44 protein-coding genes and 9 pseudogenes (1 of these 53 only partly in view) are annotated in these 57,671 nt (G+C 68.7%); 28 read left to right on the top strand and 25 right to left on the bottom strand.

Features of this window, described 5'->3' with window-relative positions; translation table 11 throughout:
- Both ACGFU7_RS36345 and ACGFU7_RS36340 read left to right on the top strand, forming a co-directional pair.
- A protein-coding gene (locus ACGFU7_RS36345) for an SDR family NAD(P)-dependent oxidoreductase (protein WP_393701750.1) crosses the window boundary here: on the top strand, window positions 1-109 show its 3' end. 659 nt of this gene lie to the left of the window's left edge; the window shows 109 of its 768 coding nt (coding positions 660-768); its start codon lies beyond the left edge, outside the window; it ends in the stop codon at window positions 107-109.
- Window positions 110-389: 280 nt separating this feature from the next.
- Window positions 390-1,337: an NAD(P)-dependent oxidoreductase gene (locus tag ACGFU7_RS36340; protein ID WP_393701748.1), complete on the top strand. Its 948-nt coding sequence runs from the start codon at window positions 390-392 to the stop codon at window positions 1,335-1,337.
- Window positions 1,338-1,466: 129 nt separating this feature from the next.
- On the opposite strand, the gene ACGFU7_RS36335 is transcribed toward ACGFU7_RS36340, so the two are convergent.
- The 4 genes and pseudogenes from ACGFU7_RS36335 to ACGFU7_RS36320 form a co-directional block, all read right to left on the bottom strand.
- Window positions 1,467-1,775, bottom strand: a complete 309-nt coding sequence (locus tag ACGFU7_RS36335) for a carboxypeptidase-like regulatory domain-containing protein (RefSeq protein ID WP_393701776.1) — start codon at window positions 1,773-1,775, stop codon at window positions 1,467-1,469.
- Between the two features lie 306 nt (window positions 1,776-2,081).
- Window positions 2,082-3,777: pseudogene (locus ACGFU7_RS36330) on the bottom strand (MFS transporter); the annotation flags it as partial.
- A 559-nt stretch (window positions 3,778-4,336) separates the two neighbouring features.
- Complete coding sequence (locus ACGFU7_RS36325) at window positions 4,337-4,897, bottom strand: isochorismatase family protein (RefSeq protein WP_393701746.1); 561 nt, start codon at window positions 4,895-4,897, stop codon at window positions 4,337-4,339.
- Window positions 4,898-5,405: 508 nt separating this feature from the next.
- Window positions 5,406-5,753, bottom strand: coding sequence for a hypothetical protein (locus tag ACGFU7_RS36320; RefSeq protein WP_393701743.1), 348 nt, complete (start codon window positions 5,751-5,753; stop codon window positions 5,406-5,408).
- Between the two features lie 469 nt (window positions 5,754-6,222).
- On the opposite strand from ACGFU7_RS36320, the gene ACGFU7_RS36315 reads away from it, so the two are divergent.
- Window positions 6,223-6,744, top strand: a complete 522-nt coding sequence (locus tag ACGFU7_RS36315; RefSeq protein ID WP_393701742.1) for a hypothetical protein — start codon at window positions 6,223-6,225, stop codon at window positions 6,742-6,744.
- A gap of 96 nt (window positions 6,745-6,840) precedes the next feature.
- On the top strand, window positions 6,841-11,433 hold the full coding sequence (locus ACGFU7_RS36310; RefSeq protein ID WP_393701741.1) for an HAD-IC family P-type ATPase: 4,593 nt from the start codon (window positions 6,841-6,843) through the stop codon (window positions 11,431-11,433).
- Window positions 11,434-11,661: 228 nt separating this feature from the next.
- Here ACGFU7_RS36310 and ACGFU7_RS36305 read toward each other — a convergent pair whose 3' ends face one another.
- Window positions 11,662-11,799, bottom strand: coding sequence for a hypothetical protein (locus ACGFU7_RS36305; protein ID WP_393701775.1), 138 nt, complete (start codon window positions 11,797-11,799; stop codon window positions 11,662-11,664).
- 136 nt (window positions 11,800-11,935) lie between these two features.
- On the opposite strand from ACGFU7_RS36305, the gene ACGFU7_RS36300 reads away from it, so the two are divergent.
- The 3 genes and pseudogenes from ACGFU7_RS36300 to ACGFU7_RS36290 form a co-directional block, all read left to right on the top strand.
- On the top strand, window positions 11,936-13,597 hold the full coding sequence (locus tag ACGFU7_RS36300) for an NAD-dependent malic enzyme (protein WP_393701740.1): 1,662 nt from the start codon (window positions 11,936-11,938) through the stop codon (window positions 13,595-13,597).
- Window positions 13,594-15,060, top strand: coding sequence for a class II fumarate hydratase (fumC, locus tag ACGFU7_RS36295; protein ID WP_393701738.1), 1,467 nt, complete (start codon window positions 13,594-13,596; stop codon window positions 15,058-15,060). The genes ACGFU7_RS36300 and fumC overlap by 4 nt, the downstream gene beginning before the upstream one ends.
- A 180-nt stretch (window positions 15,061-15,240) precedes the next feature.
- Window positions 15,241-15,407, top strand: a pseudogene (locus tag ACGFU7_RS36290) (molybdenum cofactor biosynthesis protein MoaE); the annotation flags it as partial.
- Window positions 15,408-15,463: 56 nt separating this feature from the next.
- Here ACGFU7_RS36290 and ACGFU7_RS36285 read toward each other — a convergent pair.
- Together ACGFU7_RS36285 and fabV are read right to left on the bottom strand one after the other, a co-directional pair.
- Entirely contained in the window at window positions 15,464-15,730 is a 267-nt protein-coding gene (locus ACGFU7_RS36285) for a hypothetical protein (protein ID WP_393701736.1), read from the bottom strand.
- Between the two features lie 19 nt (window positions 15,731-15,749).
- Complete coding sequence (fabV, locus tag ACGFU7_RS36280) at window positions 15,750-16,952, bottom strand: enoyl-[acyl-carrier-protein] reductase FabV (RefSeq protein ID WP_393701734.1); 1,203 nt, start codon at window positions 16,950-16,952, stop codon at window positions 15,750-15,752.
- A 208-nt stretch (window positions 16,953-17,160) separates the two neighbouring features.
- Between fabV and ACGFU7_RS36275 the strand changes: the two genes are divergently transcribed.
- The 3 genes from ACGFU7_RS36275 to ACGFU7_RS36265 all read left to right on the top strand — a co-directional run bounded on the left by ACGFU7_RS36275 (window position 17,161) and on the right by ACGFU7_RS36265 (window position 18,793).
- Window positions 17,161-17,493 carry a hypothetical protein gene (locus ACGFU7_RS36275; protein ID WP_393701732.1) on the top strand — a complete coding sequence of 111 codons (333 nt, stop codon included), beginning with the start codon at window positions 17,161-17,163 and terminating at the stop codon, window positions 17,491-17,493.
- 228 nt (window positions 17,494-17,721) lie between these two features.
- A complete protein-coding gene (locus ACGFU7_RS36270; protein ID WP_393701730.1) occupies window positions 17,722-18,234 on the top strand; it encodes an NUDIX domain-containing protein in 513 nt (170 codons plus the stop codon).
- Between the two features lie 328 nt (window positions 18,235-18,562).
- Window positions 18,563-18,793 carry a hypothetical protein gene (locus ACGFU7_RS36265; protein ID WP_393701729.1) on the top strand — a complete coding sequence of 77 codons (231 nt, stop codon included), beginning with the start codon at window positions 18,563-18,565 and terminating at the stop codon, window positions 18,791-18,793.
- A gap of 442 nt (window positions 18,794-19,235) precedes the next feature.
- On the opposite strand, the gene ACGFU7_RS36260 is transcribed toward ACGFU7_RS36265, so the two are convergent.
- A complete protein-coding gene (locus ACGFU7_RS36260; RefSeq protein ID WP_393701728.1) occupies window positions 19,236-21,230 on the bottom strand; it encodes a hypothetical protein in 1,995 nt (664 codons plus the stop codon).
- Between the two features lie 214 nt (window positions 21,231-21,444).
- Here ACGFU7_RS36260 and ACGFU7_RS36255 point away from each other — a divergent pair, with 214 nt between their 5' ends.
- From ACGFU7_RS36255 to ACGFU7_RS36235, 5 genes are read left to right on the top strand one after another with little or no spacing between them, the layout of a single operon-like run.
- Window positions 21,445-22,788: an ABC transporter substrate-binding protein gene (locus ACGFU7_RS36255; RefSeq protein ID WP_393701726.1), complete on the top strand. Its 1,344-nt coding sequence runs from the start codon at window positions 21,445-21,447 to the stop codon at window positions 22,786-22,788.
- Complete coding sequence (locus tag ACGFU7_RS36250) at window positions 22,785-23,714, top strand: carbohydrate ABC transporter permease (RefSeq protein WP_393701725.1); 930 nt, start codon at window positions 22,785-22,787, stop codon at window positions 23,712-23,714. The genes ACGFU7_RS36255 and ACGFU7_RS36250 overlap by 4 nt, the downstream gene beginning before the upstream one ends.
- On the top strand, window positions 23,711-24,538 hold the full coding sequence (locus ACGFU7_RS36245) for a carbohydrate ABC transporter permease (RefSeq protein WP_393701724.1): 828 nt from the start codon (window positions 23,711-23,713) through the stop codon (window positions 24,536-24,538). Before ACGFU7_RS36250 ends, ACGFU7_RS36245 begins: the two co-directional genes overlap by 4 nt.
- Before the next feature lie 2 nt (window positions 24,539-24,540).
- Window positions 24,541-26,316, top strand: a complete 1,776-nt coding sequence (locus ACGFU7_RS36240) for a glycoside hydrolase family 36 protein (RefSeq protein ID WP_393701722.1) — start codon at window positions 24,541-24,543, stop codon at window positions 26,314-26,316.
- Window positions 26,313-27,314 (top strand): LacI family DNA-binding transcriptional regulator, encoded by a 1,002-nt coding sequence (locus tag ACGFU7_RS36235; protein WP_393701721.1) that lies wholly within the window; start codon window positions 26,313-26,315, stop codon window positions 27,312-27,314. Before ACGFU7_RS36240 ends, ACGFU7_RS36235 begins: the two co-directional genes overlap by 4 nt.
- Window positions 27,315-27,322: 8 nt before the next feature.
- On the opposite strand, the pseudogene ACGFU7_RS36230 reads toward ACGFU7_RS36235, so the two are convergent.
- From ACGFU7_RS36230 to ACGFU7_RS36215, 4 genes and pseudogenes are all read right to left on the bottom strand, one after another.
- Window positions 27,323-27,777: pseudogene (locus ACGFU7_RS36230) on the bottom strand (transposase); the annotation flags it as partial.
- A gap of 496 nt (window positions 27,778-28,273) precedes the next feature.
- The gene (locus tag ACGFU7_RS36225; protein WP_393701719.1) at window positions 28,274-28,465 is read right to left on the bottom strand and encodes a hypothetical protein; all 192 of its coding nucleotides are present in this window, start codon (window positions 28,463-28,465) and stop codon (window positions 28,274-28,276) included.
- Between the two features lie 7 nt (window positions 28,466-28,472).
- A complete protein-coding gene (locus tag ACGFU7_RS36220) occupies window positions 28,473-28,679 on the bottom strand; it encodes a hypothetical protein (RefSeq protein WP_393701718.1) in 207 nt (68 codons plus the stop codon).
- A 311-nt stretch (window positions 28,680-28,990) separates the two neighbouring features.
- Window positions 28,991-29,803, bottom strand: coding sequence for a phytanoyl-CoA dioxygenase family protein (locus ACGFU7_RS36215; RefSeq protein ID WP_393701716.1), 813 nt, complete (start codon window positions 29,801-29,803; stop codon window positions 28,991-28,993).
- A gap of 62 nt (window positions 29,804-29,865) precedes the next feature.
- Between ACGFU7_RS36215 and ACGFU7_RS36210 the strand changes: the two genes are divergently transcribed.
- The gene (locus ACGFU7_RS36210; protein WP_393701714.1) at window positions 29,866-30,084 is read left to right on the top strand and encodes a hypothetical protein; all 219 of its coding nucleotides are present in this window, start codon (window positions 29,866-29,868) and stop codon (window positions 30,082-30,084) included.
- A 484-nt stretch (window positions 30,085-30,568) separates the two neighbouring features.
- On the opposite strand, the gene ACGFU7_RS36205 is transcribed toward ACGFU7_RS36210, so the two are convergent.
- The 7 genes from ACGFU7_RS36205 to ACGFU7_RS36175 all read right to left on the bottom strand — a co-directional run bounded on the left by ACGFU7_RS36205 (window position 30,569) and on the right by ACGFU7_RS36175 (window position 40,386).
- A complete protein-coding gene (locus ACGFU7_RS36205; protein WP_393701713.1) occupies window positions 30,569-31,435 on the bottom strand; it encodes an NAD-dependent epimerase/dehydratase family protein in 867 nt (288 codons plus the stop codon).
- Between the two features lie 25 nt (window positions 31,436-31,460).
- A complete protein-coding gene (locus tag ACGFU7_RS36200; RefSeq protein ID WP_393701712.1) occupies window positions 31,461-33,683 on the bottom strand; it encodes an FAD-dependent oxidoreductase in 2,223 nt (740 codons plus the stop codon).
- A 12-nt stretch (window positions 33,684-33,695) separates the two neighbouring features.
- Window positions 33,696-35,987, bottom strand: a complete 2,292-nt coding sequence (locus ACGFU7_RS36195) for a hypothetical protein (RefSeq protein WP_393701710.1) — start codon at window positions 35,985-35,987, stop codon at window positions 33,696-33,698.
- A gap of 104 nt (window positions 35,988-36,091) precedes the next feature.
- Complete coding sequence (locus ACGFU7_RS36190) at window positions 36,092-36,970, bottom strand: carbohydrate ABC transporter permease (protein WP_393701709.1); 879 nt, start codon at window positions 36,968-36,970, stop codon at window positions 36,092-36,094.
- A complete protein-coding gene (locus ACGFU7_RS36185) occupies window positions 36,967-37,917 on the bottom strand; it encodes a carbohydrate ABC transporter permease (RefSeq protein WP_393701707.1) in 951 nt (316 codons plus the stop codon). Before ACGFU7_RS36185 ends, ACGFU7_RS36190 begins: the two co-directional genes overlap by 4 nt.
- Window positions 37,918-37,924: 7 nt before the next feature.
- Window positions 37,925-39,265 (bottom strand): ABC transporter substrate-binding protein, encoded by a 1,341-nt coding sequence (locus ACGFU7_RS36180; RefSeq protein ID WP_393701705.1) that lies wholly within the window; start codon window positions 39,263-39,265, stop codon window positions 37,925-37,927.
- Window positions 39,266-39,384: 119 nt separating this feature from the next.
- Window positions 39,385-40,386 carry a LacI family DNA-binding transcriptional regulator gene (locus tag ACGFU7_RS36175; RefSeq protein ID WP_393701704.1) on the bottom strand — a complete coding sequence of 334 codons (1,002 nt, stop codon included), beginning with the start codon at window positions 40,384-40,386 and terminating at the stop codon, window positions 39,385-39,387.
- A 235-nt stretch (window positions 40,387-40,621) separates the two neighbouring features.
- Here ACGFU7_RS36175 and ACGFU7_RS36170 point away from each other — a divergent pair, with 235 nt between their 5' ends.
- From ACGFU7_RS36170 to ACGFU7_RS36160, 3 genes and pseudogenes are all read left to right on the top strand, one after another.
- Window positions 40,622-41,764, top strand: coding sequence for a mandelate racemase/muconate lactonizing enzyme family protein (locus tag ACGFU7_RS36170; protein ID WP_393701702.1), 1,143 nt, complete (start codon window positions 40,622-40,624; stop codon window positions 41,762-41,764).
- Between the two features lie 453 nt (window positions 41,765-42,217).
- Complete coding sequence (locus ACGFU7_RS36165) at window positions 42,218-44,311, top strand: DUF6351 family protein (RefSeq protein ID WP_393701700.1); 2,094 nt, start codon at window positions 42,218-42,220, stop codon at window positions 44,309-44,311.
- 312 nt (window positions 44,312-44,623) lie between these two features.
- Window positions 44,624-45,100, top strand: a pseudogene (locus ACGFU7_RS36160) (site-specific integrase); the annotation flags it as partial.
- 81 nt (window positions 45,101-45,181) lie between these two features.
- On the opposite strand, the gene ACGFU7_RS36155 reads toward ACGFU7_RS36160, so the two are convergent.
- A complete protein-coding gene (locus tag ACGFU7_RS36155; protein ID WP_393701698.1) occupies window positions 45,182-46,384 on the bottom strand; it encodes an erythromycin esterase family protein in 1,203 nt (400 codons plus the stop codon).
- 58 nt (window positions 46,385-46,442) lie between these two features.
- On the opposite strand from ACGFU7_RS36155, the gene ACGFU7_RS36150 reads away from it, so the two are divergent.
- Complete coding sequence (locus ACGFU7_RS36150; protein ID WP_393701697.1) at window positions 46,443-47,192, top strand: TioE family transcriptional regulator; 750 nt, start codon at window positions 46,443-46,445, stop codon at window positions 47,190-47,192.
- A gap of 93 nt (window positions 47,193-47,285) precedes the next feature.
- Here ACGFU7_RS36150 and ACGFU7_RS36145 read toward each other — a convergent pair.
- Window positions 47,286-48,560, bottom strand: a pseudogene (locus tag ACGFU7_RS36145) (transposase); the annotation flags it as partial.
- A gap of 69 nt (window positions 48,561-48,629) precedes the next feature.
- Between ACGFU7_RS36145 and ACGFU7_RS36140 the strand changes: the two are divergent.
- The 3 genes and pseudogenes from ACGFU7_RS36140 to ACGFU7_RS36130 all read left to right on the top strand — a co-directional run bounded on the left by ACGFU7_RS36140 (window position 48,630) and on the right by ACGFU7_RS36130 (window position 50,656).
- Window positions 48,630-48,989, top strand: coding sequence for a hypothetical protein (locus tag ACGFU7_RS36140; protein ID WP_393701696.1), 360 nt, complete (start codon window positions 48,630-48,632; stop codon window positions 48,987-48,989).
- Between the two features lie 188 nt (window positions 48,990-49,177).
- Window positions 49,178-50,018 (top strand): annotated as a pseudogene (locus ACGFU7_RS36135) (transposase).
- Window positions 50,019-50,299: 281 nt separating this feature from the next.
- A complete protein-coding gene (locus ACGFU7_RS36130) occupies window positions 50,300-50,656 on the top strand; it encodes a DoxX family protein (protein WP_393701694.1) in 357 nt (118 codons plus the stop codon).
- 769 nt (window positions 50,657-51,425) lie between these two features.
- Here ACGFU7_RS36130 and ACGFU7_RS36125 read toward each other — a convergent pair.
- A complete protein-coding gene (locus ACGFU7_RS36125) occupies window positions 51,426-51,938 on the bottom strand; it encodes a hypothetical protein (protein ID WP_393701692.1) in 513 nt (170 codons plus the stop codon).
- A gap of 220 nt (window positions 51,939-52,158) precedes the next feature.
- Between ACGFU7_RS36125 and ACGFU7_RS36120 the strand changes: the two genes are divergently transcribed.
- Window positions 52,159-52,746 (top strand): ArsR/SmtB family transcription factor, encoded by a 588-nt coding sequence (locus ACGFU7_RS36120; RefSeq protein ID WP_393701690.1) that lies wholly within the window; start codon window positions 52,159-52,161, stop codon window positions 52,744-52,746.
- Entirely contained in the window at window positions 52,730-53,707 is a 978-nt protein-coding gene (locus ACGFU7_RS36115; protein WP_393701688.1) for an MBL fold metallo-hydrolase, read from the top strand. The genes ACGFU7_RS36120 and ACGFU7_RS36115 overlap by 17 nt, the downstream gene beginning before the upstream one ends.
- Before the next feature lie 259 nt (window positions 53,708-53,966).
- Here ACGFU7_RS36115 and ACGFU7_RS36110 read toward each other — a convergent pair.
- Window positions 53,967-54,572, bottom strand: a pseudogene (locus tag ACGFU7_RS36110) (alpha/beta hydrolase).
- A gap of 508 nt (window positions 54,573-55,080) precedes the next feature.
- On the opposite strand from ACGFU7_RS36110, the gene ACGFU7_RS36105 reads away from it, so the two are divergent.
- Window positions 55,081-56,034, top strand: a complete 954-nt coding sequence (locus ACGFU7_RS36105; protein WP_393701686.1) for a DUF5996 family protein — start codon at window positions 55,081-55,083, stop codon at window positions 56,032-56,034.
- 131 nt (window positions 56,035-56,165) lie between these two features.
- Here the strand turns inward: ACGFU7_RS36105 and ACGFU7_RS36100 are convergent.
- Window positions 56,166-56,364, bottom strand: a pseudogene (locus ACGFU7_RS36100) (DUF4158 domain-containing protein); the annotation flags it as partial.
- Here ACGFU7_RS36100 and ACGFU7_RS36095 point away from each other — a divergent pair.
- A complete protein-coding gene (locus ACGFU7_RS36095; RefSeq protein ID WP_393701784.1) occupies window positions 56,287-56,745 on the top strand; it encodes a hypothetical protein in 459 nt (152 codons plus the stop codon). The pseudogene ACGFU7_RS36100 and the gene ACGFU7_RS36095 overlap by 78 nt on opposite strands.
- A gap of 26 nt (window positions 56,746-56,771) precedes the next feature.
- On the opposite strand, the gene ACGFU7_RS36090 is transcribed toward ACGFU7_RS36095, so the two are convergent.
- Entirely contained in the window at window positions 56,772-57,368 is a 597-nt protein-coding gene (locus ACGFU7_RS36090) for a transposase (RefSeq protein ID WP_393701684.1), read from the bottom strand.
- 67 nt (window positions 57,369-57,435) lie between these two features.
- Here ACGFU7_RS36090 and ACGFU7_RS36085 point away from each other — a divergent pair.
- Window positions 57,436-57,671, top strand: a pseudogene (locus tag ACGFU7_RS36085) (2-oxoglutarate dehydrogenase, E2 component, dihydrolipoamide succinyltransferase); the annotation flags it as partial.

Below are 57,671 nucleotides of genomic sequence, written 5' to 3'. Positions count from 1 at the left end.
GCGGATGGCCCAGCCCTCCGAAATCGCCGCGGTCGTCTCGTTCCTGGTGTCGGACGATGCCTCGTTCATCACCGGCCGGACCGTCCAGGCCGACGGCGGCTGGTTCTGACCCGGGAAGGGCAGGTTCGCGTGATGGAGTATCAGGTGGCTGGGGGCCCACAGCGCCCTGCTGTGCCTTTTCGCACCACAGCAGCCTTCACCCGCACATGAACGAGGCGCCGAGCGCTGTAGTTGGCAGGCGACACGCTTTCGGCCGTCGTGTCCGGCAGGGCGGGGGTGCTCATGCAAGCGCATGCTGAGGCCGTCGCCTGACGGCTGTATGCCGCCGTCCGGCCGGTGAGCCGCGGGGCCGCATCGCTCGAGCCGTCTTCCAGGATTGAGGTAGAGGAATGACGTATGTCGCCCAGGACCGCCCGCGTATCGGCTGGATCGGTGTCGGCCGCATGGGCTTCCAACTCGCCGCCCGGCTGCTGGAGGCGGGGCAGGACGTAGCCGTCTACAACAGGACCCGATCCAAGGCCGAACCGTTGGCCGAACGGGGAGCGACGATCGTCGCCCGGCCGGCCGATCTGGCCGACCGGGATGTCGTCTTCACCATGGTCTCCGCCTCGCCTGACCTGGAGGCGGTCACCACGGGCCCCGACGGCGTGCTGACCGCGCCGGATACCGCTCCTGGGGTGCTGATCGACAGCTCGACCGTGTCAGCCCAGATGTCCGCGCTGATCCGGAGCGAATCCGCCAACCGTGGGACCGACTTCCTGGCCGCCCCGGTGAGTGGGAACCCGAAAGTGATCGCCGCAGGGAAGCTGACGGTCGCGGTCTCCGGCTCGCGCGAGGTGTTCCGCCAGGTCGAGCCGTTGCTGGCACTCCTCGGGCGTGGGGTGGCCTACGTCGGCGAGGACGAAGTCGCCCGTCTCGTCAAGATCGCGCACAACGTTTTTCTCGGTGTCGTCACCCAGTCGCTCGCCGAGATCACGGTCCTCGCAGAGAAGGGCGGTGTCAGCCGTGCCGCCTTCCTGGAATTCCTCAACGACTCCGTGATGGGCTCGGTCTACACCCGCTACAAGTCGCCCGCGCTGGTCAACCTGGACTTCACACCGACGTTCACCATGCCGCTGCTGCGCAAGGACCTCGACCTGGGATTGTCCGCGGCCCGCGAGCTGGACGTCCCGATGCCGCTCGCCGCCGCCACCGCTCAGCTCGTCGCGGGTGCCATCGGCGCGGGGCACGTCGAGGAGGACTTCGCCGCCTTGATTCTCGAACAGGCCAGGAACTCCGGCATCACGCTGAAACCCCAGAACGTGCCCGTGGACGACGGGCTGTCACCGCAGGCATGACCTGCCGACCGACACCACCGGTGCGACCCGTCGGCCCCGGCCGACGGTTGCTGTGTGACGGCGATGACCCTGCTGGTGTCCGGCAGTCGGCGGGCCCACTCGTGGCGGCCAACGCCTCGTCTGGCCTGGTCATGACGTCATGCCGTCCAGTGTGAGATGCAAGGTCGCGCCGACCGGGCCAGTGACGTCTGGCGGTGTCGTCGGGCTTGGGGCCCTGGTCACCATGGACAGGCGGCGGGGCAGGCCGGTCAGCCGGAACCGGCCGTCGCGGTCGGTGGTGGTGCGTGCCACAACTGTGTGCGTTGCATCGACGGCGCGTAGGACCGCCCCGGGCAGCGGGCGGTCCGGGCTCGGCCCGCAGACCACGCCGGCGATCTGCCTGTTCGTCCCAGAGGTGGTTTCCGCGGCGGCGGCTTGGTCGTTGCCGTCGGTCGTCATCGTGTACGTGGCCGGGCGGTAGCCATGTGCCGTGACGATCAGCGTGTATACATCGAGGGGGGAGTCCCCGTTGGGGCGGGGTCGGTCTTCGCTCGGTCCGGGTGGTCTGGCCCGAGTGATGTCGGTGCCGACCGTCGGTGGGACGGAGTGCGTGACGCCCGAGGCGGGGCAGTGGGTTCCGACGGGGACGGCCGCTCGGTCCGGTGTCACGGAGCCGCGGTGTGCCGTCTCCGGGCCCGGGAGTGCAGGGCAGGAATAGTCCGTGGTTCCGACGGTGGTCGGCTGGTCGGTGTGCACGTATTTGCCGCCGCGCAGCCAGGATGCGACAGCGGCGACGAGGCAGGCGGCGATGGCGAACACGAACGCGGCGTCCAGGCCTTTCGCGAACGGCCCGGAGATCAGGGCGGGGAAGAAGCCGCGGCCGGTCAGGTAGGCCGCTTGGCTTGTCGGCAGGTGATCCAGCACATTCGGGCCGAGCAACGTCTGGACCGGGTTGTAGCCCAGCAGCGAGGCGAACAGCACCGAGACCGGCGGCAGGCCGGCCAGCCGGTCCGCGTCGGCGGCGGGGACGCCCTGGGCGGCGAGGCCTCTGGACAGGGTGTGCGGCAGCGTGCTGGCCAGGCCGAGGACTATCAGGCTGAAGAACACCCCTATCGACAGCACCAGCGCAGAGTTCTGGAAGGTGGTGCTCATGCCGGCGCCGACCCCGCGCTGGTCCGCGGGCAGGCTGTTCATGATCCCGGCTCGGTTCGGAGAGGCGAACAGTCCCATCCCGATCCCGTTGAGCAGGAGGATCGCGGCGAAGGCCCCGTAGTGGAAGTCGACCGGCAGGAGGGCCAGCAGCACGAAGCTGCCTGCGGCGACGATCATGCCGCCGGTGGCGAACGGCCGCGCCCCGAAGCGGTCGGACAGCCAGCCCGAGACCGGCCCGGCGATGAGGAATCCGACGGTGAGCGGCAGCATGTAGATGCCCGCCCACAGTGGGGTCTGGGTGAAGCTGTAGCCGTGCCGGGGCAGCCAGATGCCCTGCAGCCAGATGATCAGGATGAACATCAGCCCCCCCGCGGCCCATCCCGGACAGCAGGCTCGCGAGGTTCCCGGCGGTGAACGCACGGATGCGGAACAAGCTCATCCGGAACATCGGCTCGGCGACCCTGGACTCCACGATTCCGAAGATCACCAGCACGATCACGCCGCCGATCAGGGCGGACAGCACCCACGGGTTGGTCCAGCCCATGGTGTGCCCGCGGTGGGGCTGGATGCCGTAGGTGATGCCCGCCAGCACAGCGATCAGCCCGACGGCGAAGGTCAGATTGCCCCACCAGTCCAGCCGGGCGGGCCGTCGGATGCCGGTGTCGTGCAGCTTCCGATACGACCAGAACGTGCCGAACACCCCGATCGGCACCGACACCAGGAACACCATGTGCCACTCCACCGGGGCGAGCAGCCCTCCGAGCACCAGCCCTATGAACGAGCCGGCGATGCCCGCTACCTGGTTCAGTCCCAACGCCAGGCCGCGCCTGTCGGCCGGGAACGCGTCGGTGATGATCGCATTGGAGTTGGCCATCAGCATCGCGCCGCCGACACCCTGGCCCACGCGCATGAAGATCAGCCACAGTGCGCCCGCCGTGCCCTGCATCCAGGTCACCGACAACAGCACAGAGAACACGGTGAAAACTGCGAAGCCCGCGTTGTACATGCGGACCCGGCCGTATATGTCGCCCATCCGGCCGAAGCTGACCACGAGCACCGCGGTGACCACCAGATACCCCATGATCAACCACAGCAGCAGGCTCGTGTTCCCCGGCTGCAGGGGGTCGATCCCGATTCCCCGGAATATGTCCGGCAGCGCGATAAGCATGATCGACGCGTTGATCGTGGCTATCAGAACACCCAGCGTGGTGTTGGACAGCACGACCCACGTGTAGTGCGGGCCGGCGGTATCAGCGGGTGCCCTGGCACGACCCCTCGCCGCACGGGATGCGGCGGATCTCGCAGTCATGGGCACGTCCTCGAAGGAGGAGGGCTGGATCAGTTCCTATTCCCGAATCAACTCTCCTCCGATTTCGCGGATCTTGCTGCCGGCCCCGGGGCAGTCGGATGTCGGTGTGGGCCCGAGCGTGCTCAGGCGGGTGCGGTGCACGGTCACGGTTGGCGGATTTGCGAGGGGCTGACGCCGTCGATCTCGACGAGGAGGTGACGGTGGCTGCACGGGACGGGACAGGCATGTCAGGACACAGACGTCCCGATCAGCGGGCCCACCGAGTAGGTCACGCCCGCGGCCGGCGCACCGACCAGCACCTGCCGGACGCCCGAACGCCAGCCGGTTCTGCCCGCCTGGAGCCGGTCGAGGGCGCGGCCTTGCTGGATCCGGAGGCGGCAGCGCTCGAGGCGGTGCTGTCGGGGTGGGCCCGTCAGCAGTCGCCCCGGTTTCTGCAGGAGGCCCGGACGAATGTTCTGCGGATCGCGCTGGTGCGCCGGTTCGCCGAGTTCTCGGGCCAGTACCCGTGGGAGTGGCAGCCGGCCGAGGCCGGGGCGTTACCGCCGTCGTCGCACAGGCTTCAGGACGTGCCGCCGAAGTCGACATCCTTGGTCTCGACCGTCCCGGCAGTCCGCCCCGGTGCCGTCTGGTAGGTCCAGTACAGGTTCGTGTGCGCGATGACCTGGTCCGGCGGCGGTGCTCCCCATGCCGTCTGGTCCTCCGTCGTGTGGGCGTCGCTGACGAGGGTGGTGTCGTACCCCCTGACGAATGCGCCGTGGAGCGTCGAGCGAATGCACGCATCGGTCTGTGCGCCGACGACGACGAGTCGCCCGGCTCCGAGACCAGACAGGACGGTTTCGAGGGTGGTGTCCTCGAAGGAGTCGCCGTGGTTCTTCTCGACGAGCGGCTCGGCGTCGCCCGGAGTCAGCTCGGGGACGATCCGCCAGTCGTCGCTCTCCCTCACAACCTGGTCGTCGGAGTGCTGGACCCAGACAACGGGTGTTCCTTCCCGCCGTGCCTTCTCGACAAGGCTGCCGACGTTCGCGACGACCGCGTCGCGCTCGTGAGCCCCCTCGACGACGCCGTTCTGCACGTCGACGACGAGGAGCGCGGTGTTCGGCCGATTCTCGAGTGTGGTCATGGTCTCCCTCTGCTCACGCTGGGTGCCTGTGTCCACGCACGGTAGACCCACCCACTGACAGTGGGCAGTGGGCCGGAACGAACCCCGCACCGCCCGGGCCCGGCCTTCCCGTCACACCACACAGCGGTCCGACGGGAACAGTCCCCGTCCCAAAGAACTGCACTGCACCAGTTGACGGCATCCAGGAGCACGCCGACCGCCTCATCGAGCGGTCGATGCAGGAGTGGGAACTTGTCAGCCATGGCGAGTCCCCGGAGGTGTGAGCCGGGCTCAGGTCCGTGACTGGTCCGCGACAGCTGGTCAGGAGCGGTTTAGCGGCTGGAGGAAGATGAGCAGCCGGAGCAGATACCGGCCGAGATGGCCGCGGCCATCTCGGCCGACGGCAGGATCCGACGCCGCCGTTTCGCCGCGGTCATCGCCAACAGCTGATCGACCAGGCTCCACGTGGGGCCGGGGTGCGTCGATGATCACGCCTTTTCCCAGGGGATCTGAATTGCTGGTGAGTCGCTCAGGGCGCAGGCGGTCGGGGAGTCAGCGAGTGCGATCCGGATGGGACGGCTCGCGCTGTCCGGCTCGGGATGGCGGCGGGTGTGCCGTTGTGGAGTGCTTGCCGGGCGAACCGGAAGGCGTACGGCAGGGCGGCCCGGGTGAGTGCGTTCGCGCCGGAGGCGCGGGCTGCGGCTCCGATGGCGGGCTCCGCGCATGCGACGGCGCGCCGGAGGGCAGCAGGAGTCCACAGCCGGCTCGTGTACTGCAGGGCTGGGCGGAGAAGGTCGGTGGCGGGAAGGCCGGGGAGGGCCAGGGCCAGGGTCCGGTCTTCGGCGCCAGGGCGCGGCCAGGTCAGTTCGATGCGCATGAATCGGTCTCCACTGGAGGCAGGGGGCCTGACGCCGGCCCGGCCGGTCAGGCAGAGTGCAGTGTTTGGCGGCTCAGTCGACGAGCGCAGGGGTCGCGGTCAGGCGGTGACGGCGTCGGTGGGCGAATGTTCGGGAAGTCGGCTCTGGGCTGGGATGAGCGCTCATGCCCTCATCTCCGCGCGGCCAGGACACATGCGGGAGTCGGTCGGCGACCCGCCGTTGGGACCAGGCGGCTGGTCTTCTCGGACTTGTCGCAGCCAGGAGGCCCTTGGAGTTGAGGCGTCCACCGCCTGTTACCTCACTTGGCGGTACGTAGGTACGTCCAGGCTTGTCGGAATTGTGCGAACTTGTCAAGGTTGCTGAAAGGCGAGAGGCGTCACGGCCACGTGCCGTTCGTCTCACCTGCCCCACGGAGAGAGAGCGACCATGACTGACAGTTCCCATGTGTCTGGCTCAGGGGACACAAAAGTGCAGCACCCCGTCCAGGCGACACTGGCGCACCCCATGCAGACGGTGACGGCAGCAGTGGAGAGGGTCCCCGGCGCGGATCGGGTCAAGGGGATTGTCGACGGTGTCCTGGACTCCGTCGGGATCGTCTCGCCGCATGCGCGGCGCTTCGCGGCGTACACCGGTGTCGGACTGCTCGGCGTAGCCGGTGTGGTCGAGTGGCCAGTGGCCGTGGCGGGCGCCGCGGTGGTGTGGCTCACGCAGCCGCGTCCGACGGATGTCGCGGCGGCCCCTGCCGCCGGCGAGGCCCGCACCGAAGGATTGCAGGCGAAGCAGGCCGGCAGGTCGGCCAAGGCGCAGACCACCGCGAGGTCGGCGAAGACCCGCTCGGCCAAAGCATCGACCACCTCGAAAACGGCAAAGAAACGTCCGGCCAAGTCATCGACCGCCTCCGGGACGGCGAAGACCCGCCCGGCCAAGCGCGCCACCACGAGCGCCACAGGAACCTCGCGCGCCAAGGCAGGTGGGCGGAAGAAGTCCTGAGGCCGCCTCCCATCCGCTGTTACGACCGTTCCGCGCCCGGCGCCTGTTGCGACCGTTCCGCCCCGGCCCCGTGCGGCAAGCCCGCGAAGGTGAGACATGCTGCTCCGCTTGCTGACCGGGCTGCCCGCCGTGGCCCTCCAGAGCGCCTTGGCTGCGCCGGTCGAGGCCATCCGTCGGATCGCCCCGACGACCGTCGATGCGGCGCGGATGACCGCTGAGCTCGTGAATGCAGGTGCGCGCGGCGCGGTGGACGGGGCGTCGGCGGTGTCGGCGACCGCGCTGCGGGTCGGCAGGGTCGCCCGCAACGCGATGACTCCTCAGGTCGGTTACTGGCGCGCCGGATCCCGGATGCACCTCGCACTGCAACACCACCCGGACGCGCCCGTTCGAACCGTGGAACTACTCGAGGCCGACGCCAGAAAATTGGCCGTCGAGCTGGCCGAGCACCCTGACGTGCTGCTCTCCTACTGGGACGGTGGCCTGGGGCGGCTGGTCGTGCAGACCACCGAGGACGCGGTCAGCCGGCGAGTGGCGGACAGGGTGTCCGAACTGGCCGCCGAACACGGGCTTGTGCGCGTCGGCGATCAGACGCTGGAACACGTGCACCCGGGCGCCGTTGGGGGCGTGCGCGCCAACGCTGTCGCCCTGGCGTGCGACGCGGCAGGCATCGGCGTCGCAGTCATGGCACGGGCAACCTTTCTGAAGCGCGCGCCGGAGGCCATGGTGGCCGCGGTCGTCATGCTGCGTGAGGACTCGCGAGTACGCGTGGTGCTGAGCCGTGCGCTGGGCCCGGATGCAGCCGATCTGGTGCTGGCCGCGGCCCATGCGGCCGTCTGCGGGATCGGGCAGTCGCCGAGTCCGCTGCTGCTCGACGCGGCACTGCGGACTGCCCAGTTGGCGGAATCGCTGGCTCAGCTTGCGACGTTCGACGCCGTACACGACACGCTGTGCGCCCCGGATCGGCTGACTGTGGCCGGCACCGACGTCGTACGTCCGCCGCTGCGTCCGTGCCCGGGCGAGGAATATGCCGCCGCCGCGGTCAACGGGATGCTGGGCGGCGCCGCCACCACGCTCCTGTTCACCCGCAGCCTCGACGAAGCGGCAGAAACCGTACTGGCCGGTTCGCCCAAGGCCGCACGCTACGGCCCGGCGGCCTTCACCGCGGCTCTCGGCAGTGCCCTGGCACGCGAGGACGTGCTGGTCCGTGACACCGAGCGGCTGCGCCAACTGGAGCTCGTGGACACCGTGGTCCTGCATCCCGAAGCACTACGCAGCACTCGGCGCACCGTGCTCGAGGTCCACCCCAGCATGACCGGCTGGGATCACCACCGGTTGTGGCAGGAAGCCGCCGCAGCCCTGAGTGCGCCCGAGGACGCGGCAACGCAGTCCGAGGAGCCGTGCATCGGCCTTCGCCCAGTGCCCGATGAGACGGCGCCGGACGCGGGACTGATGATCGCGTCGGTTCGCGGAACGGACGTCGGCACCGTCCTGGTCGGCTGGGAGGTCGACCCCATGGCCGAAGCCGCGCTGGACGCAGCGCGCCGAGCCGGCCTGCACGTCGTGGTGGTGGACGACCACTCGCTCGGCGAGTTCGGGACCCTGGCCGACCAACTCGTCTCTGCCGAGATCCCGTTGGCCGAGGTGGTGGCTGCCCTGCAGAACGAGGGGCGAACGGTGCTCACGGTGGCGCGCGTCCCGCACGACCGGGCGACAGCCGAACGGGAGTTGACTGCTGCCGCCCACGACGTACTCGACGGACTGCTCCGCAGTGACATCGCCGTCGCCGTCACCGACGAGCGCAGCGCCATCGTGTGGGGCGCCGACCTTCTGCCCCTGCGCGGACTGGAGGGCGTGTGGCGGCTGCTGTCCGCCGTCCCCGCAGCGCGGGCGGTCAGCCGGCGTGCCAAGTTCTGCGCCGAGGCGGGCGCCACCCTCTCCGAGCTCCTGGTAATCACCCAGGGGGCTCGGTCGCAGCGGGTTCCCTTCCCCCTCGAAGTGCGGCTCAGCCCAGTCAATATCGCCACCGCCGCGGCCCTGGTCATGGGCTGGTGCGCCGCACTCGGTGTAGCCGCCGGCACGACCCCCCACCCCAGGCCGCGGGTGCCCTGGCACGCCCTGCAGCCCGAGCAGGTCATGGTCCGGCTGGCGAAGGCGTCACGCGCCGCGCCCACCGCCCTGACGGTGGTACGGACCCGGGTCGGCCACATCGCGGGCACCGCTGCCACGCACCCGGCCTTCGCGCCTGCACGGGTGAGCGTACGTCTGGCCGGCGCCGTGTGGGCCGAACTGGACGACCCGTTCACCCCGGTCCTGGTGGTCGGTGCCACCGCGCAGGCACTGCTGGGCTCCGCGGTGGACGCGTTCCTGGTCATCGCCGCCGTGGCGGTGAACGCCGTGGTCGGCGGGGTACAGCGATTGCGCGCGGAGCGGGCGCTGTCCGCACTGGTAACCGGGCAGCGGCGAACCGCCCGGCGACTCGCTCACCCGTCAGCAGGGGAGGCATCCGTCGTCGAGGCCGTGCGGCTGGTGCCCGGCGAGGTGATCGAGCTGCGCACCAACGATGTGGTGCCGGCCGACGCGCGGTTGCTGGAGGTCAGTGGCTTCGAGGTGGACGAGTCCTCGCTGACGGGCGAGTCACTGCCCACCCGTAAACAAGTGGCCGCCGTACCGCAGGCGTCCGTCGCCGACCGCAGCTGCATGGTGTTCGAGGGCACCACGGTGGTGGCCGGTCACGCCCGGGCGGTGGTGGTGGGCACGGGCGACCAGACCGAAGCCGGCCGCGCGGCGTCCCTGGCCGCCCGGGTCCCCACCTCGGCAGGGGTTCAGGCACGACTGCACCGGCTGACCCGCCGGGTGCTGCCCCTCACCCTCGCCGGCGGCGCCGCGGTGGCCGGCCTGTCCCTGCTGCGTGGCCGCCCGGTGCGCACCGCCCTCCAGGGCGGACTGGCAGTCGCAGTGGCCGCCGTGCCCGAGGGCATGCCTCTGGTGGCGACCGTCGCGCAGATGGCCGCGGCACGGCGGCTGAGCAAGCTCGGCGTGCTGGTACGCACACCACGCAGCCTGGAAGCGCTCGGACGCGTGGACACCATCTGCTTCGACAAGACCGGGACCCTCACCGAGAACCGGTTGCGGGTCGTCCGCCTGATCACCGGCGCGGGCGCCGAGCACCCGGCCGACGCCCCCGAGGCGGAACACATCCTCCGCATTGCGGCGCGGGCCTGCCCCCGCGCTGCCGAGCAGCCGGGCGTCCACGCCCATGCCACCGACGAGGCGGTCCTGGCAGCAGCCCCGCCCGAGACAGATTGGACCACCGTACAGGCCGAGCCCTTCGAGGCGAGCCGGGGATACGCCGCCGCCGCCGGAAGAGACGCGGACGGCGCGAGCATGCTGGTCGTCAAGGGGGCGCCGGAAGTCGTGCTGCCCTGCTGCCCGGATACGGATCCGGCAGCCGTCGAAGAGGCACACTCCCTGGCCGGCCGGGGCCTGCGGCTCCTGGCCGTCGCCCAGCGCCGTCTCGCGACGGACGACGAGGCGAGGGAGGCACTGGACAAGCCCCTCGAACTGCTGGAGCTCATCGGGTTCGTGGCACTGGCCGACACCCCCCGCGCCAGCTCCGCGCCGCTCGTGGCCGGTCTCGGAGAGGTCGGCGTACGACCCGTCATGCTCACCGGCGACCACCCGCAGACCGCCCGCTCCGTGGCCATCGCCCTGGGCTGGCCCCCGGATGTCACGGTCGTCACCGGTAACGAGTTGGCTTCACTGGACCGGGCGGGTCGGGCGCACCTGCTCCGGGACTGCGGCGTCGTGGCCCGGGTCGCGCCCGAACAGAAGCTCCAGGTCGTCGAGTCACTCCGGGAGGCGGGTTGCGTCGTGGGCATGGTCGGGGACGGCGCCAACGACGCCGCCGCCATCCGCGCTGCCGATGTCGGGGTCGGTATCGCCGCGCGCGGATCGGCAGCCGCACGCAACGCCGCAGACCTCGTGATCACCAACGATGAACTGTCGGTTCTCATCGACGCCATCGGCGAAGGCCGAGCCCTGTGGCGCAGCGTGGCCGACGCGATCAGCATCCTGCTCGGTGGGAACGCCGGCGAGGTCGGCTTCTCCGTACTGGGCACACTGCTGTCCGGCACGTCGCCGTTGTCGACACGTCAGCTGCTGCTGGTCAACCTGCTCACCGACATGTTCCCGGCGATGGCGGTCGCGGTCACCCCTCACGACCCGGAACCCGCCGGTGAGCCCACCGCAGCCGACACCGTACCCGTGGGCCTCGCCGTCCTCGGGCAACCGCTGACACGCCAGATCCGCCATCGCGGCCTGATCACCGGTATCGGCGCCGCCGCCGCATGGCTCATCGGCACCCTCACCCCCGGCTCAGCACGACGCACCAGCACCATGGCCCTGTGCGGTGTGGTCGGCGCGCAACTCACGCAGACCGTCGTCGGACGCCGCCACAGCCCGCTGGTCCTGGCGACGGTCCTCGGTAGCGCCGCCGTGCTCATCGCCCTCGTCCAGACACCCGTCGTCAGCCACTTCTTCGGGTGCACGCCGCTGGGCCCACTGGCCTGGACCGGAGTCGCCATCGCCGTCGGCACCGCCTCCCTCGGTCCCCACGTACTGCCACAGGCCGAACACCTGCTGGCAGACCTCACATCACGACTGCGTCCCGTGGTCCGGCTCGTCCGCTGACACCCTGTATGAACAGCGGCCCCATGCCTGAGCTCGGCCGGCTTTCGGGGCTCCCTTCGCTTTGTTCCTGATGGCTGTCGTGCGCGTCCGGCTATACGTGGTTTTCAAGAGCCGAGACCGTCTCCGACTCCATGGAGGGGACATCGGCTGCGCGCGCTCCCTCCGAAGCTGGTCAACGCCGCGGTCGTGGCCCGGATCGTGTCCAAGGAGACGCTCGCTTCTCGGTCATCACCGCGAACTGGGTATACGAAGGCGAGCCAGGCAGTACCGGGCTCGACAGCGATGGGCTCGGATATCGACCTTGAACCGGTAGCTGTTGCCGTTGATCGAGACGACTTCGCAGTGGCGCAGGAGTTGGTCGAGGATCGCGGTGTCGCGCCAAAGCGCGAGATTGACGGGGCGGAGGCAGTGCGGCCTTCCGCGGTAGCGACGCTTGGGCAGCGGGTCGAAAATGGGGGAGCGGGCCCGGAACCGGTGGAGTCATGCCCATGGAGGAGTGCTCATGCCTATGTATATGCCGCCCGTCCTGTTGGAGTCGCTGGCCAATCGCGGTAGTGCTTTCACGGCTGAGGAGCGGGAGCGCCTCGGGCTGGTGGGCCGGCTGCCCGACGCCGTGCTCACCCTCGACCGGCAGGCAGTCCGTGCTTACGAGCAGTTGCAGCAGGAGCCGACTGCGCTGGCGAAGTTCATCAACCTCGAGCAGTTGCACGACCGCAATGAGGTGCTGTACTACCGGCTGCTGCAAGATCACCTCGCCGAGTTGCTGCCGATCGTCTACGACCCGACCGTGGGAGAGGCGATCAAGCGGTACAGCCACGAGTACCGGCGCCCGCGTGGGGTGTTCTTGTCCATCGACCGGCCGCAGGATGTGCGCTGCTCGTTCGAGGCACTTCAGCTTCACCGGGACGAGGTCGACCTGGTGGTGGTCACCGACGCCGAGGAGATTCTGGGCATCGGCGACTGGGGGGTGCAAGGCATTCAGATCTCGGTGGGCAAGCTCGCCGTTTACACCGCTGCGGCCGGCCTGCAGCCCGCCCGTTGTCTGCCGGTGGTCATGGACGTCGGCACTGACAATGAGAACCTGTTGAACGATCCCCTCTATCTGGGCGTGCGCCACAGCCGGGTACGCGGGGAGCAGTACGACGCGTTCATCAAGACTTACTTGGAGACGGTCGCGGAGCTGTATCCGAACGCGCTGCTGCATTTCGAGGACTTCGGGCCGGGCAATGCCCGCCGCATCCTCGAAACGTACGGGGAGCGCTATCGGATGTTCAACGACGACATGCAGGGCACCGGGGCGATCACCCTGGCTGCCGCGGTGTCGGCCTTGAAGATCACCGGCGAGTCCTTCCGTGACCAGCGTGTCGTGGTGTTCGGCGCCGGTACGGCCGGGGTGGGCATTGCCGACCAGCTGCGTGATGCGATGGTCCGCGACGGACTGGACCCCGAGGAGGCCACCCGTCGGGTATGGCTGGTCGACAAGCAGGGGCTGTTGGTCGAGGGGATGCCGGACCTGCGCGACTACCAGGCGCCCTACGCCCGGCCCGCCGCAGAGGTGCAGGGGTGGGCGGGCGGGAAGATCGACCTGCTGGCGACCGTCCGGCACGTCCATCCGACCATGCTGATCGGCACCTCGACCTCGCCGGGCGCCTTCGACAAGGAGGTCGTCACCGCGATGGCCGAGCACGTCGACCGGCCGGTCATCTTCCCGCTGTCCAACCCCACGGAGAAGATCGAGGCCATGCCGGCCGACCTGCTGGCCTGGACCGACGGTAAGGTCCTGACGGCGACGGGCATCCCGGTCGACCCCGTCGAATACGGCGGAGTGCGCCATGTCATCGGGCAGGCCAACAACGCGTTGCTCTACCCCGGTCTGGGCCTGGGCACCGTCGTTGCCGGGGCAGCACGGCTCACCGCCGGGATGCTGCTCGCTGCCGCGGAGGCGGTCGCCGGGCAGGTCGACGCCAGGGCCCCCGGCGCGCCGCTGCTGCCGCCGGTGGCGAACCTGCGCGCTTCCTCGGCGACGGTAGCGGTGGCGGTAGTCCGGGCGGCCGTGCAGGACAAGGTCGCCACCCGTCACTCGGCCGATCCGGTCCAGGCCGTACAGGACGTCATGTGGCAGCCGGTCTATGGACCGTTGTCGGAGAAGGAGGCGTCGCAATGACCTCCGGGCACCAGCACGTCGCCGTCGAGCAGCCACCGAAGGTGCGGGACGTCCCGATCGGCATCGACGCCACTGGCACCCGCCGCGAAACGGACTCGATGGGAACCATCGAGGTGCCGGCCGATCGGTACTGGGGTGCCCAGACGCAGCGGTCCCTGATCCACTTCTCCATCGGTGACGACCGCATGCCCAAGGCCGTCTACCACGCCTACGGCTACGTCAAGAAGGCCGCCGCGCTCGTCAACGGGCGCGAGGGCCGACTGCCCGGCTGGAAGGCCGACCTGATCGCCCGCGTCGCCGACGAGGTGATCTCCGGCGCCCTGGACGACCACTTCCCGCTGTACGTGTGGCAGACCGGGTCCGGCACGCAGAGCAACATGAACGTCAACGAGGTCATCAGTAACCGGGCTGTCCAGCTGGTCGGCGGCACGCTGGGATCCAAGACACCGGTCCACCCCAACGACCACGTCAACATGGGCCAGTCTTCCAACGACACCTTCCCCACCGCGATGCACATCGCCGCCGTCCGCCAGGTCCACGAGCACCTGATACCGAAGGTGAGGGACCTTCAACATGCCGTGGAGGCCAAGTCCCAAGCGTGGTGGGACATCATCAAGATCGGGCGTACTCACTTGGAGGACGCCGTCCCGCTGTCCGTAGGCCAGGAGTGGTCCGGCTACGCCGCCCAGATCTCCGACGCCATCGACCGTATCGAGGCCACCCTGCCGGGCCTGTACGAGCTGGCCGTCGGCGGGACCGCGGTCGGCACCGGTCTCAACGCCCCCGAGGGCTTCGGCGCCCAGGTGGCACAGGAGATCGCACAGCTGACCGACTATCCGTTCCGCACGGCCTCCAACTCCTTTGCCGCCCAAGGCAGTCTGGATGCCATGGTGGCGGCCTCCGCCGGATTGAGGGCTCTCGCCGTGCCGCTGATGAAGATAGCCAACGACATCCGCTGGCTCGCCTCCGGCCCTCGCTGCGGCGTCGGTGAACTCACCCTGCCTGCCAATGAGCCGGGCAGCTCCATCATGCCCGGCAAGGTCAACCCGACCCAGTGCGAGGCGATGGTCATGGTCTGCATCCAAGTCCTGGCCGAGGACGGCGCCGTCGCGTTCGCCGGCACCCAGGGCAACTTCGAACTCAACGCCATGCGGCCCGTCATCATCAACAACTTCCTGCACTCCGCCCGCATTCTCGGTGACGCCGGCGAGAAGCTGCGCATCTACTGCATCGAAGGCACCGAAGTGAATCGCCCGCAGATCGACGACTACCTCTCCCGCTCCCTGATGCTCGTCACCGGGCTCTCGCCGGTAATCGGCTATGACAAGGCCAGCCAGATCGCACACAAGGCGGACGACGAGGGGACCACGCTGCGCGAAGCCGCCCTCGCAACCGGCTACATCACCGCAGACGACTTCGACCGCATCGTCGATCCCAAGAAGATGGTCAACCTCAAGCACTGAGATCCGACAACGACCAGCCCTCGGCGGTCGGGAACGGTGCGCCGGTCGTTCCACCATCTGGACGGCCGTGGTATCACAGCCCAGTACGGCACCGTCTGCACAGCCGGGAAGCCGGCTCCGTTCGTACAGGACTTACCTTGGTCTGCGCGACACCCCGCCCGGGGAAGTACAGCGCCCACCCCCAGAGCTGAGCGCGAGCTGCGCCGGGTGGCCGAGAAGGCCACCGCCGACTTCCCGGTCCGCACGGAGGCCTTCGCCGCCTGATCGAGGACCTGAAGCACGAGGTGCCGATCTGGAAGCACCAGATCTTCTCGGACGGTGACGAGGAGTGGGTCGGTACATGCTGAGTACCAGCCTGCTACTGGTGCAGAACCCGCGGCGCACAAGTGGATTCAGTGATCAATCAGGGCCACGAAGTCAGGCGTGCGCGGGAGACTGCAAATCGGTGCACTGTGACGGCTGAGGCGGGCCGGGTGTGTGCGGCGTGGAGGAACGCCATGCCCGGCAGGCGCTTGCTCGGGCGGACCAGGCAGGCGGCTGCCGCGTCGTGCACGGCCGGGTCACTGATCCGGGCGGTGGCTTGGCGCAGCTCGCGGTCGGCGAATGCGGTGAGCGTGGTCTCCAGGTCCTGCTGCCAGCGGATGAGGGTGTCGTCGGTGGGCAGGCGCATGGCGTTCCTCCAAAGGGGGTCAGGCGGCCGGGTCCGGCCAGGGGATGTCGGTGTCGACGGGGGTGGTGTAGTCGATGCCGGGTACGGCGAAGCCGTACAGGCGCTGGACTTCGGCGTGGAACCAGTCGAGGTCGGCGAGGTCGCCGATGGTGTTCGTGGTGGCGCTGTTCCAGCGGTCGGCGACGGCCTCCTGCACCGGGGGCGTGAGTTCCCAGGTGTCCAGGCGTACGCGGCCGTCGTCGTCGAGGGTGAGGGGGTGGGTGCCGGTGAGCTGGTCCCACAGGTCGGTGAGCTGGTCGATCGGCGGGACCATGGCCTCATTGAGGACGCCGCGCAGCAGTCCGACGTACAGAGCGATGCCGGGGATGGCAGTGGAGGACTGGGTGACGGCAGCCCCGTTGACGGAGGTGAGCGCGCGTCCGCCGACGAGCTTGTCCAGGCGTTCGTTCAGGGTGCGGGCGGTGGCTTCGAGGTGGGCTTTGGCCGCGCCGATAGTGCCCTGCCGGTAGATGCCTGCGGTCAGGGGTGAGCCGATGTAGGAGAGCGCGGCGGTGGTGAACCCGTCGGCGAGCAGGTCCCGTCCGGCGAGGTGGTCGATCCACCGCTCCCAGTCCGTGCCGCCCATCACCGCGGTGGTCTGCTCGATGTCGTCGCCCTCGGCCGGTGCGGTTTCCACCTCGGTGACCTCCGGTGCGCCGGAGGTGTCGAAGGCGAGGCTCTTGGTCCGGTAGGGCTCGCCGATCGGTTTGAGGACGGAGGAGTAGGTGACGCCGGTGTCCGGGTCGGTGCGTCGCGGGGCGGCCACCGAGTAGATCAGGTAGTCCAGCCGCCCGTATCGCTGCTTGAGCAGGTCGGCGACCTGATCCTTCATCGCATCGGAGAACGCATCGCCGTTGAGGAAGACCATGTCCCGGCCGTGCTCGCGGGCCAGGTCGGCGGTCGCGGCGGTGCGGTACCAGCCGGCCGTGCCGGTGCGCCGGCCGGGCGCCTTCTCGAAGCAGACCCCGATGCCGCGGATCCCGGCGCGGGCCAGCCCGGCGATTGTGGCGGCGAGCCCGTACCCGGCGGACGAGCCGATGACGAGCGCCACCGGCCCGTCCCCGCCGGGCTGCTGGGCGGGGACGGCCTGCCACATGTCGTCCACCACTTTGCGGCAGCCGGCCGGGTGGGAGTCGAGGAAGAGGAAGCCGCGGTTCTTGGGGGCGACGACGCGTTCGCTCACGATCAGGTCCTTCGGGTTGGCGCGGATGAGAGCGCGGCACCCACCAGTTGGGCCACCGCATCCTGCAAGTCTGCGACCGTACTGATTCGGGCGGTGACCCCATCCGGCACAACGATCGCGAGACGGCCTTGGAGGGTTTCCACCAGTTCGAGCAGAGCGAGGCCGTCCACGCCCCCGGCCCGCAACGACCCCGGCCTGGGTGTCCTGGGTGGCACAAGCCGACCTGCGTGTGGACGGCGGGCGTTGCTGGCTCGATCTCGGCCGCCCAGGGCGTGCCGACGAGACGCTGGACGAAGGACTCGGCCTGCTGGACTCCGCCCGCGCACGGACCCGCTCCATCGTCCTCGCCTACCGCGCCGAAGGAGCGCTCGCCCGCCACGACCTGCCCGCAGCTGCGGCCGCCGCCCGAGCAGCGCTCGACACCGCGAACACAACCCAGGCCACGCGCTGCATCGGGCTCGCCCGCACCACAGTCGCCCGGCTCGCCCCGCACCAGGACCACAAAGCTGTAGCGGATCTGTACGAGTACGCCGGCCAATGACCGCCGTCCCCGACAAGAAGCTCTTGGAGCAGGTCCTCGGCGCCGAACTCGTCCTGCCTGCAGACCGGCGACATCAGCTGCAGGCGCGTCTACCCGCGCGGCGGCGACGAGCTGACCGAGTGTCAGGCTCTGTCTCTGGAGTGAGGATCACACCGGTTTGTCACTGTTCTGTGTCAGACCGGGGACGCATCGCGGACCCTGTGGGCGGTGCGGTTAGCGTCCCGCCCCATGAGCACCACGCACCTCCCGCCCGCTGAGTACTACGCCTCCCTGCCCAAGCACATCGCCGGCGCCGGCGTAATCATCCACGACACCGCCGGCCGCATTCTTCTGGTCAAACCGTCCTACGGCGACGGCACCTGGGAGATCGTCGGCGGCGCACTGGACCTGGGGGAGCACCCGCGGCAAGCGGCCCGGCGCGAGGCCAGGGAAGAACTCGGCATCGATCTCACGCCAGGCCTGCTGCTGGCCATCGACTGGGTACCGGAGCAGGCCGACGGCCGCCCGCCGTTGGCCAACTACCTCTACGACGGCGGCCTGATCACCCAGCACGAGGCCCAGAAACGAATCCACCTCGACCCCGACGAACTCACTGCCTGGCAGCTGGCCACCCCCGAACAGTGGGACATCCTCCTCGCCCCGCACATGGCCCGCCGCCTGCACGCCTGCTCCCGCGCCCTGGCCCAGGGCACCACCGCCGACCTGCACCACGGATTCGACGCAACCCGCCACCAGATCTGACGCCCGCCACCCTTCCGGTCAGGCGTACAGGCGACACCAACGTGAACACCCCGGACGCTGTGGCCGCACCGACCAGGCGTCTGGCGAGGCGGAAGGACTGGGTGCCGGTCTCGAAGGTGAGGCGGTCGACGATGGCCTGGCAGAGTCGCTTGTCGGTGGAGGCCTGGTCCCACTCGGTGAACGGCGGCGGTCACCTCGGCTTCCGTCCAGGACCGCGCTGGCGGACGCGGTCCTGGCCCGGCTCGCCGAGGGATTCCGCACGGTCTCACTGGTCTGGGCGGACGGACAATACGCCAACTCCCTTGATTCCAGGCTGCTTTCCTGGGCCTTGAGCACGCTGAATATCGTCGTGGAGATCGTGAAGCGGACCGACGAGGTCAAGGGTTTCAAGGTGCTGCCCCGCCGCTGGGTGGCGTGGAACGGACTGGCTGGTCCGCAACCGCCGCCTGGCCCGTGGCTACGAACGGCTCACCGCCACCTCGGAAGCGATGATCAAGGTGGCGATGAGCCGGCTGATGCTCGTTCGTCTCGCGCGGCAGCCATCGCGCTGGAGCCATGACGACAGCCAGAAGGCCCTCCGCTCCACGACCGACGAGGACCTTATCCCAGCGTGATCAACCGGCCACCCGACAGGCGCTCAGCGGGGAGGCGTCGAAGGCAGCCCCTGGTTGGGAGAGGCTCTTTCGTCCCACTTGCCGGTTTCGGCGTCGACGTACACCGGGTACACATCGTCTCCAGCGTAGACAGGCACGGCCCATTGCGCTCGCCACTCGCCTTCGCGCCGGATCGCCAGGAGGTTGCCTGTACCCGTCTTGGCTCCACGTGAGTACTTGGACGCCGTAGCGACGGCCTGCTTCTCGTTCACTCGGCGAGGGGGCAGAGTCACCGCTCCTTCTGCATGGCGGGTGAGCAGCTGAGAGACCCGTCCTGCCCTGTTGATCTGTACATCCAGACGCATTGTCTGCGGCAGGACAAGGCCGTTGCTTTCCATGCCGCGTCCCTCAGCCCACCTGGACCGTCACCGTCCGGCCCGGGGCCACGGTCGGGGTGGCGTAGGTGTACGTCGTCCCGTCCACCACCTTCGTCCGCGCCCGCCACGGCACGCCGTCGACCTTGATCGTGGAGTGGGTGCCGGGGAAGCGGGCCTCCCACGTGTAGGCGGACGCGCCCGACACATTGGTCAGCGCCGACTTCGTGGTCCCGTCGTGCCGCAGGGAGAAGGTCCCGGCGCCGATCCGGAGGTCGTCGATCTTGAGCCAGTCCATGCCGGACGGCAGCCGGGACTGGGTGGTGAGGGCCTGTGCGGGGGCATTGGGCACGACGCCCATCAGGCCCTCGACGGTCTGGCCGAGCAGAGTGAAGGAGACTTCGGGGTAGTCGCCGTTGGTGCCTTGCTTGGTGTTGACGTGCTGGATGTCCTTCTGGTCGTAGACGTACTTCATCCACTTCCAGGCGGTGTCGCTGCGGTTGTTCTTGAAGAAGGTGTCCGGCAGGTAGGTGATCGCCTCGATGTTGGAGGGCTTGCCCGAGCCCGAGGCCTGCTGGTCGATGTAGTCGAGGTATGCCTCGCGGCGGGCGCCGGGATCGATGATCTGCTTCATCGGCATGAACCAGCTGTTCTCCTTGCCCCAGCCGGTCAGCGCACGCCCGTCGGTGGTGTAGCCCCGCACCATGTTCCCGCCCGATCCGGTACCGCTCCAGGTCGAGTTGAAGTACGCCTTCAGATCCCGGGCCTTCTTGCCGTACGTCGCGGCGAGCGTGGGGTTGCCCTTGCCGCGGGCGAGCGAGGCCATCGCGAGGTACGCCTGGTACTGGGAGCCGATCGCGTCGCCCGCCTCGGCGAGCGGCTCGTCGCTCTGCTCGTTGTAGCTGGCGGTGCCCTGGAAAATGCCCTGGCCCGTGCCCTCGGCGACTTTCACGGTGCCGTTGTCCTTGAGGCCGTCGTGCAGGTCGACGAATTCGTTGGTGGCGTGGCGGTAGAAGTCCCACATGGCCGGGTCGTTGACGTACGCGCTGTCGCCGCTCCACCGATACGCCTCGTCGGCCTTCTGTACCAGCTCGAAGGTGGCGGGAACCTCGCGGACGAAGCTGGTGGGGCTGCGGTAGTCGATCGAGAGATACGTTGTGGCGTCGAAGTTCAGCGCCCACACCGGGTAGTACTTGTGCTCTTCGGTGGCGGACGCGGCGAACGAGCGGAGCATCGTCTTGTTCTCGGCGCTCAGGCCGAGAACCCCCGCGCCGGCCAACTGGTGGGCCATGTCGCGCGAGTAGTAGCCGCTGCGGTTGGCGTATCCGGCCCAGTAGGAGGCCGCGTACGTGCCTGTGCCGCTGCCGCTCGTGTTGCCCTCGTCGACGTTGAGCGGGCCCTGGGTGCCCGGCAGCTGGACCCAGCTGTTGGCTTTGCGCTTGGACCAGTCGAACATCTCGACGATCTCCGGGTCCGAGGAGCTGACCCGGGGGTCCGCGGGAGACGAGGGCGAGACCATCAGATCGTCGGCATTGACCCAGCCATCCCCTGACTCGAAGGCGATCTCCAGCTTGTCGCCCCGGGCGAGGGTGATCCGGCTGAGCGTGTAGCGCCGGTAGTTCGAGGCACTGGGCAGGGTCCGGGACGCGGTGACAGCGCCGTTGACACGGGCGACGTACGCGCCGTTCGCGCCGCCCGTCGCGATCCAGGCCGATATGTCGTACGTCCCCTGGGCCGAGGCCGTCACGGTCTGGGAGACCTTGTTGCCGGCGCCGGAGTCCAGATAAATCAACTTGGTCCCGCCGTGCGGGTAGTTGGTGGCGACCCCGGTCCCGTGGGTGAACTGCCAGCCTCCGGAACCCTGCTCGAAGCCGGGGTTCGCGACGGTGAGCAGTACCGGCGCGTGAGCGGTCGCGGTCGTGCGGGTGCTGCCTGATTCGGTGGGCGCGGCGGCCGAGGCCCGGGCGCCCAGGGTGAGCGGGGCGAGCAGCGCGCATGCGGACAACAGCGACAAACGGGAACGTGTCATCGGTTTCTCCCGGACTGTGGGGTGCGGCCGGTCTTCGTCGACTTGGGCGCGCGGCACGCTAGCAACCTGACGCGAAGGTTTGCAACGGGTGCGACAACTCTTATTGCGAGATCAGACTGAAAATTTTCATGACCTCATTGCAAGTCTGAAGATGGCGTTGCTAGAGTCCCGGCCAGTCAGCTTCCGCAAAGGTGCGAGCAGGGGTGGGTCAGTGATGGAACTGGAACGTCGAAAAGTTCTGCAGATCGGTGGCGCGATCGCGGCCGGAGCCGGCCTCACCGGTCTCACCGCCTGCTCGGGCACGGGCGATACGGGCACTTCCGGGGCCACCGGCGACAAGCAGAAGGGGAAGATCACGGTCTGGTCCTGGCAGGGGCCGGCTGCCGAGATGAAGGCCCTCGTGCCGGAGTTCAACAAGAAGTACCCGGACATCGAGGTCACCGTCGAGGACATCGGCAACCCGGCGATCTGGGACAAGATCACCACCGCGATGGCGGCAGGCGGCCAAGGCCTCGCCGACGTTCTGCACATCGGCGTCGACTACCTCCCGGGGTACGTCGAGCAGTTCCCGAACGGCCTCGCGGACCTGGGCAAGCTGGGCGCGGACACGTACAAGGACGCCTTCGCGCAAGGCATGTGGCAGACCGTCGCGCCAGGCGGCAAGCGGGTCAACGCCCTTCCCTGGGAGGCGAATTCCGCGGGCTTCTACTACCGGGCCGACATCTTCGAGAAGGCCGGGGTCGACGCCGACGCGCTACAGACCTGGGACGAGACCATTGAAGCCGGCAAGGAGATCAAGAAGAAGACCGGAACGTACCTGCTCGGCATCGACAAGCCCGCCTCACAGCCGGACGCCGCCAACTTCTTCCAGACACTGCTCCAGCTGCAGGGCGCCTTCTACTTCAACCTCGACGGAGAGATCACGCTCTACTCCCCCGAGGCCGTGAAGGCCATGACGCTCATCAAGACGATGAACGACGCCGGCCTCGTCAGCGACCTCGCGGGCGGCTGGAACGCCCTGATGAGCTCCATCAAAAAGGGCACCGCGGCCGTCCTTCCCTGGCCCACCTGGTTCGGCGGCATCATCGAGGGGCAGGTGCCCGAGGAGGCAGGGAAGTGGAAGGTCCGCCTCCCACCGGCCGTGCGCCGGGGCGGCTCCACCGCGGCCACCGTGAACTCCACCCATCTCGCGGTCGCGGGCGGCAGCAAGCACCAGGCCGCCGCCTGGACCTTCATCGAGTTCGTGCTGACCCGTCCGGCCTCGCAGGTGAAGATCTACAAGGGCAAGGGCATCGCCCCGGCCCTGATGAAGGCCTACGACGACGCGGTGTTCCACGAGCGGTCGGCGTTCTTCAGCGGCCAGAAAAAGGGTGAGATCTTCCTGGAAGCGCTCAAGGCGCCCTCGCCCGCCTTCAACTACACCTCCGACTACGCCCGCGCGCTCAAGCTCGTCACCGACGCCCAGTCCAAGGTCCTCCTCAAGGGCGCCGACCCGGCGAAGGTCCTCAAGGAGGCCGCGGAGCAGCTCGCCAAGCAGACTGGACGCAAGGCCCGATGACCGCGACGCTCGTCGGCAAGAACGCGCCGCCCGTCCCCGCCGGGGGCGTGGCGCGGCGCCCGCGTCTTCGGCGAGGGCGGCACCTGGCTCCGTACCTCTTCGTCCTGCCCGCGCTGCTGCTCTTCGCCGTGTTCAAGCTCTACCCCATAGGCTGGTCCTTCGTCCTCAGCCTCCACAAGACGATCGACGGGGTCGACACCTTCGTCGGCGCCGACAACTACACCCGGCTGCTCGACGACCCGCTGTTCTGGACCGCCCTGAAGAACTCCGCGGTGATCCTCGCCGTCCAGGTGCCGGTGATGCTGGCGCTCTCCACCGGACTCGCGGTCGCCCTGAACTCCACACTGCTGCGCAGCCGGACTGTCTTCCGGCTCGGGTTCTTCATGCCGATGGTCACCGGCCTCGTGGCGTACGGAATCATCTTCTCGGTCCTCCTCAACAGGGACTACGGCCTGGTGAACTGGCTGCTCGGTCTGGCCGGCATGGACGCCGTGCCGTGGCTGACCGACCCCCTGTGGGCAAAAATCTCCCTCGGGCTCGCCCTGACCTGGCACTACACCGGCTACAACGCGGTGATCCTGCTCGCCAGGCTGCAAACCATTCCGGGTGAGCTGTACGACGCCGCGGCCGTGGACGGAGCGGGTGCCTGGAAGTCCTTCGTCCATGTCACGCTGCCGGGTCTGCGTCCCGCGATCCTGCTCACCACTGTGCTCTCCACGATCGGCACCCTGCAGATCTTCGACGAGCCGTACATCCTCACCGGCGGCGGTCCGGACAACGCAACCCTGACCATCGGTGTGTACCTGTACCAGAACGCCTTCAAGTTCTTCGACTTCGGCTACGCGTCGGCCATCGCCTACGCCCTGGCCGTACTGATCGGATTCCTCGGCGTCATCCAGTTCCGCGTCCTGGGAGACAAGTCGTGAACACGCGTCATCGCGGCAGGGGCATCCTGCTGACCTCGGGACTCGCGATCGTGCTCGCCGCCGTCGCCATCCCTTTCTACTGGCTGGTGGTCGCGTCCACGCACAGCTCCAAGGAGATCTTCGACAGCCCGCCGCCGATGCTGCCCGGCGGGCATCTCCTCAACAACCTGACCAGCCTGCAGGAGTCCGCGCAGTTCGGCCGGGTCGTCCTCAACTCGCTGCTGATCGCGGTCGTCTACACCGTCTGCGCGGGCGCGGTCTGTGCGCTCGCCGGATACGGCTTCGCCAAGTACCGCTTCCGCGGCCGCGAGGGAGTGTTCGGGCTGCTCATGCTCGGGCTCGTGATCCCCGCCCAGGTCACCCTGGTTCCGCTGTTCAAGATGATGGCCGAGCTGCAGTGGCTCAACACCTACCAGGCCGTGATCATGCCCAATCTGGCACTGCCTTTCGGCATCTTCCTGATGCGCCAGTCGATGGCCTCGCTCCCGGACGAACTACTCGACGCGGGCCGGATGGACGGCTGCGGCGAACTGCGCCTGTTCTGGAAGGTCGTACTCCCGCCGATGAAGCCCGCGCTCGCCGCCCTGGCGATCTTCCTCTTCCTGTACCAGTGGAACGACTTCGTCTGGCCGCTGATCATCCTGCGCGACGGCGCCTCATTCACCATCCCGGTGGCCCTCGCCTCCCTGCAAGGCCTGGACGACACCGACTACGGCGCAATCCTCACCGGTACCTCGATCGCCGCGATCCCGATGGTCGTCGTCTTCCTTGCGCTGCAGCGCCACTTCGTTTCCGGCCTGCTCGCCGGCGCCGTGAAGGAGTGACCATGGACAACCAGACTGTGGAGACCGACGAGGCCGTGACGACAGCAGGGCTCGCTCCCGCCCCCTATGAGCCGCTGCTCGAGGAGGTGTCGATCGCCCTCCTCGCTCATGCGCCCGGCGCCCAGGCTTCCTGGGTTCTCGGTGATCTCCCCGGCGGACTGCGGTTGCTGGAGGTACGGGCCGAAGGCGCCCCCGTCGAGATCCGCCTCTCCGTGCCGCTCGGCGACGCTGCCGGCTACTGGCATCCTCAGGGCGGCTGGCGGCGCACCCTCCTCGCCGACTGGGAGGGGCGTGCCCGGGTCTCGCTGGTCGACGGACACGCCGCGGGCTGCCTCTACGACCACTCCGGTGCCACCATGCTGACCTTCGCGGCAGCCGACCCGGTCCCGGAGACAACCGTCCGCTTCGGCGTATCGGAGGAGAACGACACCCATGTCGTGCACCTCCTTCTCCCGGCGTCCGACGGTCCGCACCGGCTGCTGCTCGTTCCGCGTGCGCCGTCCGTGGCGACGGCCATGAGGTCCCTGCGCGGCTGGTTCACGCAGTCGCTCACCCCTATGAAAACGCCCGATTCGGCCCGCACGCCCGTCTACTCCACCTGGTACGCCTTCAACCAGAACGTCTCCGCACAAGCGGTCGAGACCCAGGCCGAGCTGGCCGCGGGCCTCGGCTGCGGGGTGCTGATCCTCGACGACGGCTGGCAGGAGCTGGGCCACGGACGGGGCTATGCGGGGTGCGGGGACTGGCGGCCCGACCGGGCCAAGTTTCCGGATTTCGCCGGGCACGTGGCGCGCGTCCAGGCGTGCGGGCTGCGGTACATGGCGTGGATCGCACCGCTGTTGCTCGGCCCCGACGCCGCGTGCCACGCCACATGGGCACCCTTCGCCCCGCGCGCCGGGGCGCCGGGCGCCCACGTCCTCGACCCGCGCAGGCCCGAGGTACGGCGCCATGTCGTCGACCTGTGCGTAGGCCTCGTAAGTGAGTTCGGCCTCGACGGGCTGAAGGTCGACTTCCTCGACGAGGCCATGGTGTACGCGGGCGACGGTGCGGGGGACGTCGGCCGAGCCGTGATCACACTGCTGACGGAGTTGCGGGACGCGCTGGAGTCCGTAAGGCCTGACCTGCTGCTGGAGCTGCGCCAGCCCTATGTCGGTCCCGGCATGGCACCGTTCGGCAACATGCTCCGATCCTTCGACTGCCCGGCGGACGCGGCCGCCAACCGGGTGCGCACCATCGACACCTCGCTGCTCGCGATCGGTGGAGCCGTCCACTCCGACATGCTGCTGTGGTCCCCGGACGCACCCGTCGAGTCGGTGGCGCGGCAGCTGATCGGGGCCTTGCACTCGGTGCCGCAGATCTCCGTACGCCTCGACCGGATTTCCGGCGCGCACCGCGAGGCGGTCGCGTTCTGGCTTCGGCAGTGGCACCAGCACCGCGAACTGCTCCTGGACGGAGAGGTCGAGCCCGGCAGGCCCGATGAGTTGTACCCGCTGGTGAAGGCGGCCGCGGGCGACCGCTGTCTGCTGAGTGTGCACAGCGACCGGGTGGTCCCTCTGGACTTCACCGCGTACCGCCACTTCCACCTGGTCAACGGGGCGGCCCACGGACGTGTGATGGTCGAGGTGCGCGGCGCCGGGGGCTGGGTCCAGGGCGTGATCCACGGGCCTGACGGCCGTATCATTGAGGTCCCGCTGACGTTCATGCCGGAGGGAGCCCGATCACTGGCTGTCCCCCGCGGAGGTCTAGCATCGCTCACGATCACGGAGAGACCGCGATGAAGGTCGGGATCACCGACGTCGCAGCCCGCGCGCGGGTCAGCGAGGCCACCGTCAGCCGGGTGATCAACCGGCGGCAGGGCGTGTCGAAGAAAACCAGGGATGCGGTCGAGCAGGCGATGGCCGAGCTCGGCTACGAGCGGCAGACACAGGGCCAACTGGTGGCGGTGATCACCGAGTTCGTGTCGAATCCGTTCTTCGCCGATGTCGCGGAACGCATCGAGTCGGCACTCGCGCCGCACGGGCTGAAGACGGTGCTGTGCCCCGCCTTCCCTGGAGGTGTGCAGGAGCGGGACTTCATCTCCGCGCTGGTGGACAAGGGCATCGCGGCCGTCGTCTTCCTTTCCGCGTCGAACACGGTCGAGGGCGCGGACACGGAGACGTACGAGCTGCTGCGCCAGCGCCGCGTCCCGTACGTCGGGATCAACGGCGAGTTCGCGGACGGGGTGCCCGCACCGGTCTTCTCGACCGACGACGCGCTGGCCGCCGAGCTGGCGGTCGACCATCTCTACCGTCTGGGGCACCGGCGCATCGGGATGGCTTCGGGGCCGGCGGGCAACCACCCCGCCGACCGGCGTGTGCAGGGCTTTCTCGACGCCATGGCCAAGCGGGGCATCGAGGATGCCGAAGATCGGGTAATCCGGCAGTCGTACACGGTGGAGGGCGGACAGGCCGCGGCGGGCCTGCTGCTCGGTCTCGGCGCCACGGCGATCGTCGCGGCCAGCGACTACATGGCCCTGGGGGCGATCCGCGGCATTCGCCGCCAGGGCCGCTCCGTACCTGGTGACGTGTCGGTGGTCGGCTACGACGGTTCGGCCATCACCGAGTTCGTGGACCCTCCCCTGACCACGGTCCGGCAGCCGGCCGACCGGCTGGCGCTGGGGGTGGGCCGCAGCGTACTGGCACTTGTCAGCAACAGGGACGTGCCGACCGGCGAGTTGCTGTTCGACCCCGAGCTGGTCATCCGCTCCTCGAGCGGTCCGGCCCCCGAGTCGCCTTAGCAGTCATCTCATTTGGTGAGGCGGCGGAAGCAGATGAGGGTGCAGGCCATGGCGAGGAAGTGTTCGGCCTTGCGTTCGTAGCGGCGGTGGAGACGTCGGCATCCCGCGAGCCAGGACATCCACCGTTCCACAACCCAGCAATGGCGGCCCAGAGGGGCGGAGGGCTCGATCCCTTTGCGGGCGATGCGATGGGTGATGCCGCGACTGCGGAGCCATTGCCGCGGGTGACGGTAGTCGTAGCCCTTGTCTCCGCGCGGCTTGCCGGGCTGTAGCCGCCTCGGGCCGCGGCGGGAGCGGATGGGGGGCGGGACGCCCCGTACGAGTGGCTCCAGTCCCTGACTGTCATGCATGTTCGCCCCGGAAATGCCGACCGGGACAGGCAGACCGGTGCACTCGGTGATCGAATGAATCTTCGACCCGCACTTGCCGCGATCCAACGATTCGGACCTGTCAGGTCCCCCTTTCATGGCCTTCGGCCGGCCGGGGTTCCAGACCCTGACCGAAGCCATCGGCAACGCCCGCCAGGACACGGCAGAAGCCGCCGCCAGGGCGTAAGCGAAAGCTGACCAGGCCGAGCGGAAGCGTGAGGAGGAGCGCCGGGCGAGGGAACGGGGAGGCCACGCGCCCGGTCTGCGCGCACAGTGGGCGGAAGCTGACCGGCGACCGCTGGAGCGCCGCGGGAACTGTCCGCGGGCAACCGGCCGGTGGCACCCGGTCCTGTGCGAGGACCGGGCGGTCGAGGCGAACAGCAGCGCGCGGAAGCCGAACGACTGCGTGTGGGGGAAGAGGCGAGAGCGGAGTCGGGCGGCCGGCTGACGCGGCGGTTCCGAACCTGACCCCGGGCAAGCACGAGGCGGCGCTGGGCAAGCCCAACCGGTGACGGGCTTGCCCAGGGCTGACTTTTGGCGCGTACGAGCACGACGACGATCAGGAGGTATCGCCGTTGAAGGGCAGCCGGGTCAGGCCGGGGTGGGCTGCAGCGAGGCGAGCGGGGACCGCCGGCCTTTCTCTCCCGTGCGCAACTGCTCCCCGTCGACCTCGCTCCGGGTCGCCGGCAGCGCGTCGACGTCGGCGGCCCGGTAGAGCGCGACGCCGACGGCCCCCTGGGACAGGTTCACCAGCGAGCGCTTCGAGAAGGCCCTGAACGTCACGCTCAACTCAGTGGTCTTCCGCTCCTCCGGCCAGGACCTGACCACCACCGGCACCTACATCGAGATCCGACAGCGGTTTGCCCGCGAGTGCGGAGAACATCCGACGCAGGTGGTACTCCGAGGTGGCCGCGATGCGTGCCACCTCCTCCACCTCGACGGCCTGGTCGAGATGGCACTCGATGTGCTCCATAGCCCGGTTCAGCCGCTCCAGCATGCCCGGTCTCCTTCCTCTTGACGACCACCGCGCCAGGCAGCGCCCACCACGCCGGACCCGACATTGATGGCGCTCCTTGAATTCGGCCGTTGGTACTCGGGGAGTTGGTGAGACCTGCTCCGTGGATCTCCCCGTCCTTCGGGTGGTGGTGTTCGGTCTCTTCGCGTGATCTTGTCGGGCATGTCGTCGTGAGGCTGGTGTGTCGTGGACAGCACTCGCCCGATGGTCGATAACGGCTGGCGCGGCGCTGCCGGACGTGCCGCTGCCGGGCACTGGTTCTCCGCCCAGTTCTGGGAACGGATGAAGCATGTCTACCCGGCGCTGCAGTCGGTGCCGTCCCCGTCCGGACCGGGGGTGTCCTGTCCCAGGCCCCGACGGATCGCGATCTCCACGGGTGAGTACGCGCCGTCGGCCCGCTCCAGTTCGTACGGCGCGGCCGGCATCAGCGGCGGCTGGGCCATGAAGCGCGGCCGCACCCCATGGTGCGGTTGCGCCGCGTGCACCAGGAACGGATGGCACAGGAAGACGTCGCCCGGGGACCCGGTGGCGAGGGCGAGCGGCCGGTGGTCGGACGCCGCCACCAGATCGGGCGCAAGGGCCAGCCCGCTCGCTCCGTCCTCCCCGTACTTCTCCAGCACCTTCGGCACGTCGAGGTGTGAGCCGACCCGGATCCGGGTCGGGGCGTCCTCCGCTCCGACCTCGCTGAACAGGAACAGCATCAGCAGCGCCCGGCCCCGGGAGCGCAGATTTGTGAAGTACCAGCTCTCGCCCTCCGGCAGATAGCTCCCCTCGATGTGCCAGCCCGCGTCGTCCGGCTCCTCCTCGTGCGGGAAACGCAGCGGGAACGTGCCCAGCGAGTAGCGCGGCTCCCAGCGTCCCGCGCCGACGAGCAGGTCGTACGCGCGCTGCAGGGACGGGGAGTTGGGTGCGGCGGCGAACGGCCCCTGCGCCATGCCGGCCACCCAGTGCACGGGCTGCGTCCACGTCGCTGGATCGTCCGGGTCGCAGCCCGTCTCTCGCCACAGCAGCCGCGCGCAGTCCGCGGCCACGCGCGGCGCGACGGCGCCCTCCAACTTCACGAAGCCGTCGCGGAGGAAGCGGGATACCAAGGTCGTGTCATCCATGTCCCCATCGTGCGGCGACACCGGTCCCGATCACCCGACATTCTCCGCACCGCCTTTGTCGGGTGTTCACCGAGCCCCTTCTTGCCCCTCTGAGACCGGAAGCAACCGCCCTGCGGTCACAGGACCACATTGCCCACGACGGGCGAACACTCCGCGTCCTCGTCTTCGCCGTCGCCACCGAGAACGCCGACAACATCTGCAAACTCGGCCGCCTCGGCCACTACTGGGCCGACGGCATCAACGGCCTGCTTCGCACCCATCACGCAGACAGCGCCAACTGACCATTACCGAAGCCCCTCACAGATGCCCATACTTCCCACTCGTTTAAGAACTGGATCAAGTGAGGCACAGGTGAGTACCTCCGACCGAATTCAGGGGGCCTCATCAACATCTTGTGCCCGATCAAGGCGGGTGCACAAGGCAGCCCGGAAAGTCGAGGGGCAGTGGTCGGCCCGGCTCGCTCTCCCTTTGAAGAGCAACAGCCGGTTGCCACTTCTCGTCGGCCACGCCCGGCGCTCAGACGGGCCAACTCAACGGCTCAGAGGCCGGCTGAAGGGCGCAGTCACACTCGAACCGCGAAGCCCCCGACCAACCACTCAACCTTCAGTGAGAATCGCTCAATCTTCACTGCGAGAGGTCAGTTCACCTTGGCCCCGGCTGACGACGACTGGTGGAGTCGTCGCGTATGCCACTCGGTACGTCACTCGGCCTCGGGGCACGTTCTGTTCTCTCCTGCTCTGCGGCGGTTCGGCGGTCTTCATGATCTCACTCCGGGGTAGCCGCCCCGCGACCGAGGAGATTCCGTGCCGTGAACCCGAGCAGCCTGCGCGCGGCCGAGGTGTCGACCGGCGCCGCGCGACCCGGCAGCGGGCGCCGCAGCACGGTGGTGGGGTGGTAGCGGCGCAGCAGCTCCTCCGTCGGGTACGGCACGATGATCTCGGGGGCGCAGAGGTGTACCGCGTGCGCCGCACGGCCGGGTACCTCCAAGGCCAGCAGCGCGGCCCTCGCCGCGTCATGGACCTCGAGGTACGTCCACAGGTCCCTTGCCCCCGCGGCCGGGTCGGCCGTGAGCCGGGCGGCGTGCGCGTGCAGCCGTTCCTCGAACCCGCCCACGTACGGATAGCGCAGGCACACCACGCTCATCCCGTGCCGCCGCGCCATCATCTGCGCTGTCAGCTCGTCGACCTGTTTGGACAGGCCGTAGGGGTCGGCCACCTGGGAGGCCATCGCCTCATCGACCGGTGCGTACGGCGGATGCGGATCCTCAACGTCCGTCCAGGGCAGGCCCGTGACACCCCAGGAGCTCGCCACCGCCGCATGCCGGATCCCGGCCCGGCCGGCCTCCTCCAGAACGGTGAAGGTCGAGAGGCTGTTGCCCGCGAAGACCTCGAATGCGGTGTTGCGCGCGGGAGTCGGGATCGCCGCCAGGTGGATGACCGCGTCGGCGCCCTCCAGAGCCGCCCGCACGGTCTTCGCGTCGGCGGCGTCACCGGTCACGACCAGGCGCGCCGCGAGATCACCGGGATCATCGAGGACCAAGGCGTTCGCCTCGATCCCGCGCTCGGCCAGCAGCGTGAGGACCGCTCGCCCGATCCGCCCGGCGGCCCCGGTGACCATCGCTCTTCCGACCATCCAGTCACTCTCCTGCGTCGTGCTTCTATTCGTAGGCGCGCACGGCGACGACGTGCGCCGACGCCGCCCCGTTGGTGGCTTCGACGACGACCCGGATCGCCGATGTGGTGACCGGCTCCGCCGGCGTGTGCGTCTCGCATCGCCGCCGATTCTGCGCCGCACGGGCGATGACGCGCCAGGTGCCGTCAGTATCCAGTGCCTCGACGCGGTAGTCGCGAAGGAGGGTGGGGAGGGTGTCGAAGGGCGTGCGGTGGTGGTGCAGGTTGATCAGGTCCTCGTTGACGTCGTCGTCGGCGATGACCTCGATCCGGCCCAGAGCGACAGGTTCGGGCCAGGCCAACTCGAGCCAGGGGGAAGGGACGTCCGCCAGTGGTGCGGAGACCCACATGTGCGGTCCCGCGTACGGGCGGCCATAGCCGTCGGTGGCCTTGGCGGGGGAGTAGGCCGCGGTCTCTCCCGTGCGAAAGCAGAATGTGCGGCGCAGCAGACCCACGTCCGTCCACTCGCGCAGCAACTGCGGCGATTCGTCCGACGGGCGCGGCGGGACGCGCGTGAAGCACAGGACGCCGGGGGTCGGGCGGTCGGAGCGGTGCAGGGCGAGGGCGTCGTTGGCGCGGACGACCAGGAAGGCGTTGCGCGGGGTTTCGGGAGACCAGTCCAGGCCCGTCTTGAGCCACTGCCGGGCACCGGCGGCGACGGGCAGGGTGGTGGAGGTGACGAGGCGGCGCGGGACGTAGTTCTGGCCGAGTTCGGGGTCGTACAGATCGATCACGATCTCGGTGTCGCGGTCGGCGTCGACGAGCAGTTCCACTCCGGAGAGGTCCGGGTCCGCGGGGAGGACGAGTCCGACGTCCGCCGCGAGCGGCCATAGCTCGTCGGAGTCCTCGACTGCCAAGCTGCTCAAGGTGGACGATGCCGTGGCCGTCGCCCGCAGGGCCAGGTCCTCCGGGTCCGTCGAGGCGAGGCCGATGAGCGAGGCGTCATGGCGCAGCAGCGCCCGGTGCAGCTCGGGTACGGGGAGTTCGCGCGGGGTGACATCTCCGGTGGCGCAGAGTGCCGCCGCCGTGCCGGCCGCCTGGCCGATCGTGGCGCAGGTCGCCATGACGCGGGTCGAGCCGAAGGCGACATGGCTGGCGGAGATGTTGCGCCCGGCGAAGAGCAGGTTCTCCGTGTTCACCGAGTAGAGGCTGCGGTACGGAATGTGGTAAATGCCATCCGCGTAGAGCTGTCTGGCACCTGCCTCGGTGGCGTACATGCCCTGCGGCGGATGCAGGTCGATCGACCAGCCGCCGAAAGCGACCCGGTCGGCGAACTCGGTCTGGCCGAGAATGTCGCCCTGGTGCAGGACGTAGTCGCCGAGGAAGCGCCGGTACTCCCGTTTGCCGGGGATCGAGCCCACCCACTCCAGGGTCATGTTCGCCGCGTCGAACTCGCCGGAGTTCTTGATGTGGTCCCAGATGCCGTGGATCACCGACCACAGCTCGTCGCGGATGCGTTCGTTGTCATGGACGGTGTCGAGCTCGCCGCCGAACTCGATCCACCAGTACGCGCAGCCGTTGTCGCCCGCCTTGATGATGCGGCGCTGCGGGATGGAGGTCCGGGTGATGTCCTTGGCGAAGTTCGGCGGCACGAACTTGACGGGGTGACCGGCATCCTTCGTATAGAAGAGGAGAGTCGAGCCCAGGGTGATGTCGTCGGCCGTCTCCGGAGCCCATGCCTCGTCGTACTCGGCGCGCGATTCCCGGCCGATGCGGTGGTGGGCACCCGCCAGGTGGCCGATCAGGCCGTCTCCCGTGCAGTCGAGGAAGTGGGAGCTCTCGAAACGTATCCGCCGCTCCGAGCCCATCATCCAGCCGGTGACCGAGGTGATGCGCCGGGCCTCGTCCGGACCTTCGGCGTCGACCTCGCGCACGTCGGTGTTGAGGTAGAGCGTGATGCCGGGCTCGGCGCGTACGGCGTCCAGGACCACGGCATCCCAGTAGTAGGGGTTCCCGTCCGGGTTGCGGAACTGGTTCTCCACGAGCAGCTCGCCCATGATGCCGCCCTCACGGGCATGGTGATTCTTGCCGTGGCCGGTCGCGCCGCACACCCAGACCCGGACCTCGCTGCTCGCGTTGCCGCCGAGCACCGGCCTGTTGTTGATCAGCGCGACGCTCCGGCCGAGCCGGGCCGCGGCGATCGCCGCGCAGACCCCGGCCAGGCCGCCGCCGACGACGGTGATGTCGTGCTGTGCGGTTTCATTCCTCATGTCGTACGTCACTTACTTCCAGTCGGGATTGGCGGCGAGACCGTAGTAGATGCGCGGGGCGCCGTCGAGGGTGAGGGTGATCCTTCCGCCGGAGGCTTTCAGGGAGCGCTCCTGGCCGATGCAGTTCAGCTCCCGCACCGTTCCGTTGACCGTCCCCGAGTGGGCGACGACCGCGGTCCTGGTCGTCCAGGTGTCGACCCAGGGCTCCGGCGACGCGTACCAGGGATCCTCTCCGTGCTCGGCGTTGAGGATGTAGCCGTCCTTGCGGCTCCAGATGATCGACACCGGTCCGCCGGGAGTGGTGAAGAGGAGCCCCTTGATGTCCTGGTCCGCGAAGGAGAGATGCCGGACGAACTCGGCCTCGTCCAGGACCCGGGCGGCGGTCGCGAAGGCGAGGAGCGAGGGCTTGGCGCTGGTGTCGCGGTTCATCAGGCCGTAGTGGTACTCGGGGTTGGCCGGGTCGGCCTCCTGCGGGTGGTGGATCACCGAGTCGTGCAGCTGGTACCAGTTGACGGCGCGCACCTTCTCGGACTTGGCGAGAGCGAGCGTGAGCAGTGTGTTCTCGGCGGCGTGCCGGTAGGTGTCGCTCCACCACGCGTTGGGCCGGGTCGGTGCGTACGCCTCGGTGAGCCAGAGCTCCTTGTCGCCGCCGTACTCCTCCAGGACCTGGTTCGCCTTGCGCAGTGCGCCGAGGAAGTTCCAGTACGAGCCGGACGACCCCTGCGTCCACTCCTCGGGCGGCGGTGCGAAGTCGGGGGTGAAGTTGCCGCGACCGGGATGGAAGGCGAAGGCGTCGATGAGGTCCCAGCCGCCCGCGTCATGGAAGTTCTTGGTCCATACGTAGTCCATGCCGCCGAGGCCGGCGTTCATGACCTTCATCCGCGAGCCCGCCGCGTCGAGGCGCGTGGTGACCTGGCGCAGACCGTCCCGGACGTAGGCGTCGGCGCCGCGGCCCGACATCCAGGGCTGGTTGACCTCGTTGCTCACCTCGAAGTACGCGGCCTCGGCGTCCAGGGCCTTGGCGACATTCGTGTCGGCCCAGGCCGCGACCTGCTCCGGACTGCCGCCCACGGGGATGCCGCTCAGCTCCACGTTGTGCCCGATGCCGTTCGCGTCCAGCGTCGCGGTGTCGATGCCCGGGGCGCCTGCGTAGGCGATGCGGATCCACTTGATGCCGAGCGTCCTGACCAGCCCGAGTACAGCGTCCTTGCCGGGCTCGAGCAGCCAGGGGTAGTTGGCGAGGCCGAACATCGACTCCTTGCCCGCTTTGTACGTGAATTCCGGGAGCACGCTCAGATTCGTGCGGGCCAGCGCCTTGTCATTGCCGCTGACCGCCTCCACCTCGGTGAACACGATGTTCTGCGAGGGCGAGGTCACGGGAAAGGAGGCGTTCCAGGCGGCGCCCGCCGCGAGGCTCTTGCAGAGCCTTCCACCGGCGATCTTCTTGCCGCCGAAGTCCCGCGCCCACCAGGTGAGCGTCACCGTCCTGGCCGCGGCGGAGCCGTTGACGACCTGCGCCTTGAGCGTCATCGTCTGCCCGGCCGCCTTGTAGAGGTTGAACGGCTGGTCGGTCCACACCTCCACGTCGAGGGGCCTCTTGGCGGCGAGCGCTCCCGCCCCGCGCGGCCGCAGATCACCGAGGACCAGATCGGCCTCGGTGACCGCGGTGCTCGCGCCGGTCGAGGTGCCGGGGGAATGGACCCACGTGGCGTTCGTGCTCGCGGGGTTGGTGGACGAGAGGCAGAAGAAGCCCTTCGATCCCGCCCACGTCTCCACGTACGCGCCGCCCGCGTTCACCTCGTACGGAATGCCGCCTCGGGCGTCCCGCTCCCAGACGGTCAGCGCTTCGTACGACTCCGCCGCGCTCGCTTCGTACACCGTGCGGGAGAACATGAAGCCGGCCGGTGTGAGCGTGCTGGAGCCGCCGACCTCCCACTTCATGTGTGCCTTACGAGGGGTGACGTCGAAGGTGCCGCGCACCGTGACTCCGGACGTGCCGCTCGCCATCGTGTACGTGACCTGAATCGCGGGCCGCCCGTCGGGGAGCGTGATCCGGGCGGGCGTCCCGCCGAAGGTGCGCTGCTGGCCCAGCGTGGTGTCCTTGATCATGAAGTGGCTGAGCAGGATGCGGTCGGCGCCCGCACCGTCCCGCACGAGGACGCTGCCGTCGCTACGGCCGACCAGGGTGATGCCGTCGGCCTCGATGGTGACCGGGTCCGCGGCGTACGCGGGAACGGTCGGCAGCAGCGCGGCGCCGGTGGCGACGGCCGTGCCCTGGATGAACCTGCGGCGGGCGACTGACATGGAGGTGCCCTTCTCTTGGTCGGGATGTTCCGGACGCTCCGAAGTTTCCGAAGCGGAAGGTGTGGTGGGGGAGTTGATGGCTCGGCCGTCGGCTCCGGTGGAACTCAGCCCTTGACTCCGGTGAAGCCGAGCCCGGCGACGATGTACTTCTGGCAGACGACGAAGACGAGCACCGGCGGGGCGACGGCGAGCACCATCGCGGCGATCAGCTGGTCCTGCGGAGCCTGCGTGGCGAGCTGGGCGAGAGCCACGCTGATCGGCTGCTTCTCGGGGTCGGTGATGGCCACCAGCGGCCAGATGAAGTCCTTCCAGGAGTGCATCACCGCGAGCAGACTGATCACGGCGAGCACCGGCTTGCTCATGGGCAGCACGATCTTGGTGAGCAGTTGCCAGGTACTCGCCCCGTCGACCCGCGCCGCGTCGAACAGCTCCTTCGGCAGGGCGTCGAAGAACTGCTTGGCGAGTAGCACCGTGAAGGCGTTCGTGCCGGCCGGCAGCCAGATCGCCCAGTAGGTGTCGCCCAGGTTGAGGTGGAGGAACGGCACATCGATCACGGTCATGAAGAGGCTGACCATGTTCACCGTGTACGGCACGAACATCGTGGCGAGGATCGCCCCGTAGACGGCCTTGCCGAACCTCGGCCTGAGCACCGAAAGGGCGAAGCCCGCCGTCGCTGAGACGAAGAGCTGCACGAACCACGATCCGCCGACCACCAGGAAGGTGTTCATCAGATAGCGGCCGACACTCAGATCGGTGTACGCCGTCGAGAAGTTGCCCAGGGCCGGCCGGTCCGGCCAGAGGGCCAGGGGCTGAGTGGTGAGCTCGGTGGGCGGTGAGACCGCGCCCTTGACCATCCAGTACAGCGGTCCGATGCCGATGAGCAGCAGCAGGATCAGGGTGAACACCTGGATGGAGCGCACTGCGGCGCGTACGCCGGGGCGTTGGCGGTCGTTGGTGGAGACGAAGGTGGTGAGCGTGGTCATGACGTGCTCCAGCTGCGGGTGGCCCGCAGATAGACCGCGGAGAGCAGGGCGAGGGCGAGCACCATCAGGAAGGAGAGCGCGGCGGCCTGGCCGTACTCGCCGTCCTGGAAGGCGTACCGGAAGATCAACAGCAGGACCGTGAGGGTGGAGTTCTCGGGTCCGCCGCCGGTGAAGACGTACGGCTCGGTGAAGACCTGCACCGTGTTGATCAGTTGAACGAGCAGCAACAGGCCGATGACAGACCGGAGTTGGGGCAGCATCACATGCCAGATCCGCCGCCAGATACCGGCGCCGTCCACCTCGGCGGCCTCATAGAGTTCGCCGGGGATGCCGACCATTGCCGCGAGGTAGATCAGGACGGCGCCGCCCATGCCCGCCCAGGTGGCCTCCAGGACCAGCGAGAGCATGGCGCTGTCGGAGGACTCCAGCCACGAGTACGGGCCGAGCCCGACCTTGCCGAGGACGTTGTTGAAGAGCCCGCTCCCGGGATCGTAGAACCATTTCCAGAGCAGGATCGCCACGACGGGCGGGATGACCACCGGCAGATACACCAGGAAGCGGTAGATGCCTGCGCCGCGCCGCACCGTCGACATGATCGCGGCCAGGATCAGCGGCGCCGGGAAGCCGATCAGCAGGCCGAGGACCACGAAGAACAGGGTGTTCCCGACGGCGGTGCCGAGCAGCGGATCGTCGAAGAGCGTACGGAAGTTGTCCAGGCCGACCCAGACCGAGGGCTCGACGAGGTTGGTCTTCTGGAAGCTGAGCAGCAGGCTGCGCACGATCGGCCACCAGGCGAAGAGCCCGAAGACCAGCAGCGCGGGGACGAGGAACAGCCAGGCCGTGAACTGTTTGCGGGCGCCGGTGCCACGCCGCCGCTGCGGCAGGGTGCGCGGCACGGGCTCCTTGGACACAGCGGCCGGGCGCCGGGACGGAGTGAGCAGGGCCATGGGCCGGCTACTTCTGGTCCGCGGCGAGCTTGGCATTGACGTCCTTCTCGGCCGAGGCCAGCAGGGAGTCGATGTCGGCGTCGCGCTTGGTGAGCACAGCCTGGACCACCGGGTCGAGCGCGGTGTACAGCTTCTGCGCCTGGTACGGCGGCTCCGGCTTCAGCTTCAGCGTGGAGAGGCCGTCGATGTACGGCTTGAAGTTCTGCAGCTTCACATTGACGTACGGCTTGATCGCGGCGTCGATCTCGGTCTGCCGCTTCTTGTCGAAGACCGGCAGCGTCGGCACGCCCACCGCGGACTTCGGGTCGGCAGAGAGCGCCTTGGCCTGCTCGGCGGCCATGTCGGTGCTGTACTGCGGCTTGGCGTAGGCGAAGGTCAGCCACTCGACGGCGGCTGCCGCATGCTTCTTGTCGGCGGACTTCGGGACCATGTAGATGTCGCCGCCGGTGAGTGTCGCGTCGCCGCCGGACTGCGGCATCGGGGCCGCTCCGAAGGCGTCGGTGTTCTCCATGCCGAACTGCATCTTCGCCAGTCGGTACGTCCCCGGGCTGCCCATGAACATGCCGACCTGCCCGGCCGCGAACTGCTTGATCACGTCGTTCTGATTGTTGAGGAGGGTTTTGCCGAGCGAATCGTCCTTCCAGCGCATGTCCTTGAGCAGCCGCAATCCCTTCTTCGTCGGCTCCCCGGTGAGCGTGGCGGTGTACTTGCCACCCTGCTCCTTCTCCAGTTCGCCACCGAAGGCGTACGACAGCATCGTCAGCTGCCAGCCGCCCTGGTTGTCCTTGGACTCGTGGACGAAGCCCGCCTTGCCGGTACTGTCGCTGATCCTCTTGGCGGCGGTACGGACTTCCGCCCAGGTGGTCGGCGGTCTGTCGGGGTCGAGGCCGGCCTTCTCGAAGAGCTCGCGGTTGTAGACCAGGCCCTGGGCGTACGGATTCTGCGGTACGCCGTACACGTCGCCGGTGCTGTCGGTGAGCGGCTGGAGGACCTGAGGGTTGAACTCCTTGAAGTGCTTCCACTCCTTGAGCTGCCCGGTGATCGGCTGCACCTGCTTCTGCTGGATGAGCCGCGGCGGCTCGGTCAGCGGCACCTTGATGACGTCCTCGACATTGCCGCCGGACAGCTTCGCGGAGAACGTCAGCGGGTCGAAGACCGTGGTCGAACCCTTGACCTTGATGCCCGGGTTGGCCTTCTCGAAATCGGCCACCTGCTTCTTGAACAGGGCGACCCCCGGCTTGTCGGTGGCCGGCGGCATGCCCTGCACCCGCAGCACGAGATCGCCGTCCCCGGCGGCGCTGCTCGGGGTGAGGGAGGAACAGCCCGCGAGGGTCGCGGTCAGCGCCATGCAGCCAAGTATGGCCACACGGCGGGAGTTTCTGGGCATAACGGCTCCAAGAAGGGCAGGAGTGGGCTCGGTGCGGTGTAGTGCGGTGCTTTGCTCGTTGTGGTGGTGTGCGCCGTGGATCAGTGGGCGGGTGCGGGGCCCGTCGAGGCGCGGGGGATCAGGCGGGAGCCGATCTCGACGAAGGGAGTACTGACTTCAACTCCCCTTCCAGAACGGTCTGTTGTCCTCGCGATCGTCTCGATCAGGAGGTCTCCCGCACGCGTGGCGATCTCCTCGGGGTCGATCCTGATCGTGGTGAGGCTGGGGGTGGAGACGGAGGCCAGCAGCGTGTCGTCGATGCCGATGACGCTGACGTCGCGCGGCACGCTCACGCCGAGGTTGGCCATCTGGTGCAGCACGCCGAGGGCGACCAGGTCGTTGTGGGCGATCACGGCCGTCGCATCGTGGGCGGCGACGAGGGTCGCGGCGTGCACGCCCGTCTCGAACCGCGGCTCGTAGGGGCCGAGTTCGGACAGGGAGAGGTCGAGCGCTTCGAAGGACTCCTGGATGGACTTGCCGCGGCTCAGCTCGGCGCGGGACGCGTTGATGAAGACGCAGCGCCGATGGCCGTACGCCTTCAGCTGCTCGGCGGCCTGCGCGATGCCGGCGGACAGTGAGATCCGGACCTCGGGGATGCCCGGCACATGACGGTTCACCACCACCAGCGGCATCTGGCCAGCGAGTTCATGGAGCCGGTTCTCGGTGAGGGTGGAGGCCCACAGGATCAGGCCGTCGACCCGCTTCGATACGGCCGCGATGGCGGCCAGCTCGTCCGCCTCGCGCTCGTCGCTGTCGGCGACCAGGACCGTGTAGCCCAGGTGCCGGGCGCGGGCCTGCATCGCCTTGATGATCGGCGGGAAAAACGGGTTGGCGATGTCCGGGACGATCAGGCCGAGCGTTCCGGTGCCGCCGCCGCGCAGTGAACGGGCCGCCGGGTTGGGGGAGTAGCCGAGCTTGGTCGCGGCGTCGAGGATGCGCTGCCGCGTCGTCGGCTGCACCTGGTCGGGTGCGGTGAACGCACGGGACACCGTCGACACCGAGACGCCCGCGGCGCTCGCCACCTCCCGGATCGTTACTGCCACGGACGGCCTCCTCGTCGTCTTGAGCCGGGGGACCCCGGCCGTCTCGCATCTGGATCCTGCGAATGCGGTTGATGTTTGCGAACGTTCCCAGGGCGTGTCAAGACGTGTGTCAGGAGTATTTCATCGAGGGAAACCTTCTGGATGCACGGGTCTTGCGCTTCGCCTCGACTGCTGCCGATGATGTGTTCTCAAGAACGGCACTGAAATTGCGGGAACGTTTTCATAGAGGAGTGGAATGAAGATCACCGGCCTGGAAGTGCTGACTCTCCCCGACCACGGCGACAGCATGATGCTGGTCGTGGTCGACACCGACGAGGGCATCCACGGCCTGGGCGAGGTCGGCATCAGGTCGCGCCAACGGGCGGTCGCGGGCGGTCTCGAGCACCTCGCGGAGCTGATCGTCGGCGAGGATCCGCGACGGATCGAGCATCTCTGGCAGGTGATGTTCCGGCGCGGGTTCTTCCCCGCCGACCGCATACTCGGCGCCGCCATCGCGGCGGTGGACGTGGCCCTTTGGGACATCAAGGGCAAGGCGCTCGGCGTACCGGTGCATGAACTCCTCGGTGGCCGGGTGCGTGATCACGTACCCGCCTATGTGCATGTCGGCGACGGCTACCACGACCGTGCGTGGTTCCTGGACCGCTGCCGCGACCTGGTCGCCCAGGGCTGGCGTCATCTGCGGTTCGCCTCGCCGCACGACGCCGATGGCACGCTCGACGCCCGCCGCTGCCTGCGCGACTCGGTCGACCTCTTCCACCAGGTGCGGGACGCGGTCGGCGACACGGTGGAGCTGATCCTCGACGTCCATACGCGCCTGGATCCGCCGGAGGCGCTGACCCTGTGCCGGGAGATCGAGGCGGCCCGCCCGTACTTCGTCGAGGACCCGCTGCGCTGTGAGAACCCGGACAGCTACCGCATGTTGCGGGCCCGCACCGGAGTACCGCTGGCCGCAGGTGAACAGTACGGCTCCAAATGGGAGTTCAGGACACTCATCGAGGACGACCTCATCGATTACGCGCGCGTGGACGTCGGGGTGGCCGCAGGCCTGACCGAGGCGAAGAAGATCGCGGCGATGGCGGAGACCCACCACATCAAGCTCGCCACCCACAACCCGCTCGGCCCGGTCACCGCCGCCTCCTCGCTCCAACTCAACCTGGCCTGCCCCAATGTGGCGATCCAGGAGCACCAGACCGACCCCGAGCCGGCCATCGCCGCCCTCTTCACCGCGCGGCCGACGGTCCTGCCGGGGCGGGTGGAGCTGAGCGAACTGCCCGGCATCGGCGTCGACATCGACCGGGAGGCGGCGCGCCGGTACCAGGCCGCGGCGGCCGAGCGCCCGCACTTGCGCACGGCGGACGGGGCGTTCACCAACTGGTAGCCGGGCAGGGCCGGAACGTGCAGGCCTTTGACGTGGCCACCGGCGCGGGCCCGACCTGACTCCTTCACCCCGCCGTATCAGCCGCCGGTGTCCCTGCCGGAACACCAGAGCGGGGACGGCGCCGGTTCGTCTGCGACGTAGTTGTTCCGGTCGTCCCGTCCGCCACCGCCGTACGGGGGCAACAAGCAGCCGATCCGGGCCTGCCTGAAGTCCCTCGGCGTCTTCGTCGGCGGGTACAGCCCGTACGCGAGCCAGAATTGCCATGTCCATGCCACTGGCTGAGAAGCCGCACACCATGACAACGGGACATTTCGCATCACCGTCCCGGCGGGCCCACAGCCCGCGTCTACACACTGAGCACGATCTCCGATTCCAGGAAGTGAGGCGAGTTCCGTCGTGTCGTTCAGAGGAGCCGCGAGGCCGGTCAAACTGGGCCTTGCCGGCGTAGCGTTCATGGGCGTGCTGGTAGGCGCGTCGGCGACGCCGGCCGGCAGTCAGGAACGCGAGAAGCTGCAGGTGACGGCCGTGTCGTCGCGGCCCGGCACGGTGTCGGGAGACGACGCCCTGATACGTGTCGAGGTGCCGGCCTCCGTAGCAGCCGACAAAGTCCGGGTCGAGGTGGAAGGCCGGGACGTGACCCCGAGCTTCCGGCCCTCCGGTGACAATGCGTTGATGGGCGTGGTGAAGGAGCTGTCCAAGGGCGACAACAGGCTCACGGCCAGGGCCCAGAGCGCAGACTCCGGACAACTGACCCTGAAGAACCACCCCATCACGGGGCCGGTGTTCTCCGGGCCGCACGAGCAGCCGTTCATCTGTGACACTGCCGAGTTCACGACGGTCACCGGCGGCACCCTCGGGCAGCCGATCGACAAGGACTGCTCGGTCAAGACCCGCGTCGACTACATGTATCGCACCACGGCCGGCAAGTTCGTTCCGTTGCCCGACGAGAACGTCCGTCCCGCCGACGTGGCGACCGCCACGACGAGCGCGGGCAAGAAGGTGCCGTACATCGTCCGCGTAGAGACCGGCACCATCAACCGCGGCATCTACGAGACGGCCGTGCTGCACGACCCGATGTCCGGTACCCCCGACCCGCTGCAGCGTGGGCCGGGCTGGAACGGGCGCCTCGTGTACGGCTTCGGCGGGGGCTGTAACGGCGGCTGGCACGTCCAGGGCCGCAACACCGTCGGCATCATGAATGACACGTATCTGAGCAAGGGCTACGGCGTCGCATCGTCCACGCTGAACGTCTTCGGCAACAACTGCAACGACCTGCTGGCCGCCGAGACCATGAGCATGGTCAAGGAACGCTTCGTGGAGACGTACGGCGACCCGGCCTTCACCATCGGAAACGGCTGCTCCGGCGGCTCGTACCAGACCCACCAGATCGCCGACAACTACCCGGGTCTGCTGGACGGCATCCTCTCCGGCTGCAGCTTCCCCGACGTCGGCTTCGGGACGATTCAGACGCTCAGCGACGCCCAGCTCCTGAACCACTACTTCAAGGACGTCGCGCCGGACGCTTTCACCAAGGAGCAGCAGAGGGCGGTCTCCGGGTTCGGGAAGTGGGAGAGCATCGGCAGCCTGGCCAGGGCCGGCGGCCGTATCGACCCCACGGTGTTCTGTCCGCCGCAGCTGCCCGAGGGGCAGCGCTACGACCCCGACACCAACCCGGACGGTGCCCGCTGTGACGTCTACAGCCACACCGTGAACGTCTACGGCGAGGTACCGGAGACCGGGAAGGCGCGCAGGCCGCTCGACAATACCGGTATCCAGTACGGACTTGAGGCCCTGAACAACGGGACCATCGACATGGACCAGTTCATCGACCTGAACCGGCGCATCGGCGGCCTCGACGACGACGCCAAGCCCGCCGCGGAGCGCACCGTCGCCGATCTCAAGGCGGTACGGACGGCCTACCGCACGGGTCGCATGCTGAACGGCGGTGCCGGCCTCGCCGACGTTCCGATCATCGACTACCGCGACTACACGGACGACGCGGCGGCCGGCGACATGCACATGCGCTTCCAGTCCTTCTCCACGCGGGCGCGCTTGGACAAGGCCAACGGCACCCACGCCAACCAGGTCATGCTCACCCGCTCCAACGGGCACGGATTCACTCTCGCCGGGATGCTGTCCGACATGGACCAGTGGCTCACCGGCATCAAGGGAGACTCCGGCAACGACGCCCCCATCGAGAAGATCGTCCGCCACCAGCCGCAGGGTCTCACGGACGCCTGCTGGACCCGTGGCATCGGTGCGAAGAAGATCGCGGAGCCCCAGGTCGAGGGCATCGACAACACCGAGTGCAACACCCTCTACCCGGTGTGGACATCGCCGCGGATGGTCGCCGGAGCCGATGTGGCCAACGACATCGTCAAGTGCCGCAAGCGTCCTGCGATCCGCTCCGACTACCGAGTGCCGGTGACTGACGGTCAGTTCAAGGATCTGGAGGCGATCTTCCGGGACGGTGTCTGCGACTGGTCCAGGCCCGGGGCGGGTCAGCAGGACCTCGCCGGTACATGGCTCTCCTTCGACCGGAAGTAACAGGATCGCGGCAGGGAGCCAAAACTGGGGGCAGGGGCAGGGACAGAAGGCCGGCCCGGACGGATACCGCCTAATGTAGCGTGCAGGTCCGACAACGCCCCTTCGGCCATTGAGTACTTCGGAACTACTCGTCTATCTGTGTCCCCAGGTGCAAGGTGGACGGCGTGTCAGCCCCGAACATCGCAGCCGTGCCGCGCACGATCGGGGAAGACGAGCCCCCCGGCCTTGCACTCCTGGCCATGGCCAGGAGTGCAAGGCCTTCTTGGGTGGCTGGGGGTTGAGGAACATCGGAATCGAGGAGCTGGACCTGGCCGGGCGCCGGTGAAGGCCAAGGGGGCGGACGCGCGGCGCCGGGGCAGTCGGGCGCGTGAGGACTTCGTGCTGGAGACGGTCTACCGGGACGCTGGCACTGCGCGGCTGCTGCCCCGCCTGGTCAAGGGCCGCACCCGCGGCCCGGTGTTCGTCACCCACCGCCGCCCGGGACCGGGCAAGGTCGTCTCGCCGCGGGATGTGCGCCTGGACACCGGGCTGGCCCGGCTGTCGTACGGGCAGGCCCGTGCGCTGCTGGACCAGCACACCGCGTCAGCCGGGCAGGGCACCGGCTGGGACCTACACGAGTGGAGGCACTCCGGCCTGACCCACCCCGGGGAGGCCGGAGCGAGCCTGCTGATGCTCATGGCCAAGTCGAGGCATCGCAAGCCGGAAAACGTGAGGCGGTGCTTCAAGCCGTCAACGGAGGCCATCGCGGAGGTCACCAGCCTGCTGGCGCCCGGGGGCGGCCGGCGCTGAGCGGTCGTATTCGCCGTTGACGGCCGGGACGCCTCCCGCGCATCCGAGGCGCCCCTACAGGCCGGACTGCTGATGGTGGCACTAGCTCTGCGGGACGTCCTTGACGAACACGATGCCGTCGCTGTCCGCCAGGTGGGCCGGGTCAAGCGGGGCGTAGCCGAACCAGGGGGATATGCGGGGCAGGGGCCGCGTGTCGCCGAGGGCGGTGGCCAGCCGCGGGGCGTCGATGACGCAGCGGTCCTCCGGGAGCGCGTACAGGAGTCCTTCGACGGTGTCCGGCGGCGGGGTGTCCACTCCCTGGTGCCGGATAGTGCCGAGGGCCGTGGCCACGAAGGCGTACCCCTCGCCCAGGTGGGCGCTCACGATTGCGCCGGCGCTCCACCACTCCAGCGGCATCCCGCCCATCCGCATCGTGCTCTTGCCCCGTTGGAGATGCGCGTTGTGGGCATGGACCAGTGCCGGGCCCCGTTCGGCGACAGCGAGGAGGTTGTGGGCCATCATCTGGTCCCGCAGGCCCACCAGCCGGGTCATGCGGCTCGGTGAGGTGTCGGCCATCCAGTAGTGGTAGCGCAGCAGGCCGGTCGCGGTGCGCCCGTACAGGCGTGCCCGGTCCCAGTTGTCCCGCGAGGTCGCTGTGATCAGGTGCGGCATCTGCGCGTCGAGCAGCGCCACCAGATCGTCGGCGAGCAGCCGCAGCTGACCGGCCTCGGCCGACTGCCCCACGGACTGGGCCGGGTCCATCATCGCGGCGGGATTGGTCCACCGGTCGTCGGCGTCGAGCAGGCGGTCGAGCGTTTCCCCGGTGCAGGGGAGCAGGTCCACGTCCACCCGGACCGCGAGGTAGCCGTGGAGTGCGGTGAGGGCCTGCCGGGGGCTCGCGGCGCCGGTGATCTCCAGCGGGCCGTCGAAACCGGCAAAGCGGAGCCGCTCGGACGCGGGCCGACCGTCGTTGTACGCCCGTATCCAGCGCACGAGCTCGCGGTTGGCCGCGGAGGTGCCCCAGCCGTGGCTGAATCCGTGCTCCATGACCTCGTCGAGAGTGCCCGTGCCCGAGGTGACGTAGTCGTCCACGACCAGGCCCATCATGCAGTCGCTCTCGATCGCGATCGTCCGGTAGCCCTCCTGCTCGACGAGCTGCCGGAAGAGCTCGTTGCGCAGGTCGAGCAGAGTGTCCTCGCCGTGGGTGGGCTCGCCCAGGGCGAGCAGCCGCGGCCGGGCCGGAAGCAGCCTCATGACGGCGGCGGCCTCGACGGCATGGGCGGTTTCCTTGATGTCAGTAGCCATGCCTTCAACGGTATCGTTGAACCTTCGGTTGAAACTTCCCCGCGATATCGTCAGTCCCATGGGACGAAACCTTCAAAACGGTGAGCGACTCAGGCCGGTTGATCTGGCGCGCGGGCACGGTCTGTCCACGCAGGCGATCAGGAACTACGAGGAGGCCGGCATCCTTCCGGCCGCCGGTCGCACCCCCCACGGCTACCGCACCTATACCTCGCTGCACGCGGGGGCCCTGCGCGCGTTTCTTACCCTGGTGCCCGGCCACGGCCACCGGACGGCGACGTCGATCATGCGGGCCGTGAACCAGGGCGCGGTCGATGAGGCGTTCCGCCTCATCGACGAGAGCCACGCCCAGCTACTCGACGACCGGCGGACACTCCAGGCCGTGGAGAGCGCCCTCCGCGACCTGGAGCCCACGACGGCGCCCGAGCCCGGTGTGGGGTCCGAACCAGCCGCGGTGTCCGGGCCCGGCGGCACGTTCATCGGGCCGCTGGCAGGGAAGCTCGGAATCCGGCCCGCGACGCTGCGCAAATGGGAGCGCGCCGGGCTGGTGAGCCCGCGCCGCGACCCGCGAACCGGGTACCGCGTCTACGACGAGGCCGACGTACGGGACGCCCGGCTGGCCCACCAGCTCAGGCGGGGCGGCTACCTGCTGGAGCAGATCGCCCCGCTGATCGCCCAGGTGCGGGCGGCCGGCGGGCTGGAGCCGCTGGAGACCGCACTGTGCGACTGGCACGGCCGGCTGTCCGCCCGCGGGCGGGCGATGCTGACCGGGGCCGCAGAGCTGGAGGCGTACCTCCGCGAGCGCGGATGAGACTTCGGTCGCCAGCTGAAGAGAAGCAAGAGTGACCAACGGTTCCGTCTCGGCTGACCCGTCCGCCGATGTCGGCCCGGTCCGGCCCGGGCCTTACTCCTCATCGACCGCGGTCGGATCACCCGGGGGCCGCAGGCCACTGGGCAGATCGGGGAGCCGGAACGAGTACCGGCCGAGCATGTTGATGTGATGCCGCACGAACGGCGAGAGACGGGCCACATCCTCGTCGCGGACGTCGAAACCGTTCGCGCGCAACTGCGTGACCGCGGCGTCCATGTACCTGGAGTTGAACAGGAAAAGGGCGTTGAGGACCAGGCCGAAGGCGCCGGTCTGGTCCTCCGCGCCGTCCTGGTAGCGCTGGTACAACTGCCCGTTCCTGCCGTGGAAGATCTTCTGCGCGAGGGAGTGGCGGCCCTCCTGAAGGTTGGCCTGCACCTTGATCTGGCGGCGGTAGCCGGGCTCGTCGGCCAGGCGCGGGATGTGCAGGGTCTTGGCGATCCGCCCGTAGTGCGCGATCGCGTCCCCGAGCGGAGGGGGGGGCGCCCATCCCGCGACAGCATGCGGATGACGTCGTAGGCGCGCACGGCGCCGGTGTGGACGGATCCGATGATGCGCAGGATGTCCTCCCGGTGTCGCTCTATACGGGCGAGGTCGATCCGGCCGCGGGCCACGGCTTGGAAGGCCCCGTAGTCGGCCGTGCGGTCGATCCGCCGCATCTTCTGATCGGGCAGGTCTGCCGGCTGCGGCGCGTACGCGAACCCGGCCAGGGTGAGCAGGCCAAAGACGGTGTCGGAGTACGAGGAGGTGTCGGTGACGTTCATCTCGGGGCGCTTGCCGCCGTCGCGGTCGTAGAGGACGTCCAGCACGTACGGCGAGTCGCGCGGGGTGCCGGCCACCACCTTCCCGCCCAGGCCCGCCGCCTGGCCGTTGATCATGTTCAGCCAGGTCGCGCCACCGCGCCGCCCGAAGTACTTCGCGTTCGGCCGGGCGTACACGCTGGGGGACGGGGACGATGAACCGCATGCCGTCCACGGAGGCGACCAGGCCGCCGCCCCACGCCTGCGCGAGCGGGATGGACGCCTGATAGCCGATCAGCGTGGCGTTCGCGGCCCGGTACGTCGCCAGCCGCAGATACGTCTGGTCGACGTGCGAGAGGCGGTCGTACTTCAGCGCGTCGGCGGAGCCGATGACCGGGGTGTAGCCGACGTTGCACCCGTGTGCCACGAGGAGCGCGGCGATCGTGACTTTCAGGTCACCCAGCCTCGCCTCGCCGCCGGCGACCGAGGGGAACGCGGCGCCGGCACCGGTCCAGGAGAGGACCTCCAGCAGTGCCTCCGGGAGGGCGATGCGGGGCAGCACCGCCTCCACCAGGAAAGCAGGGACGTTGATCACCACGTTGAGTTTTGGATTCAGCTGACGAATCACGGGCAGGCCGATGTGGAGCTCAACGGTTTTTGGCTGCAGTTTCACCCTTCGCGATGGGCCTGGCTGCTGCATCGCCTGGGGCTTCGCCGCATCGATATCGGGGGAGAAGGTCGTCGGCTCGAAGGCAACGTTCCTCCGCCAGACGAGATCGAAGCCTTCGGCGGCGCTTACTGGCATGGCGGAGCCAAGTTGGAAACTATCCAGCGCGTAGAACCGCACCTCACTCGCATGAGACTGACTTTGCAGCTTCGTTCTGGGGGTGTGGTCTGTGGGCAGTGGCAGCCACGCGTGCACAGCATCGAGCTGCCTGACCCTGTCTCGCTCCAACAGCCATGGGGGCAGCACCTCACCTTTGACGATATTGCCGACTGAGTGGGAAGTGCGCGGAGGGCGGGTGGGCCAGGGCGGAGGGTTTGCTGTCGGCGATGACCTGCTCGGCCGCAGTGACCGCCGCCAGATTCACTGCTACCTGTGACTGAGTGCCTCAGGGCGCGTATCGAGTCGTGATCAATCTGCGGATTCGCCCGTGTGGCGGGGTCTGATCCTGTAGGTCGTCTTGCATGACGCGAGTACAACTGTCGGATGCGGAGTGGGAGTTCATCGACCCCTGCCTTCCGATCGGCGAGTACTACCCCGAGCGGCTGCGGCAGCAGTCCGAGGGCGTGATCTGGCGCTTCAAGACGGGCGGGCAGTGGCGGGAGATGCCACAGGAGTTCGGCGCCTGGTCGACCGTGCACAACCGCTTCAGGCAGTGGCGGGACGCAGGCGTGTTCGAGGCTCTGCTGGAGGGCCTGATCACGGAGGCCGTGAAGCGGGGCGGGGTGGACCTGTCCCTGGTCAGCGTCGACTCCACCACCGCGCGCGCTCACCACGACGCTGTCGGCATGCACCTGGGCGAGGATGTCTTCACCGCCTGGGAGAAGGCCGGCGCCGAGGAGGAGAGGGTCAGGTCAAAGGGGGCGGTCTCGAAGGACAAACCGGGCAGGACGCCGAAAGCGATCCCGAGCGGGAGGAGCGACGACGTATCCGGGCGTCGGTGGCAGCTACGACTGAGGCCGCCTTCCTTGGACGCTCCAGGGGTGGGCAGACCAGCAAGGTCCACCTCGTCGCCGACCGGAAGTGCCGCCTTCTGGCGTTCATCCTGACCGCGGGGCAGGCCGCGGACAGCCCGCAGTTCATCCCCGTGCTGGGGCGGATACGGGTCCGAGGGCCTGTCGGCCCCTCAGGCACGACGCCGGCCTCTACAAGGAGCGGAACACCGTGGAGCGCTTGATCAACAAGCTCAGGGCATGGCGAGGCATCGCCACCCGATACGACAAGACCCCAGGTAGCTACCTCGCTGGCCTCCACCTGCGCGCCTCGATGATCTGGATCAAAGACCTCATCCAGTCCGCCCCTTGATCACAACACCATTCGCGCTCCAGGAGTAGCGCGTACGGTCGGTTGCCCGCCCTGGTGTCGTGCCGGGGCGACCCGGGACGATCATCAGCGCACAGGAAGCATCCCAGCCCCCGACAGCACCATCGCGCGGCGTTGCTCAACGGTTGACAGGCGTTCGAGGCCACGGGCACGCCCGGCTGCCAACCGATGTCACAAATCGAGTCGCTGGCTCGTCATCCAGGAGAAGGGCATCCCACGACGCAGTGCCCAGCAATACTATTCCCCATAGAAACGGAGAAATCGTGTTCGCCGCCTACGTCACGGTCACCATCCTCGGCGCGGTCTTCAACGGTGCCGCCGCCGTCACCTACTTGATCGGCCACGAATACCCCAAGACCCAGGCGGACATGAAGGGCGTGCCCCGGAAGTGGGTACCGGTGCTGGGCATGCTGCTGGCAGCGGGCACCGTGGGGCTGCTGGCCGGGCTCGTCGTGCCGCTCCTGGGAACCCTCGCCGCCTCCGGCCTCGTGCTGTACTTCATCGGCGCAATCATCGCCCACCTGCGGGTGGGCTCCCGCAACATCGTAGGCGGGATCGTGTTCCTCTCCACCGCGGTGGCCGCCCTGGCTCTGGGCCTGCTCTACCACGGCCCCTGGTAACCCGCAGGGCCCAGAAGTTCCGCGCCCGTCACCACGGCGGCCGTCGCCGTCCTCCCCGCCCCGCTGACCCGCCAGATCGCGCCCTCGAACTGCTGTCGGAGCCGTGCGGGGCACGGGCCGAACTCGCCGAACGGTAGGTACGGCTCGATCAACTCCCGGTGTGTGTCTGTCAGTTGCACTCTCGTCACGCAAAATGATGCACCGGATCAGTCCCCGCCGCGAAGGCGAATCCCGCAGATTGATCACAACCCGATACGCGCCCTGGTTGGCGGGACTGGGCGTGCTGGTTGGTGGATAGAGCCGGGCATCGGGCTGTGTGACCTGGGCGTGTCCCTGCCTTCCGCCTGGAGGTGGGCAGCGGCTGGGCTGTTGGCGGGTGATGACCTGGAAGGCTTCGCGTGGAGGTGACCTGCACGGTCCTCGAATCGCTCATCCCGTTACTGGAAGCGGGCAGTGGTCGATACCTCGGCGTCTGTGCCTCTTTGTCACTGCCGGCGGGACGCCGGGGAGCCGCGGTCGAGTCCTAGTCGGTGGTTCCATACGCGGCCATGAACATGTCCAGCAGTCCGACGACCGCGTCCTCGTCGATGGGGCGGGTGGACAGCAGGCTGCGGTAGTACAGAGTGCCGCACAGCACCTCGGCTCGGCCTGATGCGGTCTGCCGGGGCGCACGTCCCGGGCGCGCGGAGCGATCTCACCGTGGTGGGACGCGCGGCCTCACGCCCCGCCCCGTTCTGTGCGCCGCTGCCAGGCCCGTTTGCGGCAGCGGTCAGAGCCGTACCTTGCCGAGACAGGATGTTCCACCCCGACCGTCCAACCCGTGCCGTACTCGGGGCAATTGGCTGTCATGGCGGCCCCCGCTGTCGCCCGGCTCTATGCCGTCCACACCGTGGAGGGTGAAGGGCGCGTTGGCCTCCCCGTCGCCGTTCTGCAGGTTGCCGTACTCGCAAGTGAACACCGGGCCCTCGCCGGTGCAGTTCCCGTAGCCGCCCTTCTCCACCCGGGCGACGCCCTCCAGCCCCGACGCGTCCACGACGCCCTTGACGTTGCGGGCCGGGCCGCTGTCGCTGGGCGTGACGGCGACGGGCACGACGAAGTCACCGTTCGCGGCCTCGGCGCCCTCGTCTGCGTTGTACATGCGGAAGGTCGCCAGGGCTTGGAGCCGTAACGCGACCTCGCGGGAGCCGTCGGCCGTGGCGGGCGCCGAGGCCGTGGCGAGGACGGCGGCGAGATTTGCCGCCAGGGCGGCCGGGCGTCTGATGATCCGTATCCGTCGGAGCATGCGGGCACACTATGCCGGCGGGCATCGACGGCCGTTACCGCCAGTCCTGGTGCCGGGCCTCCCGCACCGCCTCCAGGCGATTGCGGGTACCCGTCCTGCCGATGGCGATCGGCCCCAGGGACGGTCTTGCGGTGAGGGAACCAATGTGGTGAGGCGCAGGTACTGATGGAAAAGCCAAAGAAGTCGTTGACATCTCCATGTCCCAAAGTATTCTTTGGATATGGAGATCAGCGACCCGAAGGCCATCAGGGCCCTGGCTCATCCTCTACGGCTCGACCTCATCGAACTGCTGGGCACCATCAGCCCGGCGACGGCCGCCCGGTGCGGGCGGATCCTCGGAGTCTCGCAGGCAAGTTGCTCGTTCCACCTGCGCCAGCTCGCCAGATACGGATTCGTCGAGGATGCCGGCCTCGGCCGCGACCGGCGCGAGCGACTGTGGCGCCTTACGGACCGGCGCCTGCGCCTGGCCCCCGAATACGGCCTCGACCCGACCGCGGCCCAGCATCTCGGCCAGGTCGTCACCAAGCGGGAGACCGAACGGATCCTCGACTATCTCCAGCGAGGACCCGGCGAGCCCGTCGAATGGCGACACGCAGTCGTTCACGCAGCAGCGACGGTCCCTCTTACCACCACCGACCTCGCCGACATCAAAGAACAGTGGAGCCAGGTTCTTGCGCCCTACGTCGCCAAGGCCGAGGCCAACGGCGCCCAGCTCCAGCCCGGGCAACGCCTTGTCCGGTTCTTCCTGGCAGCATCCCCGCTACCCGACCTCGACCTGGGGGACAGCGAAAATGAAACCGATACATGACAGCCTGATCGACTTCGTGGACCGCGCACCGGTGTCCGGCTCCCTGGACGTCCACTGGATCCACGGCTCGCCGTCGAAACGCCACAACACCGACCCGAAGATCCAGGTTCACGCCTACGACACGCACACCTTCATCCTGCGTCAGAGCAAGACCGTGAGCTTCGAGGCGCCGTTCCTCTACCTCTTGTTCGGCAACGAGCGGGCCCTGCTGCTCGACACCGGCGCGACTGCGGATCCGGAGGCGTTTCCCCTACGGGAAACCGTCGACGCACTTCTGGCCCAATGGCTCGACCAGCACCCACGCTCAGATTATGAGCTGGTCGTCGCCCACACCCACGGGCACGGCGACCATGTTGCCGGGGACGGGCAGTTCACCGACCGCCCGGCGACCCGGGTGGTAACCAGGGACGCCGACACCGTCCGATCCTTCTTCGGGTTCGGCGACTGGGCGCAAGAGACGGTCCAGTTCGACCTGGGCGGACGTGTCCTGGAGGTGATCGGTTCCCCCGGACACCACGAGGCGGCAATCACCGTCTACGACCCGTGGACCGGCTTCCTGCTCACCGGTGACACGGTCTACCCGGGTCGGCTCTACGCCCGCGACTTCACCGCGTTCACCGCCACGCTCGACATGTTGGTCGCGTTCAGCAAGTCCCGACCGGTGACCCACGTGCTGGGCTGCCACATCGAGATGACCCGGCGACCCAGCCATGACTTCCCGTTCGGGGCCACCTACCAGCCGGGCGAAGCGCCACTGCAGATGACGGTGAACCAGCTGACAGCGGTCCGCGACGCCGCCGTGTCCGTCGCAGGCCGACCCGGCGTGCACAGGTTCGACGACTTCATCATTTTCAACGGCCCCTGCACGAGCGCTCTGCCCAGGCTGTTTACCCGTGCGCTGGTCAACAAGCTCCGCCTGAGCCTTGCCGCCCTCGGTACCCGGAACCGGCACGGTCGCTGAGCCTGCGTCCTGGCCCACCTGAAAGGGACACAGTCTGTCCGAGCCGCCACAGAGCTGACCCGGTGGACGCTCGGAGCGAGGACAACGCTCCTCACCTGGTGTCCCTGGTCCGGGCCGGGACCCGTTTCGAGCGCGGTGTCCTGGCCGAGCGCGCCGAGGTCGCCGCTGCTTGACGAGGCGTCAGCGGACGTGGTCGAGCAGGTCGGCGACGTCCGCGAAGACCCTTTCTCCCGCCTCCGCGGCGGCGGGAGAAAGGGTGTCAAGGGTGAGGAATCCGTGGACCAATCCGGCCTCGCAGCGGTGTCTGACCCGCAACGTCCGCGTCGGCAAGCCGGGCGGCATAGACGTCGCCCTCATCCCGAAGCGGGTCATGCTCCGCGGTGACGACAACGGCGGGCGGCAGCCCGCCGATGTCTGCGGCGTACAGCGGGCTGGCCCCGGGGTCGGCGCGCCGGGACGGGTCCGGGACCCATTGCTCGGCCCCTCACGCGACATCGTCGGTCGTCAGGCCCCAACCCGTGGCCTTCGACCGCGCGCTGGGACAGGAGAGTGTCAGATCGGTGTTGGGGTACACCAGGATCTGGGCGGCCGGCAGCGGTCCGCCTTCATCGCGCAGGCGCAGGGCCGGCGCGGCGAGGTTCCCGCCGGAACTGTCGCCCATGACGACGGTCGGGCCTCCGATCCCGACACCGGAACCTCCGCCGGCCGCTGCCCACCGGATGGCATCCACACAGTCGTCGACGGCAGCCGGCCACGGGTGCTCCGGAGCAGGACGGAAGTTGACGCTCAGCATGGCCGTGCCGGTCCTGAGTGCCAATCGACGGCATGCCAGATCGTGCGACTCCAGATCGCCGATCGTCCACATCCCTCCATGGAGGAACACCACCAGCGGCCGGAACGCCGCCGAAGGCCGGTAGAAGCGGGCCCCACGGCAGCCGAGCCGACCGCTAGATCCTCGACGTGGTCGATCTCGGGGCCCGGAGGCCGGGCTTCAGCGCGGCGGAGTTGCGCACGCCGCAACTCCGCCGCGCCCACGGCACGGGCGGGAGGTCCGGGGTCCTGCCGAACAGCCTCGATGAAGGCGGTCGGTTCGGCATCGGCGAACGAGGGATCGATCGGTTCGGCCATTGTCCAAGGTCGAGCTGTACACGGCGATCCGGCGTGATCACCGTGCCGGCATGAAGATGCGCGGCTGCTGGCCCAGCACGTCGGACGCCCGGCGCCACCGAGCGGGCAGGACCCTGACCTGCGTGTGAGAATTGGGTACTGGATCACAGTTCGGTGGCCGAGGCCCGCCCGTCGCTGCATGGGGAGCGGGCGCATCACCTGACGTCCACTCCCACTGATCCCATCGATACGCTGGGAGGCTCTCTGTGAGCGAACGTCTCAATGCGTGGCCGACGCTGGTCTATGAGGACCTGGCGCCCATGGTTGACTACGTGAACCGGGTGGTACAGGTCGCAGGCAAGTACACCCTCGACGAGCCCTTCGAAGTCGGCTGGGGAAACACCGTCCTCGATGTCACCCCCCGGGGGCTCAGAACGCCAACCCTTCGGCAGCGAGGCGTGACCTTCACGGTGCACTACAGCTTGCTCGACGGTGGCGTAGTCATCGAGTCCGACAACGGCTCGCGGACGGTGCCATTGGCCAAGGGGTCAGTCGCCATGTTCTATGCGTCCTTCTGCGATGCGGCAGACGAGCTCGGCATACACCGACCGCGCAGCTCGTTGATCTGCGAGATTCCGGATGCCCCGCCGCGCTTCGAGGACGATCACGTCGAACGCACCTGGGATGTCCATACGGCCCGGCTGATCTGGACAGCGTTGAACCTCGCCGCTGACGGGCTCGAGGCGTGGCAGGCCCCTTTCCTGGGACACCGCCCCCGGGTCGGAGTGATGTGGGGCGGCTTCGACCTGTCCGCCACGCGTTACCGGGCGCGGCCCACCGTGCCGCCGTCCCACCAGCCGCCGTTCATGCAGAACGCCCAGCTTGACGCGTACGTGTCGGTGGGATTCTCCTTCGGGGATGCCAAGGCGCCGAACGCCGGCATGTACGCGTACATCTGGCCCCAGCCGGACGGTCTCGGGGGCCGGTCCTGGGGTGTTGAGGGCGCCGCCTGGCATCCCGACGCTGGTCTGGTTCGTCTGCCGTGGGCCAAGCTCAGGGAGACAGCGGACCCGCACCAGGCCATTGTGGCGTTCGGTGACGCCGTCTACGATGCGGCCGTCGAGACGGCAGGCTGGCCGTCCGACCTTCTCGGACCCCGCGTCGAGGGTTGGTACATGAGCAGGACACCGCCCGCGCTCGTCCAGCACCAGCACGGCTGACTCAGGTCGAGATTCCTGACTCGGAAGACCAGGTGTCGCTCAGTAGCCGTTGCATGGAAGCAAGGTCTTCGTCGACCAGGTCGTGTCGTCCGCGCGGACCACATGCGCGAAGCAGACGAGCGAAGTCGACACAAAGCCTTCGGGCCCTCGGCGTGGGTCCACGCCCGCCCGTGCGGGAACGCCCGGAACTTCCGGCCCTGATCGTGGTCCTCGAAAAGGGTGGTAGCCGTACGCGTCACGTATCTCCCACGCGTGGTTGTACAGCGTCTGCCGCAGGTCCGTGTACCGCTTCACGCAGGAGGCGTCCTCGATGCCCAGCTGCCCGGCCAGGTCCGGAAGCTGTTTCGGCGGATGGGCTGGTTCCTGCCGCTGCTGCGCCCGACGGGCCCGGCCCCGCGGATGAATGCCGAACAGATGGCGGACAACAACATCGAGCTCGGCAGGCTCGCCCGCGAGCGCGAGCTGGGCCCTGTGCTGGACGACATCACCGTCCCGGTGCGGTATGTGGTCGCTTCGGGGACGTCCGTGGGAAGCCGCGGTGATGAGCAGGAACGGATACGCACCAGCCTCGATGCGGTGACCGTCCGCAACCCGAACATCCAGATCGGCGCGAAGGTCGCCAGCAACCACGGTGCGATCCTCAAGAAGGACTTCTTGGCCATCGCCGAGGCCGTACACGAGGTCGCCGCCCTCGACCGCAGGGGGTGCTGAAGACACGACCAGCGGACTGACGACAACTACACGTCCTCGCCACCATCGTCATCATCGTCCAGCCCGACCGCGTCCGGGTCGCGAGGGGCCGCAGTTCTTCGTGCGGGACGGACGGGGTGAAGCTGTAGCGGCCGAGCCATCCGCAGGATCTGCACCGCCGGAAGTTCCCGCAGCCACGGCGTGTCCGCAGCGTGCGTCGCTTCCAGAAGCGAGAAGCCGTCCTGGCCGTAGGCCAGTGCCATCTCGGTGTGCTTGGCATGGGAGGAGGGCAGCTGCCAGGAGTCGATCCGCGGCCCGTACCGTTCTGTCCATTGTGGGATCGGTACCGCCTCGGACAGCCAGCCGGGTGCCGCGCAGGCCAGAGCCTCCAGGGCGGCTCGCAGGGGTTCGCCGGCCGGTTCCAGGCGGTTCAGGTCGCGCACCGCGGCGAGCACGCGAGCGGAGTCCGTCCGCTGCTGCCCGCCGGCCTTCACCAGGCCCTTGCTCTTCAACGCGGCAAGCAGCAGGTCCAGGGCCCGCTCCTCCAGGTTGTGCGCGACCAGACGAGCTCGGAACTCGGACAGCACCGAGGCGTCGAAACCTGGATCGTCCAGTTCCAGGCCCAGCGCGTACTTGAAGTCCATCCCGAACCGCATCCGATGTGCCGCGGCCCGGGCGGTGAGGTTTTGGGGAACTGCAGCACCGTCACCAGTGCCAGCTGCCCCGGCGACCACCCTTGCCGGCCTCGCACCCCGAACGCCTGGGCGAACTCCACATCCGCGAATAGCTCGCCGAGCTCGTCGCGGACCCGCATCGCCAACGGATACGGCCCGTTCGCCGCCGCTGCCCGCGCTGCCCGCGCTGCCCGCGCTGCCCGCGCTGCCCGCGCTGCCCGCGCTGCCCGCGCTGCCCGCGCTGCCCGCGCTGCCCGCGCTGCCCGCGCTGCC

Origin of the sequence: Streptomyces sp. NPDC048473 (genome assembly GCF_043200155.1) — a bacterium.
GTDB lineage: Bacteria > Actinomycetota > Actinomycetes > Streptomycetales > Streptomycetaceae > Streptomyces.
Note: the sequence above shows the minus strand (reverse complement) of the source record. Positions and strands in the feature narration are given on the sequence as shown.

Coding starts and splice junctions, on each gene's coding strand:
- ACGFU7_RS36240 (WP_393701722.1), top strand. CDS start 24,541: ATGGACAACCAGACTGTGGAGACCGACGAGGCCGTGACGACAGCAGGG.
- ACGFU7_RS36335 (WP_393701776.1), bottom strand. CDS start 1,775: ATGACGACCGACGGCAACGACCAAGCCGCCGCCGCGGAAACCACCTCT.
- ACGFU7_RS36300 (WP_393701740.1), top strand. CDS start 11,936: ATGCCTATGTATATGCCGCCCGTCCTGTTGGAGTCGCTGGCCAATCGC.
- ACGFU7_RS36120 (WP_393701690.1), top strand. CDS start 52,159: ATGGAGATCAGCGACCCGAAGGCCATCAGGGCCCTGGCTCATCCTCTA.
- ACGFU7_RS36205 (WP_393701713.1), bottom strand. CDS start 31,435: ATGGTCGGAAGAGCGATGGTCACCGGGGCCGCCGGGCGGATCGGGCGA.
- ACGFU7_RS36150 (WP_393701697.1), top strand. CDS start 46,443: ATGGGACGAAACCTTCAAAACGGTGAGCGACTCAGGCCGGTTGATCTG.
- ACGFU7_RS36250 (WP_393701725.1), top strand. CDS start 22,785: ATGACCGCGACGCTCGTCGGCAAGAACGCGCCGCCCGTCCCCGCCGGG.
- fumC (WP_393701738.1), top strand. CDS start 13,594: ATGACCTCCGGGCACCAGCACGTCGCCGTCGAGCAGCCACCGAAGGTG.
- ACGFU7_RS36215 (WP_393701716.1), bottom strand. CDS start 29,803: ATGGATGACACGACCTTGGTATCCCGCTTCCTCCGCGACGGCTTCGTG.
- ACGFU7_RS36285 (WP_393701736.1), bottom strand. CDS start 15,730: ATGCGCCTGCCCACCGACGACACCCTCATCCGCTGGCAGCAGGACCTG.
- ACGFU7_RS36255 (WP_393701726.1), top strand. CDS start 21,445: ATGGAACTGGAACGTCGAAAAGTTCTGCAGATCGGTGGCGCGATCGCG.
- ACGFU7_RS36115 (WP_393701688.1), top strand. CDS start 52,730: ATGAAACCGATACATGACAGCCTGATCGACTTCGTGGACCGCGCACCG.
- ACGFU7_RS36270 (WP_393701730.1), top strand. CDS start 17,722: ATGAGCACCACGCACCTCCCGCCCGCTGAGTACTACGCCTCCCTGCCC.
- ACGFU7_RS36200 (WP_393701712.1), bottom strand. CDS start 33,683: ATGAGGAATGAAACCGCACAGCACGACATCACCGTCGTCGGCGGCGGC.
- ACGFU7_RS36310 (WP_393701741.1), top strand. CDS start 6,841: ATGCTGCTCCGCTTGCTGACCGGGCTGCCCGCCGTGGCCCTCCAGAGC.
- ACGFU7_RS36220 (WP_393701718.1), bottom strand. CDS start 28,679: ATGCTGGAGCGGCTGAACCGGGCTATGGAGCACATCGAGTGCCATCTC.
- ACGFU7_RS36165 (WP_393701700.1), top strand. CDS start 42,218: ATGGGCGTGCTGGTAGGCGCGTCGGCGACGCCGGCCGGCAGTCAGGAA.
- ACGFU7_RS36320 (WP_393701743.1), bottom strand. CDS start 5,753: ATGCGCATCGAACTGACCTGGCCGCGCCCTGGCGCCGAAGACCGGACC.
- ACGFU7_RS36235 (WP_393701721.1), top strand. CDS start 26,313: ATGAAGGTCGGGATCACCGACGTCGCAGCCCGCGCGCGGGTCAGCGAG.
- ACGFU7_RS36260 (WP_393701728.1), bottom strand. CDS start 21,230: ATGACACGTTCCCGTTTGTCGCTGTTGTCCGCATGCGCGCTGCTCGCC.
- ACGFU7_RS36180 (WP_393701705.1), bottom strand. CDS start 39,265: ATGGCGCTGACCGCGACCCTCGCGGGCTGTTCCTCCCTCACCCCGAGC.
- ACGFU7_RS36190 (WP_393701709.1), bottom strand. CDS start 36,970: ATGACCACGCTCACCACCTTCGTCTCCACCAACGACCGCCAACGCCCC.
- ACGFU7_RS36195 (WP_393701710.1), bottom strand. CDS start 35,987: ATGTCAGTCGCCCGCCGCAGGTTCATCCAGGGCACGGCCGTCGCCACC.
- ACGFU7_RS36325 (WP_393701746.1), bottom strand. CDS start 4,897: ATGACCACACTCGAGAATCGGCCGAACACCGCGCTCCTCGTCGTCGAC.
- ACGFU7_RS36185 (WP_393701707.1), bottom strand. CDS start 37,917: ATGGCCCTGCTCACTCCGTCCCGGCGCCCGGCCGCTGTGTCCAAGGAG.
- ACGFU7_RS36170 (WP_393701702.1), top strand. CDS start 40,622: ATGAAGATCACCGGCCTGGAAGTGCTGACTCTCCCCGACCACGGCGAC.
- ACGFU7_RS36340 (WP_393701748.1), top strand. CDS start 390: ATGACGTATGTCGCCCAGGACCGCCCGCGTATCGGCTGGATCGGTGTC.
- ACGFU7_RS36125 (WP_393701692.1), bottom strand. CDS start 51,938: ATGCTCCGACGGATACGGATCATCAGACGCCCGGCCGCCCTGGCGGCA.
- ACGFU7_RS36090 (WP_393701684.1), bottom strand. CDS start 57,368: ATGGACTTCAAGTACGCGCTGGGCCTGGAACTGGACGATCCAGGTTTC.
- ACGFU7_RS36155 (WP_393701698.1), bottom strand. CDS start 46,384: ATGGCTACTGACATCAAGGAAACCGCCCATGCCGTCGAGGCCGCCGCC.